Consider the following 45,214-nt stretch of genomic DNA (forward strand, 5'->3'; position numbering starts at 1 on the left):
AAAAGTGCAAACATCACTAAGGCTTAAAGTGCCGGTACAACACATTTCGTGTTGTACCGGCACTTTTCGCTCTCCGTTTCGCCACCGCCAGCTTCAGCAGTTAGGATATACCTATGAAAGCCACACCTGCCTCGAAACTTCACCTTGACCGCGCCGTTCGCCTGCATGAACGCAAGCAACGCGAAAAATTCCAGCAAACCCTTGTTGAAGGCCCCCAGGCAGTTCGCGAACTCCTCGTCCACCAGCCCCGGCTCGTCCGCGACGTGTACTTCACCAAAGCAACACTTATTTCTCACCCCGAACTGCGCACACTCGTCGAAAAAACAGACGTCTATCACCACCCGGTGAACGCGGACGAAATTCGCGAATTGTCGCAAGATGCGCGCGGTATCGTCGCCGTTATTAATATTCCTCAACCACCGCGAAAGGCGCGCGTCCTAGAAGGCGCCAACCTCGTTATTGCTACCGCAAACGTGCAAGATCCCGGAAACGTCGGGTCAATTATTCGCGTAGCCGACGCTGCCGGTGCCGACGCCGTGCTGCTAGGGAAGGGGAGTGCGGAATTGTGGGCGCCAAAGGTTATTCGTTCAACAGCCGGCTCAATTTTCCATCTGCCTGTGTGTGACAACGTGAACGTCGGAAAAATCGATGCAGATATGGAAAGTTTCGGGTTACAGTATCTTGCGGCGGATGCGGGTGGCGACTGGGATTTCGCAACCCTCGTGGACAGCGCGAATGAGGAAACGTACCTCGGGGTTCCCGGCGAAGGGCCAAACCTCACCGAACCTACCTGCTGGATTGTGGGGAACGAAGCCCACGGTTTCGATGACGTCGATATTAGCGTGGATGCCGTAGTGTCCATCCCGATTTACGGGAAAGCGGAATCCTATAATGTTGCCACCGCGGCATCATTATTATTAACGACGACGGCGATGTTGCAACGCAAAAAACACGCAGGTAATTAAACAATTCTTTTGCCGGTGGCGAGCTTTTTAGTTTACACCTCATTCGACGGCGCGTAAGGAAGGGTTCGACAGATGAGTGCCCTATTGACGTGTAAACAATAAAGTAGGGATGGAAAAGTTCAATGTTTGTGGGGTCAAGGATGGTGTTTCATCCCTGACCCCACAAAGCACTAGGCGACATTATCCTTAGTTCAACTTGAATGCTGTGGAAGGAATCGTCGTCACAAGAGCTTCGGCGATTTCTTGGGCTTCATCCAGAGCCAAACGATGTTCGGCAACAAGGCGAGCCAAATACACGGCATCCATACGGCGTGCCACATCGTGGCGGGCAGGAATGGAAGCGAAGGCGCGAGTATCATCAATGAAACCGGAGGTCTTGTAGAAGGTTCCGTACGGCGTAACCTGTTCACGGTAACGGCGCATTGCATCAGGTTCATCAAGGAACCACCACGGGGCGCCCACGAAAACACTGGGGTAGTAGCCGGCAAGCGGGCCAAGTTCACGCTGGAATACGTCCTGATCCATGGTGAACAGAACAGTCTGGAAGTTCTCGTGATTACCGTATTCCGTCAGCATCGGCTGAAGAGCTGCCGTGAATTCGGTTGCCATGGGAACGTCGCCACCAACATCGGCACCGAGGCGGGCAAACGCTGCTTCGTCGTGATTACGGAAAACAGCGGGATGGAGGGTCATCACCAAACCATCTTCACACGCCAAACGAGCCTGGTCATTGAGCATATGGCGACGCAAACGATCGCCGTCCTCAACGCTAATCTTGCCCGCGAGCGCCTGCTGATACAAATCTGCCGCTTCACGGTCGCTCAAACGGGCCGTTCCAGCGTCGCGATGCGAATGATCTGAAGAAACAGCGCCATTTTTCTTGAAGAAACGGCGGATCTTGCGCATAGCCTCAACATGTCCTTCATAGGTGGAGACATCTTGATCGGCTGCTTCGCCAAGCTTTTCGGTGAGCGCCTTGAAACCTGGGCGTGCGGGTTCAATGTAGGCATCCGGACGGAAGGTCGGAATTACTTTGCCGTCCCATGTGGGATCCTCGTTGAGTTGCTTGTGGTAGCGCAAATCGGATGCGGGATCATCTGTGGTGGCAAGAAGGCTAATGTTGAAACGCTTGTAGAGAGCACGAGGCTTAAAAGCGTCCGTTTTGAGCTGTTCGTTGATAATGTCGTAAATTTCGTCCGCGGTTTCTTCCGAGGGGCGAATATCGACACCGAAAACATCAACAAATTCGGAGGTGAACCAGAATTGGACGGCTGTTCCGCGGAAAGCCCACCAGTTCTTGCAGAAAAGACGCCATGCGTTACGGGACTGTTCTTCAGTCATGGGGGTGCCCACGGGGACACCGAGATCTGCTAAATCAACGCGTGCGGTTCCATGAAGAATACGGTTGGTGTAATGATCGGGCGTGAGGAGCATGCTGACGGGATCGTTGAAAGGAATATCTTCAGCAAGCCATTCGGGTGGCACATGTCCATGTGGAGAAATAATCGGGTGTTGGTTCGCTGCTGCGAAGAGTTCACGTGCAATTCCGCGTACCTTTTCATCAGCGGGGAAAAGGCGATCGGGGTGCAGTTCGAGTTTCTTTTTCGTCATTGAATCTCCTGACCATCGTGGTGGGTAGAGATGATATTGAATCATCCGTTACTACGGTATCTCATGAGAGGCAAATACTCTAAGACATTTCGTGAATAGTGGAGCGCGTGCCATCGCTCACGAAACGCTGTGGACGAGTATGTAGAAAGAACGACGAATGACTAGAATTAGTATGGTTATTGACAGAAAGGTAGCTATGTCTGAACAGCTGAGCCCTCTCGACGAAGAAGGCATCCGCCACGCAGTCACCAGCGCGCAAGCAGCTTTCGCCGCTGCAACCACACGTGAGGAACTGAAAGAGGCGCGACTCGCCCACAGTGGCGTTGAGGCACCCATTACCCAAGCAAATACTCTTATTCGAACACTGGCGAAAGAAGAAAAGCCAGTTGCTGGAAAACTGATGGGTGCGGCACGTAAAGCCATTACGAAAGCACTAGAAGAAGCAACTGCCCGGATTGACGCCGAAACAGAAGCGGCGGCCATTGCGAGCGAACGCGTGGACGTTACCTTTCCCACACGTTCCACCCCCGTGGGGGCGCGCCACCCGTTAACGGTTCTCGTCGAAGATATTGCTGATTTCTTTGTATCGATGGGATGGGATATTGCGGAAGGCCCGGAAGTCGAACACGAATGGTTTAATTTCGATTCTTTGAACTTTGGCCCAGACCATCCGGCCCGCCAAATGCAGGATTCCTTCTATGTTGAGGGCGTTCAAAATAACGACGGCACCGTGGAAAAGCACAAGAACCTGATGTTGCGCACCCACACTTCGCCCGTCCAGTCTCACACAATGCTCGCTTCGGGTGCGCCTCTCTATATTGCCTGCCCCGGTAAAGTGTTCCGCACCGATGCCTTGGATGCTACGCACACCCCGGTGTTTCACCAGGTTGAAGGCTTAGCCGTCGATAAGGGCCTAACCATGGCACATTTGAAGGGCACATTGGATCATTTCGCCCGCCACATGTTCGGGCCGGAAGCAAAAACACGGCTTCGCCCCAGCTTCTTCCCCTTCACGGAACCCAGTGCAGAAATGGATTTGTGGTTCCCGCAGAAGAAAGGCGGGCCAGGCTGGATTGAATGGGGTGGCTGCGGAATGGTTAACCCCGAAGTTCTGCGCAATAACGGTATTGACCCGAATGTATACACTGGTTTCGCTTTTGGTATGGGAATTGAACGTACCCTCATGTTGCGCAACTCAATTGCCGATATGCGTGACATGGTTGAGGGCGATGTTCGTTTCTCCCAGCAGTTCGGAACAACCGGAAGGGGCATCTCATGCCGTTAATTTCTATGGATTGGCTGGGCACCCATGTTGAACTGCCCGATGATTTGACGGCCGCGCAGCTCGCCGCGGACCTTGTGAAAGTCGGTCTTGAGGAAGAAGAAATCCACTCTGGCCCGATTACCGGCCCACTTGTTGTCGGAAAAGTTCTCACCCGTGAAGCCAAAGAGCAAAGTAACGGGAAAGTTATTAACTATTGCCGTGTGGATGTTGGGCAGTACAACGATAAACCGGGAACAGGTAAGGAACCCAGCGCCTTTCCCAGCCGTGGAATCATTTGTGGAGCACATAATTTCGAGGCGGGAGATTACGTCGTCGTCGCGCTTCCAGGCGCTATTCTTCCTGGCGGTTTCGCTATTGCCGCTCGCAAAACATACGGACATATTTCGGACGGAATGATGTGTTCGGGGCGCGAACTCGGTATTAGTGAGGAGGCCGACGGCATTATTGTTCTCGACCCGGAAACGGTTCCCGAGCTTGGAACCCCGGCGTTCAAACTTCTCGGTATCCCCGAAGAAACGCTGGAAATCAATATTACCCCGGATCGTGGCTACTGCTTCTCCATGCGCGGTGTTGCCCGCGAATACCATCATTCTACGGGAGCAAAATTCACTGATCGAGCGCTTGTTGAAGGCTTGCCGAAAGCCACAGCGGATGGTTTCCCCGTTTCCGTTGACGATAACGCCCCGATTCACGGCAAGCCCGGTTGTGATCTTTTCGTGACGCGCATTGTGCGCGGGGTGGATCCGAATGTTGCGTCCCCGAAGTGGATGAGGGATCGGCTCACCCAGTCCGGTATGCGCCCGATTTCTTTGGCGGTGGACGCCACAAATTACGTCATGTTGGATCTTGGCCAACCGCTCCACGCCTATGATTTGGATCAGATGCGAGGCGGAATCGTTGTTCGTCGCGCTACGGAAAGTGAAAAACTTGTCACCTTGGATGATGTGGAACGTAATCTTCACCCCGAAGATCTTCTTATTACCGACGACGGCGGAGCGCGCGTTCTCGGTTTGGCTGGTGTGATGGGTGGTGCGTCCACGGAGATTACGGACGCAACCGTCAATGTTCTTATTGAAGCAGCCCATTTCGATCCCGTCAGTATTGCACGCACTGCACACCGGCACCGTTTGCCTTCGGAGGCCTCCAAGCGTTTTGAGCGCGGGGTTGATCCGGCTGTTGCCGAAGTTGCCGCCCAGCGCGTCGTCGATATTCTTGTCGAATATGGTGGTGGGCAGGCCGGGGAAGAGGTCGGTATTTTCGGGGAGGTTCATGAGCTTCCCGCCGTAGAATTCCCCGTCTCTGAAGTTGCGCGCCTGGCAGGCTTGGATCTTGAAGCTACGCGCATCCAGGCGATTCTTGAAGATATTGGTTGTAGTGTTGAAACGCATGGGGATGCGGATAAGAATGCCGTGTGGACGGTTCAGCCTCCAACATGGCGTCCGGATTTGGTTGCGCCAGCCCATTTTGTTGAAGAAGTTGCGCGCCTTGTTGGTTACGACGAAATCCCCAGCATTGTGCCATCTTCCCCGGCCGGCCACGGTTTAACTTTCGTGCAGCGCCAACGCCGCGATTTTTCCCGCACTCTTGCGGAAATCGGTTGGGTTCAGGTGATTACCTATCCGTTCGTGTGCAAAAAAACTTTCGACGCTCAAGGTTTTGGAGCTGAGGATATACGACGGACAACAATTCGTCTCGTTAACCCGCTTCAAGATGATGTAGCGTTGTTGCGCACGAGCCTTTTGGACACGCTCATGGCATCTGCGTCCATGAATGTGAAGCGTGGAAATCCTTGTGTTGCGTTATATGAAACCGGGCATGTTGTGCGTCCGAGCGGAATTGTCAGTAGCGATATTCCTCCGGCAGGTGCACGCCCAGATGAGGATGCTATTTCTGGCTTGAAGGGGGCAATTCCAGATCAGCCCTACCATGTGGCTGGTGTTGCGTGTGGGGCTGTCACCCAAACACAGGCGGGTATTGAGCCACTTTCTTGGGATTGGCGTGACGCTATCCAGGCGGCCAAACAGGTTGTGGAATTGACGGCGGTTGCTAGCGTCCAGGCCGCAGATATTGCGCCTTGGCATCCGGGGCGTTGCGCAGCAATTCTTGCCAATGGCAAGGTTGTTGGTTATGCGGGCGAATTGGCGCCAGCGGTGTGCCGTGCCTTTGAAATTCCAGCGCGAAGCGTTGCTTTCGAAATCGATACAGATAAATTGGCGGAACTCTCCACCGGCACACCCATGGCGGTTCAACCCGTCTACACAACACCGCCGGCTAAGGAAGATTTTGCCTTTATTGTGGACGAAAAAGTTACCGTTCACGAAGCTGAAGTTGTTATTCGCCAGGCTGTGAAGCACGGTATTGAAGAGGTACGTCTTTTCGATGTCTACACGGGCGATCAAATTGAGGATGGCAAAAAGTCCCTTGCTTTCGCTGTCCGTTTCCGTGATGATCACACGCTGAACGCCGGAGAAACCGCGGCTTTGCGTAAAAAGATCGTGAAAGCTATGGCGAAACGCCTGAAGGCCGAGCTCCGCGCCTAGGCAATGCCTTGCGGGAAGTTTAGTCCGCTTGTGCACAACGCCTGGGAGGCCGGGTTCCGCCGATTAACCAAACCTAGTGCTGTCATCCTTCGACTTCGACGGCTTTTGCCGTTGAAGTCGAAGGATCTGGCCTATATTTGACCTAGTCATTGCAAAATAAAACCTACATGAAAGACAAATATTCTCAAAACAGGGTATGATATAAAGAAGTAATTATTTAAAGGGAGGAAAAATATGAGATTTGAAAACAAAGTTTTAGTAATTACCGGAGCTTCTTCAGGAGTTGGTAGAGCTGCAAGCGTGATGGCTGCAAAAGAAGGTGCAAAGGTATATGCAGTTGCTAGAAGAGCAGAAAGACTACTTTCTCTCGCTGACGAAGTGAAGTCTCTAGGTTGCAAGGGGGAAATCGTACCTGTAACTTGCGACATTTCTAAAAAAGAAGACGTGGATAGACTTTTTGAAAAAGTTAAAAATGAAAATGCTAAGCTTGACGTCCTTATTGCAAATGCGGGTGTAATGGATAAATTCGAACCTGTTACAAGCTGCACAGAAGAAAATTTGAATTGGATTTTCGACATCAATGTAAAGGGATCATTTAGACTTTTCAAAGCCGCTATCCCAGTTATGAAAGATGGCGGCGCAATCGTGGCTACCACTTCAATCGCAGGCATAAGAGGCGGCAAGGCTGGTGTGGCTTACACCATGTCAAAGAGTGCAATCCACGGTCTTGTGAGAAACACTGCTGCAATGTATGCAAACGACAAGATTCGTTGCAACGCTGTAGCTCCTGGTGGAATCGCAACTGAAATCATGGAAAACTTCGCCGATGTGGACGAAAAGGGAATGGAAGTTGTTATGAGAGGTCCAAAGCTTGACAAGATGGTTGCAACTGCTGAAGAGATCGCTTCAAACTTACTCTTCCTTGCATCTGACCAAGCGTCAAACATCACTGGACAAATTTTGGTATCAGACGGCGGACTTACAAATATGTAAACAATATTTTGAGGGCTTGTTATTTAACAAGCCCTCTTTTTATTTTAAATATTAATTTCGCATATACATATTATTTTGAAATCATCAATGTTTGACCCGACAGGGTTATACCCGTTCGCAGCCTAGCCGAAATCTTTGATTTCGGCTAGGGCTCGTGCATAGCAAGGATCTTTAAGATCCTTTTTCTTATCAAGCACCACACCCAATAAGCCACACGATACTTCTCCAAGTAACAATATATCCGGCGTATCCTGCGGTTACGCCACCCAAGAAACCGTACGATAATATCTATGAGCACCGACCCCGTAACCTTCACCTCAGGAAAAGCCCACGCAACACTGCTTCACCCCTGGCACGCTCCAGATAACCGTGCACTGTGGGTAGGCCTATCCGGAGGTATTGGCGCAGGCAAGTCCACCGTCGCACAGTTTTTTGTTGAACGCGGTGCCGTCGTCGCAGATGCGGACACTATATCACGGGAGATTGTGGAACCTGGAGGAGAAGGGCTACTCGCTATTACACCATATTTTCCTGAAGCGATACGAGACAACGGGACACTGGACCGCGCCTACCTCGCGCACACAGTTTTTTCCCAACCCGAACAACGCGAACTTCTCGAATCGCTCCTTCACCCCATTATTCGAAGAAAAGCGGAGGAGATTTTACGAACAGCGCAACCCGGCGAGCTCGCCGTCTACGATATTCCGCTTCTCCTCGAAACACACTCACAGTCCATGTTCGATTGCATAGTGATGATCGGGGCACCGATGCGTGAACGCATTGCGCGCCTCACCGGCAATCGTTGCATATCAGAACAAAGCGCGCGGGCACGTATTGAGGCACAGGTCGATGATGAAGAACGTAAGCGAGTGGCGAACTGGTGGATATGGAATGCCGGAACGTCTTCCGACCTCAACCACATCTTGAGTAAAATGTATCAAAACCTCTTTTAGTTAAGGAAAATTCATGCCAATTATTTGGCTCTCGTGCGGTCTGATTGTTATTCTTCTTTTGCATGTTTTTGCGAAGGTCAACACGATGCTCTCGCTCATGTTCGCCGCTTTCCTAGTGGCATTTCTTAACGGCATGAGCCCCGACAAGGCGTTGGCGAGTATTACGACGGGTTTCGGAAACACCCTTGGTAGCCTCGGAATTATTGTCGCATTCGGAGCGGTTATCGGTAAACTCATGACGGATTCGGGCGCATCCTACGTTTTCGCGCGGAAAGTCATTGATCTATGCGGCGTGAAATATATTCGCTTAGCGGTGGTGATTATTGGCCTGGTGTACGGCATCGCCATGTACTATGAGGTCGCATTCCTCATGTTGGCGCCGATTGTGTTGGCTATCGCAAGCGAAGCTAAAATTCCGTGGCTAAAACTCGTTATTCCAGCCGTATGCGCGACGACGGTTTCCCACTCGCTCCTGCCCCCGCAGCCGGGGCCCGTTTCAGTTATCGCGGCATTCCATGCTGAACCCGGGCGCGTGTGGGTGACGGCGATACCGCTGGTTATACTGTGGGTAGTCATCGGTGGATACGTGTGGCCAGCCCTCATGAAAAATGGTGATGAGGAACTACCTAATGCGTTAACAAATCCGCCAGTAACCGGGGGAGAGGCGCGTCCGTCGTTCCTTCTATCTCTTTTGGTTCCTTTAACACCACCGTTACTCATGATTAGCGTGACAACCATTAAACTGTGGTTAAAAGAAACAAACCCCTTATATCCGTGGGTGGATTTTGTCGGTTCTCCCGTGATTGCGATGGGTATTGCCATGCTTCTTGCCATGACGTGTTTCGGGTTGAAGCGCGCCCGGCGAGGGACATGGGTGACGAACCGTTTTAATGACGCTATTGCCACGGTTGCCAATATTGTGATGATTATTGGTGCGGGGGGTGGCTTAACCCAGGTTGCTATCGATTCGGGGATTAGCGATTACATTCATCTTTTCCTCACCCACCACAATGTTTCGCCGTATTTGACGGCGTGGGGGCTCACCGTGATTTTCCGCATTACAACCGGGCAGGGTGTGGTGAGTGCCGTGGCGGTGTCTGGAATGATGAGCGCCGCCGTTATAGATCCGGCAACAGGCCTCCATCTCATGCCCATCCACCCGGTCCTTCTTGTGCTGGCAACGCTTGTGGGATCGAATTTCATGACGCATATTAACGACGTCAGTTTTTGGCTCTTCACCGAATACTTCAAACTTCCCATCCGAACATCCTTAAAAATTTGGGGTGGAATGTTGAGTTTCGGCTCTCTTGTGGGCTTAGCCTATATTATGATTTTGTCCTTCTTTTGGGGTTCGCCTGCGCCGGTTGGTGTATAAAATCCGTTGGCATGTAAAATCCGGTGGGGTGTAAAGCCAGGTGCCATGTAAAATCCATTGGCGTGTAAAGTCTGTTGGCATATAAAGTCGGCTTCGGTAGACGCATTTGGCCCAGGTGATACGCCTCCCACCCCCGGTTGGCGTATCAAACCCGCCGCGCGATACAGGCGTAAATACAGACGCAAACAGAGGCAAAGGGGCTCCTCACTCCCTCTTGCATAAAGCCAACTGCGAAGCCAATAGGAACTGCATGTCGCTTCCGCTACGATTACGTATATGTCTGGCGTAGAAACGCAAATTGTTCGTAGCGAAAAACCTTTCGAGGTTATTTCGGAATACACCCCTTCAGGGGACCAGCCACAAGCAATAGCAGAGCTCACAGAACGCATTAATAACGGCGAAAAAGACATTGTTCTCCTCGGCGCAACGGGTACAGGTAAATCCGCCACAACCGCCTGGCTGATTGAACAAATTCAACGCCCCACTCTCATTATTGAACCAAATAAAACTCTGGCCGCCCAAATGGCCGCAGAGTTTCGCGAACTGTTACCGAACAACGCCGTCGAATATTTCGTCTCCTACTACGATTACTACCAACCCGAAGCCTACGTTCCCCAAACCGATACGTTTATTGAAAAAGATTCCTCTATTAACGACGAAGTAGAACGCCTACGCCACAGCGCAACAAACTCTCTTCTCACGCGCCGCGACACCGTTGTCGTCGCATCTGTTTCCTGTATTTACGGTTTGGGTACTCCGCAAGAATATGTGGACCGGATGGTCGAATTATCTGTTGGGCAGCGCCTTGACCGCGACGATCTACTTCGGATTTTCGTGGGAATGCAGTACGCACGCAACGATATTGATTTCCAGCGCGGAACGTTTCGGGTGCGTGGGGATACGGTTGAGATTATTCCGGTCTATGAGGAAATGGCGATCCGTATCGAATTTTTCGGCGACGAAATTGACGCGATTTCTTTGCTCCACCCGCTCACGGGGAAAGTCATTGAGCGCACGGATCGCGCACATGTTTTCCCGGCTTCCCACTATGTTGCCGGCCCGGAACGTATGGAACGCGCCATTCGTGGAATCGAGGAGGAGCTTGAGGAGCGCCTCACTTACCTTCGCGCCCATAACAAGCTTCTTGAGGCGCAGCGCCTCGAAATGCGCACCAGTTACGATGTCGAAATGATGCGAAATATTGGCAGTTGTGCCGGTATTGAAAACTATTCACGCCATATTGATGGGCGCGGGCCGGGAACCCCGCCGAATACGCTCCTTGATTATTTCCCGGATGATTTTGTCTTGATCCTGGATGAGTCTCATGTGACGGTGCCACAGCTTGGTGCCATGTATGAGGGCGATATGTCTCGCAAGCGCACGCTCGTGGAGTACGGTTTCCGCCTGCCATCCGCCATGGATAACCGGCCCTTGCGCTGGGAAGAATTCCAGGAGCGTATCGGCCAAACCGTGTATCTTTCAGCCACTCCCGGGAAATACGAGTTGGGTGTTTCCGACGGCGTTGTTGAGCAGATTATTCGCCCCACCGGGTTGGTTGACCCGCGTATTACGGTAAAACCGACGACGGGGCAGATTGATGATTTGCTGGAAGAGGTTCGCCTGCGAGCCGAAAAAGATGAACGTGTGCTCGTCACAACGCTGACGAAGAAAATGGCTGAGGACTTGACGGATTATCTTGCAGAACGTGGCGTGAGGGTGGAGTATCTTCACTCAGATGTGGATACTTTGCGGCGCGTGGAGTTGTTGCGGGAGTTGCGTTTAGGAAAATTTGATGTTCTTGTGGGGATTAATTTGTTGCGTGAGGGCCTGGATCTTCCCGAGGTTTCCCTGGTTGCGATTTTAGACGCGGATAAACAGGGCTTTTTGCGTTCAACGACGTCGCTTATCCAGACGATTGGGCGTGCGGCCCGTAATGTTTCTGGGGAAGTCCATATGTATGCGGATTCGATAACTCCCAATATGAGGCAGGCGATCGATGAAACGAACCGGCGGCGTGATAAACAACTTACATACAATAAAGAGCACGGTATTGACCCTCAGCCTTTGCGTAAGAAAATTGCTGACGTTACGGACATGTTGGCGCGTGAAGATATTGATACGGAAACCCTACTTGCGGGAGGGTATCGTCAAGAACCGGAGTATGCGAAGGGACGTGCGAGTGCTACAGAGATTGCTCGGGCGAAAGGCGGGGCTGATTTGCGTGAGGTTATTGCTGAACTTACCGCGCAGATGCACGCCGCTGCGGAGCAACTTCAATTTGAGCTGGCGGCTCGCTATCGTGACGAAATCAAAGGCTTGAAAAGCGAATTGTGGCATTCTCAACAGGCACAAAAATAAGGTCCAGCGTCCCTTAACAGGCACAAAAATAATCCCGCTTCCGGGCGATTGCACCGTAAAACTGCGCGATGCGGGTGGTTATATGCAAGATGATTCTGGTTTAAGTGCTCGAGAGATTAACTTACATATGGTTAGCGCTACACTTCCTCAGCGAACCGTCGTCGTAACAAAAAAAATACGCAGATGTGGTGTTCCACGCTTCATTCGACACCCGCACAAGGTTGCGCTAAAGTTGAATTTTTGGAGGGGAGTATTCCCACACAATATTGAGTCGTCAACACGTTGCTGATGTGAAGCATCCGGCTTAAGGCCTTTCGGGGCGGGAAAAGACCTCCGGCATATGTTGATATACCGGAAGGAAAAGTGTTGGCACTTTCCGCAATGTTGCCTATGGCATCGACTCCTGAACAAATGGTTGTTCACACCGCTGAATGGGCGCTTCTTATTGTTATCGTTTTCGGCGTTTTTGCTTTCGACCTCCTCTCGCACGTTCGTAAACCTCACGAACCGAGCATGAAAGAATCGGCAAGCTATCTTGCCCTCTACTGTTTCCTCGCCTGTGTTCTCGGAACATATTTGTGGTGGCGGCACGGTTCCACATTCGGGCTGGAATACTTCAGCGTGTGGGGCGTGGAATATTCGCTGAGCCTCGACAATATCTTCGTTTTCATTATTATTATGGGCGCTTTCGATGTTCCTAAAAAATTGCAACAGAAAGTGCTGTTCTGGGGTATTGTTATTGCGCTTGTCCTGCGTTTCGTCTTTATTTTGTTGGGGAAGGTTATTGTCTCCTCCCTGGCGTGGTCCTTCTTCATTTTCGGCGCGTTCCTTCTTGTTACCGCGTTGTCGCAGATTCGTGAAGGTTTGAGGGGCGAGGAGGACGAGGACACCAGTATTGCAGATAATTTCCTTGTGCGTATTGCTCGAAAAGTTTTCCATGTTGCCGAGGATTACCACGGCGATAAGCAGGTCGTGAAGCTTCAAGGGAAACACCACGTTACACCGCTTTTCCTCTGCATTATCGCCATCGGCGGTATTGACTTAATGTTCGCCTTGGATTCGATTCCCGCCTCATTTGGTTTTACGACGGAACCGTTCATTATTTTCGCGGCGAATGCTTTTGCTCTCATGGGCTTGCGTCAAATGTTCTTCCTTGTGGAAGGATTGCTGGAAAAACTTGTGTATCTGCATTTCGGACTCGCAGCGATTCTTGGCTTTATCGGTTTGAAGCTCATTTTCGAAGCCGCGCATCACTACGGCTACGCCGAGGGCTTCTTCAGCTTTAATTCACTCCAGTCACTGCTGGTGATTGTTGTGATTATTGTGATTACGGTGATTTCTTCCTTTATCGCTTCGCGCGTGAAATCCCGCAAAAATGCGTTGCCCGATCGAGAACAGTAATCCGTAATATTTTCCGGTGGCGTTGCGTGCTTTCCCTCCTCGTTTCACGTCGGGTTCTTAGCGCCCCACACCGGCTTTGCGCGGCTTCGCCATTGTGCACAGAAGAACGGCAAGGAACATAAGCCCATCAACGGTTGCCATGGTTGCCGAGGTTGCTAAATTGCCCATATAGGCAACGTAAAAACCCCCAAGCGCCCCCACAACCGCGAAAATAAGAGTTGAGACGACGAATGTGCGTAACGTCGTCGAAAAAAGATGAGCCGTTGTGGCGGGAATAACCATAAACGCAATAACGAGAATCGCACCCGCTGTATGGAAAGAAACAACAACCGTGAGCGAAACGAGAGCCATTAATCCCACGTCGATCAGCTGAACCGGCATACCCATTGTGCGGGCAAGAACCGGGTCAAAAGTTGTAGCGATAAGAACGTTACGCGCCCACCACATAAACAGAGCATTGAGCGCAAAAACACCGAGCAGTAACCACATCATTTGTGGCCCAAAATCAAAGCCTCCCACAATAATGCGTTCGCTTTCCAACGCCATAAGGTTAATATCACCAGTGAACACCGTGTCTTCACTAATATGCACATTTTTTAACGACGTAGACAAAAGAATCACACCGATGGAAAACAGAACGGGGAAAATCAGCCCCTGATTGGCGTCACCAGTTAACAGCCCGGTTTTACGTAGCCAATCCGACCCGAACACCACAACCAGCCCCAGCAGAGTCGCTAAAACAATCATGAGTGGCGAATGCGTTTTCCCGCTAATAATAGCCCCGATCACAATTCCGGGAAGAACGGTGTGGCTCATGGCGTCCACAATCATTGATTGGCGTCGCAACACAAGAATAGTGCCCGGAAGCGCGCACGCCAGCGCGGTGCTGACGGCAAGTAAACTCACGGCAATAATGAAATTCATGTGTTTCTCCTGTCCGGTTATGCCATGGCGCGGGTAACGTCGTACTTTTTAGGAGTACCCTCCGGTAAAAGCGGTCCAGTTATGCCGTGGCGAGTGACGTTTTAGTTTTAATATGTGTGGGGTTGTATTTTTTGCACGCCGTATGCGTGGAATGTATTTTCTGCACGCCGTATGTGCGCGGTTGCGGAAGTGTTTTTTGTGGTTCACGACGAGCACGCTTCGCGTTCCTATAGCGCGCATATGCCGTCGAAAAAAGAGAACGTTGGGGCGAAAAACACAAAGAAACGGCAACAATAACGGCGAGAACAATAACAACAACGGGACCCGTGGGAACTTTCCCAAGACATACCGCCACGTAGGAACCAAAGGCTCCACCGAAAGCACCAAAAATACCCGAGAGGGTAACCATTGAACCGAAACTTCGTGTCCATTGGCGTGCCGCCGCGGCCGGCATAATAGCGAAGGCAATCATGAGGATAAGCCCCACGCCTTTAATGCCGATGACCATCGCAACCGTTACGGCGATAAAAACAGTGGGCATTAATCGTCGAGACGAAAAACCCAGGCTTTCGGCAAGTACTGGATCGAAAATATAGACTTTGATTTCTTTCCATAATGCCAACATGATGGCTAGAGAAACCGCTCCGAAACAGAGTATCGTGAGAAGATCTTGGGTGACGAGCGTGGCAGCATTTCCGAACACGTATTTTTCAATACCTCCACGATTCGGGAGTGTTGAACGTGAAATCATGCGAAAGGCAACCATCCCTGCGCCATAAAAAAGGGAGAGGCATATCGCCATTGCGGAATCCATTCCGAGGCGTGAATGGGATTCGATCCAATTCGCTAAAAGAACACAGAGCGTGGAGATAATAACCGCGCCAATCGTTAAGACAAGGACGGAACGTCCTTCGATGCCGATAACACCGGTGGCGATAACGAAAGCTAAAGCCACGCCAAGGATTGAGCTGTGGCCAATCACGTCCCCAATCAGTGACTGTTTTTTCAGGTAGAGAAGTGAACCGAGAGCGCCCGCAAATCCGCCGATAAGAAAGGTTCCGATGAGCATTGTGCGGAAGGTGTAGTTGGTGAAGAAATCGGTGAGGGGAATAATATCGAGGGTCGCTATGGAATGTACGGTTGTGATGGACTGTACGGTTGTGATCGAACGAACGGTCATGATGGACTGAAAGGTCATAATGGAATGCATTCTTTATTCACCACCGTTCATCATTGATATGCCGTAGGCGTCGCTAATAATGTCTGGGGTAAAGGCGCTATCTATGGGGCCGTTGGAGCATATTTTTCCGTCGCTCATCACCGTCGCCCATGTGCAAAAATCTTTTACCGTTCCCAAATCGTGGTGGACAATAATAATGGTTTTACCCTGTTCGCGGAGTTTTCCGAGTACCTCGCGAATGATCTGTTCTGAGGCGACGTCCACACCCGCAAACGGCTCATCCATCAAAAAAAGATCCGGGTTTTGGGCAATAATTCGAGCAACAAAGGTGCGTTGCTTTTGCCCGCCGGATAGTTCTGAAATCTGGCGGCGAGAGAGATCGCTAATTCCAACGGTGTGAAGGGCAGCGAGTGCGTCCTTGTTATCTTGTTTATTGGGGTGTTTGAACCAGCCTCGTCGCCCATAGGTTCCCATAAGGACAACGTCGTAGACGGTTGCGGGGAAGTCCCAATCAACTTCGGCTGCCTGGGACATGTATCCGACCCGCTTGCGTAGTGTATCAAGGCTTTCGCCAAAGAACAAACTTTGGCCGCTTCTATTGGGGACAAGCCCCAGAGCGGCTTTAATAAGTGTGGATTTTCCTGCACCATTCGGGCCGACAATAGCCATGACTTCGCCAATAGGGCAACGAATACTTGCGCCTAATACGGCTACTTTATCTCGATAACTTGCGGTGAGGTTGCTTGTTGTGAGGGCGTCTTTCATGTTTTTCCTTTGTGGAGAAATGAAGTTAACTTGGTACGTCGTAGTCGGTCCCGCCACATAGGGTTGTGGCGGGACCGACCTTGTTCGTTATTAACTCTCCCTCTATAACGAACATGTGCCAGGAGACGTTTACTTGCCTAGGGCTTGGGCAATAGTTGCGCAGTTATATTCCAAAGCGCCGAGGTAGGTGTTTGTTGGCGCGGATTCGCCAAGTGAATCTGCGAAGAGTGCCTTATCGGAAACCTCGACCTGCCAGCCTTTAGCCTTCACGGCTTCCTTAAGGTGATTAATGGCTTCCGGGTTCTTCAGGTTATCTTGGAAAATGACGGGAACCTTTTTCTCCGCAATGAGTGTGGCTAGTTCGTCGAGTTCCTTAGCGGACATTTCTGATTCGGAAGAAACAAAATCTGTTGCGTGGATTTCAATATCGAAAGTTTTGCCTAAATAGTTGAAGGCATCGTGGCCGGTAATAAGAACACGCTTTTCTTTAGGAATAACGGAGAGAGCTTTTTGCGCTTTTTCTTTAGCTTCTTTGATTTTAGCGTTGTAGGCCTCAGCGTTTTTCATGTATTCTTTGGCTTTTTCTGGCTTAATTTCAGCCATTTTTTTCGCTGTCGCCGTCACGACTTTCTGCCAGTTATCGGGGGAGTTCCACACGTGAGGATCGTGGCCTTCAACTTTTCCGTCTTCTTCCCAGGGCAGAAGGTCAGCTTCCGGAATTGCCTCCGCGGCCGCAATCTGCTTCTTCCCGAGTTTTTCGAGTTGAGCCATCATGTGATGTTCCATATCATGTGATGTCCACACAACGACGTCTGCTTTATCTATTTTTTGCGTATCTTCTGTTGTCAATGGTTGAGTATGTGGATCACCTCCAGGGCCGACGAGAACTGTGACATCCGCATCGGGTGCAATGTTTTTTACGGCATCTCCTAAGTATCCGGTTGTTGCAACAACTTTGATTGCGTCTTTCTTATCTGCCGACGAAACTGTTTTATCAGTGGAACATGCGCCAAGCGCGCCGGTTGCGAACACGAGTGCGAGGAGTGATCCCGCGATCTTTTTTATGGACATACGCCATACCTTTCTATGTGAGAACCATTCACACTAAGATTGTAAACGAAGATGATAATCGTTCGCAACTAAAGGAGGGGGAAGTTCTACTAAAGAAAACCGTGGCTACCGTCTAATCCTTATAACCGTCGCGTTTGCGTAAATGCTGGGCAAGTAACGCACACACAAAAATTTGAAGCTGATGGAAAATAACGACGGGAACAGTTAACGGAGCAACAATTGAGGGCGGGAAAAGCGCCTTTGCCATAGGCAACCCAGAAGCCAAAGATTTCTTCGACCCGCACATAAGAATCGCAATTCGATCTTCCATCGAAAAACCACACCATTTTGACACCTGCCACGTCAGGCCCAGCATGAGCGCCAACATGAGACAACACAAGCCAAAGAGGGTGGCAATCGTCGCCACTGTTACACCCTTCCAGGCGCCGTCTGCCGTCGCATTTAACACCGAAGAAAAAACAATAACGATAATGGAACTGTTATCCGTGGTACGTACAACCTTTGGGTGGGCTCGGAACCAATCACCAACCCAGGGTTGTAAACATTGCCCGACGATAAACGGAACAAGAAGTTTTAACAACACAGCGGTAATACCACCGGCATGTGCACCGTCGATATTGAGGAACAACAAAACGAGAACCGGTGTAATGAAAATCCCCGCAATATTAGAAATCGTTGCAGAAGTGACAGCGGCCGCCACATTTCCGCGCCCAATACTGACCATCGCAACGGAGGACTGAATCGTGGAGGGCAGGAGCGAAAGATAGAGGAATCCGAGGGCAAATCCTGAACCTAGGAAGGTGCCCGTAAGTTTGCCTAAAGCAAAACCAATGAGCGGGAACACCACGTAGGTGAAGATAAAAACGAGACCTTGAAGGCGAACATTTTTGAGTCCAGCCAGAACATCACGAGTATGCAAACGCATACCGTAAACGAAGAAAACAAGTCCCACACCTACGTCGCCCAATACACCCAAGGCGTTGCGCACACCTAGTGGTGCATGAATAATAAGCCCCAAAATCATGGCGATAATAATCCCAACAACGAGGACGTCAGGACGCCAGATAAAACGGTGTTTTCTCAAGTGTCTCACCAACCTAACTTTACCCTTAGACATGAGATGGGTGTGAGAGAGCCTCAAAAAGGTGCGTACGTTAGGGTTTTACGGGCAATCCTCGAAGTTTTTCAGGGATGGTTACCTAAAGGTTCTACACCTGGAATTTTCTATTTTTCAATGGGAGGGTAGCGCAGGTTTTGTAGCACGCTTGTCATAACCCAACAGCGGTGTTGGATGGGGAAGGTTAGTTTTTACACACAACGCCAACAGCGGAAGAAATTTCACCAGCTTTCGAACGTATGTTCACACGTGTAAGATTGACGCGATGGAAGAAATCATTCATGTACAAGGGGCGCGCGAAAATAACCTCCAGAACATTACCCTGGATATTCCGCGCAATAAAATGGTGGTATTTACAGGGTTGTCTGGCTCAGGTAAAAGTTCTCTCGCTTTCGACACTATTTTTGCCGAAGGGCAACGCCGATACGTTGAATCCCTCAGCTCCTACGCCCGAATGTTTCTCGGCCAAATGGACAAACCCGATGTTGATCAAATCGATGGGCTTTCTCCAGCCGTTTCTATTGATCAAAAATCTACCAATCGTAACCCGCGTTCTACCGTCGGAACAGTGACGGAAGTTTACGATTACTTGCGTTTACTTTTCGCCCGCGCCGGAACCCAATACTGCCCCGAATGTGATGCCCCCATCCAAGCCCAAAGTGCCGAACAAATCGTCGACACACTTTTAACCTATCCCGAACGGACAAAGTTCATTCTTGTGGCACCCGTTGTGCGCGGGCGCAAAGGCGAATATCAGGATGTTTTTGAGGAACTCCTTGCGGATGGATATGCGCGCGTGCGCGTCGATAGCGAGGAGTTGCGTCTCGACGATGGTATCCCTAAACTCGATAAAAAGCTCCGCCACGATATTGATGTTATTGTGGATCGCCTTGTTATTCGCGAAGGCGCTCGTTCTCGCATTACGGATTCAGTGGAGCAGGCGCTCACACTCTCGCACGGCATTCTCGTTGCAGAATTTCCGGGCGCGGGGGAGGGTGAGGAAAGTTCGCGGCGTTTTTCGGAAAAACGTTCCTGCCCGAATGGTCACCAACTTGCTTTGGAAGAAATCGAACCGCGCACCTTCTCCTTCAACGCACCCTATGGTGCCTGCCCAGATTGTGACGGCCTAGGCGCAAAACTCCAGGTTGCCGAAGATCTTGTTATCCCCAACACCGATAAAACACTGCGCGACGGCGCCATCGCCGCGTGGTCCGCACACCAAGATTTCTTCACCCGCCAAATGGAATCCCTTGGTGAAGAACTCGGTTTCGATGTGGATACGCCCTGGAAAGATCTGCCGAAGAAAGCGAAAAAAGCCCTTTTGGACGGCTCAAATTACGAGGTGAAGGTCAAGTATCGCAACCGTTGGGGGCGTGAGCGAATCTACGCAACAGGTTTCGAGGGCGTGCGCGCCTACGTCAAACGAAAGTACGACGAAACAGAATCAGATTGGTCCAGAAGTCGTTGGGAAGCCTATATGCGTGAAGTTCCGTGCGAAACCTGCCGGGGAGCACGCTTGAAACCCGAAGTGTTGGCTGTGCGCATTGGGGAACTTAATATTTTCGAACTGTGCTCGCTACCCATTGATGAAGCAAAAGATTTCCTTGATTCGGTGCGTTTAAATGAACGCCAGGCCGCAATTGCTGCCCAAATTTTGCGTGAACTTCAAATTCGCATGAGTTTCCTTGTGGATGTGGGCTTGTCCTATCTGACACTCGCTCGCGGTGCCTCAACGCTTTCCGGTGGAGAAGCTCAACGAATCCGCCTAGCCACCCAAATCGGTTCCGGCCTTGTAGGAGTTTTATATGTTCTCGACGAACCCTCCATCGGCCTGCACCAACGCGATAATGAAAAACTCATCGCGACCCTTGTCAAGTTACGCGACCTAGGGAACACGCTTATCGTCGTAGAACATGATGAAGATACGATACGTACCGCAGATTATGTTGTCGATATTGGGCCGGGGGCAGGCGAATTTGGTGGACATGTTGTCTACACAGGTGCCGTGGAGGGATTAATTGACTGCGAAGAATCAATAACCGGGCAATATTTAGCGGGTAAACGGCATATACCCGTTCCTCAAGAAAGGCGTAAAGTCAACAAAAAACGGCAACTTACGGTGAAGGGCGCGCAGGAAAACAACCTCAAAAATATTACGGTGAATTTCCCTCTGTCCGTTTTCACCGCGGTTACCGGGGTCTCTGGTTCGGGGAAATCAACGCTCGTAAACCAGATTTTGTATCAGGCGCTCGCCAATAAACTCAATAGGGCACATACGGTTCCTGGGCGTCATAAGGATGTTACAGGCACTGAGGAGCTCGATAAAGTCGTGCATGTGGATCAATCACCCATTGGGCGAACCCCACGATCCAACCCCGCAACCTATACGGGTGTGTGGGATAAAATCCGCAATCTTTTTGCAGACACCCAGGAAGCAAAAGTGCGCGGATATAAGGCCGGGCGATTCAGTTTTAACGTTAAAGGCGGGCGATGCGAAGCCTGCAAAGGCGATGGAACAATCAAAATTGAAATGAACTTCCTGCCCGATGTCTATGTTCCCTGCGAAGTGTGCCACGGAAGTCGCTACAATCGTGAAACTCTTGAGGTGAAATACAAGGGAAAAAATGTTTCCGAAGTTCTTAATATGACGATTCATGAAGCGGCTGAATTCTTTGATCCTATCGCGTCCATTACGCGGCATTTGACAACCTTGGAGCGGGTGGGCCTCGGCTATATTCGCCTCGGGCAGTCCGCTACAACGTTATCCGGCGGGGAAGCCCAACGTGTCAAACTTGCTTCAGAGCTACACCGCCGATCCAACGGGCGGACGGTCTATATTTTGGACGAACCCACAACAGGCCTGCATTTTGAAGATATTAGGAAACTTCTCCTCGTGTTGGAGGGGTTGGTGGATAAGGGAAACACCGTCATTGTGATTGAGCACAACCTGGACGTTATTAAATCAGCCGATTGGGTGATCGATATGGGGCCTGAAGGTGGGCACGGAGGTGGAACCGTTGTTGCGCAAGGTTCCCCGGAGGACGTTGCGCGAGCTGAAGAATCCTACACCGGGCAGTTCCTCAAACCCCTTTTGACGCGAGGGTAAGGAATTCGTATGAGTCACTCACCCGTTGCGTACGCTACCACTCACAGGCACGACGCTCACAAAGAAAATGTCGAGTGCAAACGGGTGTAACGTCGCAAATTATCAAACGCATCCACAATAGACGCAACACAACACGAACACATATTAACTACCCGTTAGGAAAGGAGAAACGTGGCAGATCCACAAAGCTACCGCCCACCCACATCCTCCATTCCGCGCGACCCTGGCGTGTATCGTTTTATTGACGACGAAGGGCGCGTACTTTACGTCGGAAAAGCAAAAAACCTTCGCAACCGGTTACAGAACTATTTCCAACCTCCGGAGAACCTCATTCCGCGCATCCGCAAAATGGTTTTTACCGCGACCCGCGTCGTGTGGGTTGTTGTGGGAAGCGAAGTTGAGGCACTCACTCTCGAATATTCCTGGATTAAGGAATTCGAGCCGCCCTTCAACGTCATGTTTCGTAAGGACGATAAATCCTATCCGTATCTTGCCGTGTCCATGGGGGAGGAATTTCCCCGCGCCTATATCACGCGAGAAAAACACAAAAAGGGAACCCTCTATTTCGGTCCCTACACAAAAGTGTGGGCTTTACGCAAAACCTTGGACACCATGTTACGTATCTTTACTATGCGTTCTTGTAAAGATGCCGATTTTAAACGCGGGCAACGCACCGGAAAACCATGTTTCAATACACATATCGGGTTGTGTAACGGTTCGTGTGCAGGGATGGTGAGCGCTGAGGAAAACCGAGAGGTTGCCAAACAATTCGTGCGTTTCCTGGATTCCGACGGTAGCGAATACATTAATGAACGCACCCTCGACATGAAAAAAGCAAGCGCAGAACTCGATTTTGAACAGGCCGCAAAAATACGTAACGAAATCGAGGCGCTGAAAACGGTTCGCGAGCGCAACGTCGTCGTTTTTGACAGTAATCTTAATGCGGATATTATCGGGCTTGAAGCGGACGAAATTGATGCGAGTGTCCAGATTTTTTATGTACGTGGCGGGCGTATTCGTGGCCAAATTGGATGGGTAGAAGAAACCGAGGGGACGACGAATGCCGATGTCTTGAACGCGGTTATTCTTCAAACCTACGGCGATGTTTCCTACGACGATTATCGCGGGGTAGGTACGGTATCTAAGCCGCTCACTCATGAGGGGCGAAGCATTGACGACCGCTCCCACACCCCGGTTGGCGCGATTCCGAGCGAGATTTGGGTGCCTGAGCTTCCAACCGACCGCAAGAATCTTGAGGAATGGTTGCGCGAACGCAGGGGAGGGCCGGTTCATTTCAAGCAACCACAGCGCGGAGCTAAGGCTCAGCTCGCTGATACCGTCCACGTCAACGCGAAGCAGGCTTTTGACCGCAATAAACTTGCCCGCGCCACGGATATTACGGTTCGTAGTCAGGCGCTTGAAGAGCTTCGCATCGGTTTGGATTTGGATCGGGCGCCCCTTCGCATCGAGGGTTACGATATTTCCCACACTCAGGGTCAGCAACAGGTCGGCTCGATGGTTGTTTTCGAGGATGGTTTGAAGAAAACCGCGGATTATCGCCATTTTATTGTGCGTGGCCCCGATGGTCAGGGTGTTCCTGATGATACCGCAGCTATGTCTGAGGTGTTACGACGACGGTTGTTGCGTCTTGAGTCCTCACGTTTTGCCGATGATGCGGGAGGGGAAGAGGATTCCGTGCAGCACACCCGCCGTTTCGCTAATAATGCGGGAGCAGCAGAAGATTCCGGGCAACATACTCGCCGTTTCGCTGATGATACGGGTAGGGAAGAAGATCGTGTTTTATCTGGCGGGGAGGAGTCGGGTGAATTGTCCGTTGCCGAAGCGGAGTTGAAGAAACCTCGCCGTTTCGCCTATCGTCCTGATGTTCTTGTGGTCGATGGCGGACTACCTCAGGTCAATGCCGCCCAACGTGTTGTGGACGAACTTGGTGCAGATGTGCGAGTTATTGGGTTGGCAAAACGACTGGAGGAAGTATGGCTTCCAGGAGAATGCTTCCCGGTGATTTTTCCGCGAACTTCGCCGGCTTTGCGGCTCCTCCAACAGCTACGCGATGAATCACACCGTTTCGCCATTACTTTCCATCGCAAAAAACGCGGGGAAAAGATGACACGTTCCCTGCTTGACACAATTCCGGGGCTCGGACCGGCGAAACAAAAAGCATTACTGAAAGCCTTGGGATCAGTGAAGCGTATTCGCGAGGCCAGTGTGGAGGATTTGCAGAAGGTAGCGGGGATTGGCCCGGTATTGGCTCAAACAATCCATCAACATTTGTCCGATTCTGCTAATTAGCCAGGAACTTCATAGCTTGAGGGCTATCCTCGCCTATACAGAGTTATTGGCTGGAAGTGAAGCAACAGTGATGTGCTTAAACGATTATGGCATGATAGAGATATGAGCCACAATGCAGATATAAATGACACCTCACGTATTCCGAAAATTGTGCCACAAGCCGATGTGGAGGCGGAACTTCCTGCCCCGCATGTGCCCGAGATTATTATTGTGACGGGAATGTCCGGTGCAGGGCGTTCGCGCGCGGCGGCAACCTTGGAAGATCTTGGTTGGTATGTTGTTGATAATTTGCCACCACGTTTGCTCAAAGCCATGTCGGGTTTGATTAGCGCCGATGGTGGGGTAACGAAACTTTGCGCAGTTGTTGATGTGCGAAGTCGTGAATTTTTTGCAGAACTTGTGGACGTACTCGGGGATTTGCGTGTAGGTGGCATTGCCTATCGGCTGTTTTTCATGGATGCGAGCGATCAAGTTCTTGTTCAACGCTATGAATCCGTGCGTCGCCCACATCCCCTCCAGGGGCACGGACGTTTACTCGACGGAATTTTGAAGGAACGCAAAGTCCTTGCGGAACTGAAAAAACGTGCGGATTCCATTATTGATACCTCAACCCTATCTGTTCACGATTTGGCTCGGAAACTTCGCAAACTTGTAGGCCAAGGCGTTGATGAATCACCAACGCAAATCACCGTCATGAGTTTCGGGTTTAAATACGGGCTGCCTCTCGATGCAGATAATGTTGCGGATGTGCGGTTCCTACCTAACCCGTATTGGGTTTCGGAATTGCGCCATTTAACGGGGCACGACGAACCTGTAGCTAACTTCGTGTTGGAGCAAGACGGCGCTGCGTGGTTTGTTGAAAAATATAGTGAATTAATTGAGGGTATCCTTGATGGGTATGCTCGCGAACTCAAGCCTTTTACTACAATCGCGATTGGATGTACGGGCGGAAAGCATCGCAGTGTTGCGATAGCTGAAGCTATTTCAAAGATTCTTCGTAATAACGGGCGGGCAGTTCGCACAATTCACCGCGATTTAGGGAGAGAGTAATGTCCGGGCGTGGAAGCAGAGGACCGAAAGTTGTGGCTTTTGGGGGAGGGCACGGTTTGGCAGCCACCCTTTCCGCATTACGGCTTATTACCCAAAACGTGACAGCTGTTGTCACGGTTGCGGACGACGGCGGATCTTCCGGGCGTTTGCGTGATGAATTTTCCGTCATCCCTCCTGGGGATTTACGTATGGCATTATCCGCTCTGTGCGACGACGGAGAATGGGGTCAAACCTGGCGCGATATTCTTCAGTACCGTTTTTCCTCTAATGGCCCATTAAACGGGCATGCGTTGGGGAATCTCCTTATAGTCTCCATGTGGGAACAAATGAAGAACACGGTGGAGGGTTTGCAGTGGGTTGGTGATCTCTTACAGATTAAAGGGCGCGTGTTGCCCATGTCCCCAATTCCCTTGGATATTGAAGCAGAAGTGAATGTTTCCGGCGTTACAGAAATTTTCCGTGGGCAGGTTGCGGTTGCAACGGCTCCAGGGCGAGTGCAAAGGGTGAGCCTTATTCCTGAAAATCCTCCGGCTCAACCTGAGGCACTTACAGCGATACGGGAGGCAAATTCCCTCGTTTTCGGCCCGGGTTCCTGGTACACCTCCATTATTCCCCACCTTATGGTTCCCGATATTCACGACGCACTCGTCGCCTCTCAAGCCCGAAAAATCTTATCCCTTAATTTGCGCAACGATCACGAAACTCGGGGAATGAATGCGGCAGATCACATTCGCAGTTTTGCAAGGCATGCCCCCGATGTACGCCTCGATGTTGTTCTAGCGGATCCGAGAAGCGTGGACGATATTGCGCAGGTAAGTGAGGAAGCGGCTAAAGTTGGAGCAACATTATTATTGCGCCAGGTGAGGTCGAGCGAACGTAAGGATGTCCATGACGCCTTGCGTTTGGCTGCCGCTTATCGCGATTGCATGGAGGGCATTTTTGGGGATGCATAATCGGAAAGATATGTTATGACGCTATTGCACACGAGTGTTGTGAAGGAACTTCTGAGCATAAAACCGGCACATCAAAATGAAGCCCTGGCAGAATTAATGACAATTTTTCGGTGTGGGGGAAAAATTGTTGAAAAGGATGGGGTATATAGTTTAGAAGCCTTTTTTACGAGTGAGAAAATTGCCGGAAGAGTTGCGCATCTTCTTCACGCACTTTTTCAAGTCCCCTCCACTATTACCTCGGCTCAGCGTTCCGGTCAGCGTCCCCGCGCTAAATTAGTGTGCACGGAAGATGTTGCAAAAATTGGGCTAAAACTCGGTTTATATAATATTCACGCCAATCCTGTGCGAGGACTTCCAGCAACACTTGTTGGCGCCAATAAATCTCATGTCGGCCCCGCCTGGAGGGGTGCTTTCCTTTCCGCCGGAAAACTTCACGATCCCTTACGTAATTGCACAATAGATATTCTATGTCCGACGATGGAGGCCGCTTACGGTTTGGGAGGGCTAGCTCGTCGTGTCGACATTCCATATCGTGTCCGGGAGGCGCGTGGCGTTTATCGTGTTGAGGTTCGTGAACCTATCCCGGTTGCCGATATTTTACGACGAATGGGTGCTACAGCGAGCGCGAGTCAGTGGGAGCAGGCCTGCAAAGACCGTACCATCGAGGTTCCGGTTCATCGTCTAGAGAATTTTGATGATGCAAATTTGCGACGCAGTGCCACCGCGGCGAAAATTGCCACAATACGTGTGCGTCGTGCTTTTGAAATCCTTGGTAACGATATTCCGCAAAATTTGAAAGAAGCGGGTCAAGCACGAATTTGTCACCCTGAAGATTCTTTGAGTGTTTTGGGAACCTATCTTCATCCGCAGGCATCGAAAGATGCTGTTGCCGGGCGTTTGCGTAGATTAACGTCGATGGCGGATAAGGTTGCTGAGGATCGCGGTATTCCTACCACGCTTGATGCCGTGAAAGAAGCCCAGCAAAATTAATATTCTATGGCGGTGGCGTGCGCTACATGCGTGAATTTTTACGAACATGTTGAGCAATGTCACCTAATTTACGCAATGCACGTAATTATCACTTTTTGAGACCGGGATAATTGAATTTACTAAGCGAATAATGCTAGAATGTTGTATGGGTTTTTCTTCTTAAATTTGGCGAGATTTCGCGGTTTTATGTGCTAAATATCGCATGTTTTTTCTCCAGAAATGCGTGAATAGGGCAGTTCACCAGGTAAAATAGAAAGTGGTTTCGGGAGGCTTTCCCGAACAACATCCGAATAGTCGGAATCTACTAGAAACGCGCATAGCGCGTGAGGAGGAAAAATAGTGACAGCTAAAGTTGCTATCAACGGTTTCGGTCGCATTGGCCGTGATTTTGTACGTGCAGCCCTTTCACAGGGCGCCAAGTTCGAAATCGTCGCAATTAATGACCTCACAGATGTTAAGACCTTAGCCCATCTTTTGAAGTATGACACCGTGGGCGGTCGTCTTTCTGTTCCCGTCGAAGCTGGCGACAATGCCATCTTTATCGATGGTAAGGAAGTCAAGGTCTTCGCTGAAAAGGATCCCTCAAATCTTCCCTGGGGTGAACTCGGTGTAGACATCGTCGCAGAATGCACCGGTCGTTTCCGTACCGGCGAAACTGCATCCGCCCACATCAAGGCTGGTGCTAAGAAGGTCCTCATTTCCGCTCCTGCTAAGGGCGAAGATGCAACCTTCGTCGTTGGTGTTAACTCCAACGATTACGATCCTGAAAAGCATAACGTTATCTCTAACGCATCCTGCACCACTAACTGCTTGGCTCCCGTTGCCAAGGTTCTCGCTGAAAAGTTCGGTATCGTTAAGGGCTTGATGACAACAATCCATGCCTACACCGCCGATCAGAACATCCAGGATGCTCCGCACAAAGATCTTCGCCGTGCACGCGCCGCCGCACAGAACATGGTTCCCACCTCTACAGGTGCTGCTAAGGCAGTTGCTCTTGTTCTTCCTGAACTCAAGGGCAAGGTTGATGGTTACGCCGTTCGCGTCCCAACCATCACCGGTTCTTTGACAGACCTCACCTTCGTTCCGGAAAAGACAGACGTCACCGTTGAAGAAATCAACGTCGCAATGAAGGAAGCTGCTGAAGGCGAACTCAAGGGCACCCTTGCTTACACTGAAGAACCCATCGTTTCTTCCGATATTATCAACGATCCTCACCAGTCCATCTTCGATGCAGGCCTCACAAAGGTTATCGATGGTGTCGTCAAGGTTGGTTCCTGGTACGACAACGAATTTGGTTACGCTTCCTCCCTCGTGAAGCTCGCCAACATCGTTGCTTCTAAGCTCTAAATCATATTGATATGATGTGAAGTGCCCGTGCGCGCGTATGCGCGCACGGGCACTCTCATTGAAAGGAAATATACACATGAGGACAATCGAATCACTCGGCGATCTCGCCGGTAAGAAGGTTTTTGTTCGTTCAGATTTCAATGTTCCCCTGGATGAAGAACGCAACATCACCGACGATGGCCGTATTCGCGCAGCTTTGCCCACGATTACACGCCTTCTTAATGCGGGTGCAAAAGTTATTGTTACCGCACATCTTGGACGCCCCAAGGGCGAACCCAACCCCAAGTTCACGCTCGCACCCGTCGCAAAGCGTCTCGGTGAGCTTCTTGGACGTGAGGTTCCTTTGGCTAAAGACACCATTGGCGAAGATGCCAAGGCAAAAATTGCTGAACTGAAGGACGGAGATATCGTTCTCCTTGAAAACGTTCGTTACGATAAGCGTGAATCTTCTAAGGTCGATGCAGAACGTGAAGAACTCGCCAAAGAATACGCAGCCCTTGCAGACGTTTTCGTTTCCGATGGCTTCGGTGTTGTCCACCGTAAGCAAGCCTCCGTTTACGATATTGCAAAGCTCCTTCCTTCAGCAGCAGGCGAACTTGTTGCTAAGGAAATCGCAGCGCTGACAAAAGCCACAGCCAACCCGGAACGCCCCTACACCGTTATTCTCGGTGGTTCCAAGGTTTCCGACAAGCTCGGTGTTATCGAAAACCTCCTCGATAAGGCAGATACTCTCCTTATCGGTGGCGGTATGGCATACACCTTCCTTCGTGCTAAGGGCTTTGAAATCGGCGAATCAATCGTTGAAGAAGATCAAATTCACGTTGCACGTGGCTACATCGAAAAAGCCACAGCAAAGGGCGTTGAACTCCTTCTTCCTGTAGACACCGTTGTTGCTGAAAAGTTCGATAAGGATTCTCCGTCCTCCGTCGTCGCATCCAACGATATTCCCGCAAACGAAATGGGTATGGATATCGGCCCACAGACGGCTGATCTTTTCGCCGAAAAGATTGAAGAATCTAAGACGATTGTCTGGAATGGCCCTGTTGGCGTTTTCGAATTCCCACAGTTCGCTGAAGGAACAAAGGCTATTGCTCAGGCAATGCAGGATGCTGAAGGCTTCACCGTTATCGGTGGTGGCGATTCCGCAGCCGCTGTTCGCACCCTTGGTTTCGACGAATCCAAGTTCAACCACATTTCCACCGGCGGTGGCGCTTCCCTCGAATTCCTCGAAGGAAAGAAGCTCCCAGGTATTGCAGTTCTGGAGGACTAATGGCACGCACACCAATTATGGCGGGCAACTGGAAGATGAATATCAATCATCTTGAAGCTACCCACCTTGTTCAAAAGCTTGTATGGACACTTGACGACGCTGGTTTCAACTACACCGATGCCGAAGCTGTTGTCCTTGCTCCATTCACCGATTTGCGTCCCATCCAGAGCTTGTGCGAATCAGAAGGATTCCGCATTTCCTTCGGCGCACAAGATGTTTCCGTTCACGACGAAGGCGCATACACGGGTGAAATCTCCACCTCGATGCTCTCCAAGCTGGACTGCACATATATCGTCGTCGGACATTCCGAACGTCGCGAATACCATGGTGAAACCAACGAACTCATCGGAGCGAAAGCAAAGAAAGTTCTCGATGCAGGCATGATTCCGATCGTGTGCTGTGGTGAAGCACTGGATATCCGCAAGGAAGGCAAGCAGGTCGAATACGTTGTCGGGCAGATTGACGCCATGTTCAACGGTTTCACCGCGGAAGAAGTAGCCAAGCTCGTTATCGCCTACGAACCCATCTGGGCTATCGGAACAGGCGAAGTGGCAACACCGGCTGACGCACAGGAAGTGTGTGGCGCAATCCGCGCACGTATTGCTGAAACCTTCGGTGCTAACACAGCGGAGAAGGTTCGCATCCAATACGGCGGATCCGTGAAATCCAGCAACGTGAAAGACATTATGGCTCAGCCTGATGTTGATGGTGCGCTTGTTGGTGGCGCAAGCCTGAAGGCTGAAGAATTCGCAAAGATTGTGATGTTCAACAGCTAAATTCTTCATGATGTGATCGTGAACGGTTCCCCTCAGCTGTTATCGTTCACCATGCAACGTAGAAACATAGATGGTGGGTTTATACTCTTCACAGAATATAAACCCACCATCTATGTAGTTCATCATAGTATTCTAGACCCACGTGGCGTGAAATTCAGATATAATTATCGGGTTGTATTAGGTATGCATACCAATCAAAGGACGTAAACGTGACAACTTTGCTCTACATCTGCGAAGGGCTTCTGCTTATTACAAGTATTATCCTTACCCTCTTCATTCTTCTTCACAAGGGTAAAGGAGGCGGAATTTCCGATATGTTCGGCGGAGGAATTTCTACTTCTATGCGTTCTTCAGGCGTTGCAGAACGAAACCTTAACCGCATCACGATTGCGGTTGCCATTATTTGGCTTATTTCCGTCATTTTCATCGGCCTTATCGTTAAATATTCTTAAAGTTAAAAGCTACTAAGCGCTTTCATACTTATTCCTTTTTACATATAAGTGTGTGGTGGTTTCCCTGGGGAGGGAAACCACCACACACTTATATCGGCTGTTTTTAGTTCTGGAATGCAGGATAATCCAGGAGCTCAAGCCCTTTAGTAAGGACCTGCTCATAGGCATAATCCGGGGTCAAATCCCTCAGATCTTCGATGAGCATATCCGCCAGATCGCGTCGGTTTAAAGCAACCATCTGATCTTTACGCCCGGGACGAATCATGGTGGCGAAATCTGTTCCAGGGCTACGTTCAAGCCCTAATGTCTCACCCTTATCCGTCTCGAAATAGACAGAATTAATAACGCTACCTTCGCCCTTAATAATTTCTACGGGAATATCAAGCAAAAGCCGTAGCCAGGCCGCCAAAAGGTACACAGAACCACTAAAATCTGTTCCGTTAACACGCGCAGATACGAGTTTAATGCCGGGGAATTCGTCGAGCATAGAAGCCAAATAGTTACGCCACAGCGAACATCCAGCCCACGATAAATCAGTATCTCCGGGAGTGTAGGAATGCCGCAATTTCGCTAAACTGCGGACCGGCTCATGGCTGGTACGTGCCGTCGTAATACGACGTTGAGCAATACTTCCCGCATCTGTTGCAGCACAGTTTTCTGGAATCTCTTGAATCCACCACGTCACAACCGGCGTGTCCGGCAAGAGCAGAGGCATCACCAATGTTTTCACATTATCTGCAGAACGCCCATTGGCGCGAAGAATAATGACTTCAGAGGCCCCAGATTCCGTTCCTGTACGGATCTCTGCATCGAGAGAATCTTTTTCTGATTCACCCGGAAGAACAACGATAATGCGCGACGGGTGGGCACGGCTAGCGCCACCTGCGGCCTGAAGGGCATCACGCACCCCGCCTTCCGTTTTCGCCATAATAATGAGGGTGAGCACGCGCCCAAGAGCACCCGTGCCTTCTGTTTCACGTTGCGTTTCCAACCTCATCCCCACATCGGCCGAGGTTGTGTTATTCATGTGACTAATCATGAGTTGCCTTTCCTATCCGATGTTACGGGCGACGCCATGCGTGGCCGTGCTGAGCAAGCATATCATCTGCGCCCTTCGGCCCCCATGTGCCAGGTTCGTAAGTTTCCAAAGTTTCTGGGCTTGAATCCCAATAGTTTTCAACCTCGTCGATAATACGCCACGATTCCTCAAGTTCCGTACTTTGCGGGAAGAGGGGAGGCTCACCGAGAAGGACATCCAAAATAAGACGTTCGTAGGCTTCCGGCGTGTAATCCGTAAACGCATGTCCGTAAGCGAAATCCATGGTTACGTCACGCAAACGCATTTCTGATCCCGGAACCTTCGAACCAAACTTAAAGGTAATGCCTTCATTCGGTTGAACACGAATAACCAGGGTGTTTTGCCCTAAATCGGCCGCATCTTCAAAGGGAAGGAATGGTGGCTTCTTAAACGCGATGGCGATTTCGGAAACGCGCCGCCCAAGCCTTTTACCTGCACGCAAATAGAAAGGAACACCAGACCAGCGGCGTGTGTTAATCGTCAACGCAATCGCCCCGTAAGTATCCGTAATGGAATCCTGGGGGATACCATCTTCATCCTTATAGCCCTTCACGTACTGTCCGCCCTGGCAGCCAGCAGAATAATGGGCGCGAACGCTTGCCTTCTCCACAGGACCATAAAGATGGGTTGCACGCAAAACCTTTTCCTTTTCCGCACGAAGTTCGTCGGCAGTAAAAGAAATAGGTTCTTCCATGGCTGTGAGAGCCAAAAGCTGAAGCAAGTGGTTTTGAATAACATCGCGGGTTGCACCAATACCGTCGTAATATCCGGCACGCGAACCGATACCGATGTCCTCAGCCATGGTGATTTGGACGTGATCAATATGGCTGGAATTCCATAGTGGCTCATAAAATTCGTTAGCAAAACGAAGAGCCATAATGTTTTGAACGGTTTCCTTACCGAGATAGTGGTCGATACGGAAGATTGAATGTTCAGGGAAAACGCCGGTGAGGTAACCGTCGAGCTCCTTGGCGCTTTCGAGATTATGACCGAAAGGCTTTTCAATAACGACGCGACGCCAATTATTTCCGTTGGTTTTATTGAGTCCGGCAATTCCAAGCCCGCGTGTCACGACGGGGAAGAGCCCGGGTGGAATAGACAGGTAGAAAGCGAAATTCCCGCCCGTTCCGCGCGTTTCATCGAGTTCCTTGAGTGCGTCTGAAATATCCGTGTAGAGCTGATCGCTATCATAAGCGCCCACAACGAGATGTAAACCGGATAAGAGCTGGTTCAATGTTGTGGGATTCACCGGGGTTTGCGCACCTTTTGAGATGGATTCGGTGAAGAGTTGTTCCACATCGATGTGACGACGCGCGATACCGACGATAGAGAACGACGGGGGGAGAAGTCCTCGATTTGCAAGATCGTAGAGTGCCGGCAAAATTTTTCTTTTCGCTAGATCTCCGGTTATTCCGAAAAGCACGATACCGCACGGTCCAGCAATGCGGTGGAGGCGCCTATCCGGTAACGCACGGAGGGGATTTTTTTCCATCATGCTACCTTCGCAATCTGCCACAGGGGCGAGGTTGTTGTGAAAACAGGTGTAAACCTTGAACGATTTATCTACCTTGATAGATTTTATTCGTTTGTTGATTAGCAAGCGCGAAGAATACATTACATGAACGATTTTTAGCGTTGAGCTGTAATGACCATTTACGACGGTAGAGGCTTTTCTCATCCAACCGTGCGTGTTTGCTCCGGTATATGAACTCCGGTGGAGGAAATTGTTTTCTCATGTGGTGTTACGTGGAAAAGACGAATATATGGGTGTGGTGGGGTTCAAAAGCTGAACCCCACCACACCCAGTTTGTGTAATGTTGTGTGAAACTAAACCTTAGTTCGCAATTTTACTTGGTATTTTTACTTAACAACTTTACTTCGTTGCAGCGATGGATTCCTTTGCGTTGGCAACAACATTTTCTGCTGTCATACCGTATTCCTTCATAAGGACTCCGCCGGAACCGGATTCACCAAAGGCGTTCACGCCAACGGTGCGTCCTGCGTCACCAACATATTCACGCCAACCGAATGTGGAGCCGGCTTCAATAGAAACACGAGCCTTAACATCGGGAAGAATAACGCTGTCGCGGTAATCCTGATCTTGTTCTTCGAACCATTCGAGGCATGGCATGGATACAACGCGAGCACCAATGCCTTCCTTTTCAAGTTCTGCACGGGCTTCCATTGCAATGGAAACTTCTGAACCTGTAGCTAAGAGTTGAACATCAACCGTTCCCGTGGGGGAGTCGGCAAGAACATATGCACCCTTGAGGACGCCTTCCGTGCTGGTTCCTTCCAAAATCGGCAATGCCTGGCGGGAAAGAATGAGGCCAATCGGGCCACCTTCGTTACGTTCGATAGCACCACGCCATGCCGCAGCTGTTTCATTCGCATCGGCCGGGCGAACCATGCTCAAACGCGGAATTGCGCGGTATGCCCACATGTGTTCAATCGGCTGATGTGTGGGGCCGTCCTCACCAACGCCGATGGAATCGTGTGTCCAGACGAAAATGGTTGGAATATTCATGACGGCAGCCAAACGAACCGCTCCACGCATGTAGTCGGAGAATACGAAGAATGTTCCACCGTAGGGGCGTGTTAGACCGTCGAGAGTGATGCCGTTGAGGATGGCGCCCATAGCGAATTCACGAATACCGAAGTGGAGGGTACGTCCGTAAATATTGCCGGGGAACATTGCGGACCCGCGATGTTCGGGAAGGAAGGAGGGCTGCCCCTTCATCGTCGTATTATTGGATCCGGCCAAATCGGCGCTACCGCCCCACAATTCAGGCAGAACATCAGCGAGAGCTGTCAGAACCGCACCGGATGCTGCGCGGGTTGCAACACCCTTATCGCCAACCTTCCAAGCCGGAAGTGCATCCGTCCAGCCTTCGGGGAGCTTCTTTGCAGATACACGGTCGAAGAGCTTCTTGCCTTCAGGGTTAGCCTTTGCCCATTCTTCGAAACGCTTATTCCATGCATCGTGAGCATCCTTGCCACGCTTAGCGGCGTTGGCGCGAGTAAATTCAAGAACCTTATCTTCGAGCGGGAAGTCAACCTCAGAGTCAAAGCCAAGAATTTCCTTGGTTGCCTTAATTTCATCCTCGCCCAAAGCTGCACCGTGTGAAGCACCCGTGCCCTGCTTTGTGGGAGCAGGCCAGGCAATAATTGTGGAGAGCTTAATAATGGACGGCTTATCCGTAACCTTCTTGGCTTCTTCAATTGCGGCGTAGAGGGCGTCAACGTCTTCCTTGTAATCGCCGTTGTTCAACCAATCAACGTGCTGGGTGTGCCAACCGTAGGCCTCATAGCGTGCAAGAACATCTTCTGTGAAGGCGATAGACGTATCATCTTCAATAGAAATGCGGTTATCGTCGTAAATAAGAATAAGGTTACCGAGTTCCTGGGTTCCCGCGAGTGAGCAGGCTTCGGAGGTGACGCCTTCTTGGAGGCAACCATCGCCGGCAATCACATATACGAAGTGATCAAAAATGGATTCTCCCAGCGGGGTTTCCGGATCAAAAAGACCGTGTGCACGGCGTGAAGCCATTGCGAATCCAACTGCGGAAGCCAAACCCTGTCCCAACGGACCTGTTGTCATTTCAACACCGTTGGTGTAGCCGTATTCGGGGTGGCCCGGTGTCTTGGAATGAAGGGTGCGGAGCTTCTTAATATCGTCCAGTTCGAGGCCGTAGCCCGCAAGAAGAAGCTGGTTGTATTGGGTCAGGGAGGAATGCCCAGCCGAAAGAATGAAACGATCACGTCCAACCCATCCGGAGTCCTTCGGATCGTGGTTCATGACCTTCTGATACAGCAAGTATGCTGCGGGTGCCAGCGACATAGCGGTACCAGGATGTCCATTTCCTGTTTTTTGAACCGCTTCGGCAGCAAGGATACGTGTGGTATCAACCGCGCGCTGATCAAGATCCGACCATTCGAGTTTCGCCATTGAATTCTCCTCATCTATAGGGTAGTAAACATCACTATTCTAATCGGAACACCGCATAAATTCATTATTTTCCAACTATGTCCAGTAAGCTCAAGGCGCATTTTCTATCATTTTTTCTGTAGAGAGTGCTCGAATGCTTATAAAACCCAAATATGCGAGGAAAATCCTATAATAGTGGCGGTAGCGTCTCTTCTTCGTGTGTTTTCTCCGTCGAAAATACATCTACTCACCATTCAACAGTGTCAAAGGAAAATGAATGACAAACGATAATGGACGACGGGTTACTTCTCCGTTCAGTTCAGCCTTACGCCAATTTTTTGGTCATTTATCCGTTGAACGAGCACTGTCCACAAACACACTTGCGGCGTATCGTCGTGACCTCAAAAAATACGTGACACACCTGGAAAACCGTGGCGTGAATCAGCTGGAGAAAATAACGGAAGAGGATGTGGAATCCCTTCCAGAATCCCTTGAAACAATGGCACCAGCTTCTGTTGCCAGATGCGTTGTTGCTGTGCGCACCTTCCATAAATTCTTGTACGACGAAGGTATTCTCGAAAAAAATCCCGCGGCGTTTGCACACCCTCCTTCAACCCCGCAACGGCTCCCCAAGGCCTTAAATATTGAAGAAATCCAGGCGTTATTGGATGCAAAAAGCGCAGATGATCCTATTTCTTTACGTGACAGGGCGCTTCTTGAAATTCTCTATGGCACAGGTGCCCGTATTTCTGAAGCCGTCAATTTAACAGCAGATGATATTGATACAGAATCTGGCTTCATTCGCTATTTCGGCAAAGGGCGTAAAGAACGTATTGTGCCACTAGGTAGTTACGCTGTTACTGCCTTGGAGGCGTATATTGTGCGGGCGCGTCCAGTTTTAGCTGCAAAGGGAAGCGGGACAAGCGTACTGTTCCTCAATAAACGTGGGCGTCCGTTATCGAGGCAAAGCGCCTGGGGAATTATTCAAGAAGCAAGCGAGATTGCGGGCCTGGGGAAAAAAGTGAGCCCACATTCTTTACGGCACTCATTTGCCACACATCTGCTTCAAGGCGGGGCAGATGTTCGTATTGTTCAAGAAATGTTAGGGCATAGTTCGGTAACGACAACACAAATTTATACACGAGTTACTCGCGATACGATGCGTGAAGTTTACGCAACTGCCCATCCGCGTGCTCTACACACGTGAGTTTATAGTCCTATACACGGGACGTAATCTTCGTACACGCGAGATTTTATAAGTCCTATACACCGAACATAACCGTCGCATATACGAGACTTTATAAGTCCTATACACGGAACGTAACCGTCGCACATACATGGCTTTACCGTCGTACATATTTTGTGAGATAAAGATATTACGCATGAATCATTATTTTTAGGTAACCTAGAAGAGTGAGTGAACAAGAGCCCCTTTTTGAAGCAAGGGAAAATATTGATTTTCCAGAACCGGCCCCCTTAACAACGCATGGGCCGGCAAGAATTATTGCCATTTCAAACCAAAAAGGTGGGGTTGGTAAAACAACCACCTCGGTGAATCTAGCCGCAGCACTCGCAGGATATGGCCGAAAAGTCCTTATTGTAGATTTCGATCCTCAGGGCGCCGCATCCGCCGCACTTGGTGTGAACGCACGCGCCATGGAACGCACTATTTACGACGAACTCATCTCTGCAAAACCAAATGTTCGCAGTATTATTACCCCAACCGGGGTGAACAACCTCGATATTCTTCCTGCAAATATTGATTTATCCGCTGCAGAAATTGTTCTTATTAACGAAGTGGCACGCGAACAGGCTCTTTCTCGCGTTATTCGCCCAATCACCGACGATTACGACGTTATTATTATTGACTGCCAACCCTCACTTGGCCTGCTCACCGTCAATGCCCTTACGGCAGCCCATGGTGTTCTTATCCCGCTTGAAGCTGAATACTTCGCCATGCGCGGTGTGGCATTATTGATTGAACAAATTGAACGAGTCCAAGATCGGCTCAACCCCAAACTTCAACTGGACGGCGTTCTGCTCACTATGGTCGATACGCGAACCCTACATTCACGTGAAGTGACACGTAGCGTTTACTCGGGCTTCGGCGATAAGGTCTACACAACATACATTAAACGAACCATTAAATTCCCCGATGCTTCGGTCGCGGCTGAACCTATTATTTCCTATGCCCCCAAGCACCCCGGAGCTGTTGCATACAAGAAACTCGCGCGAGAACTCATTGCCCGCGGGCACTGTGCGTGAGCCAATGAGCGTGAGGCAATATCAGAAATACCTCACAACGCCTCAGGAAGTACCCCAGGAATCGTCGAGATGATGAATACACAACAGCAGGACACAGCACCAACTCCACAATTCATTGTGGACCTCGATGTGTATTCTGGTCCCTTTTCCGTTCTCCTCGATCTTATTGCGAAGAAAAGCCTGGACGTCACAACCGTTGCCCTTGCCGAAGTAACAGACGATTTCCTCGCATTTATTCACGAACATGAGGGTTTCGATATTTCGACAATGAGCGAGTTTCTCGTCGTCGCATCAACACTTCTTGATATGAAAGCCGCTCGGTTGCTACCAACCGAGCCTAAGGACGACGAAGATTGGGAACTTATAGAACAGCGCGATTTTCTTTTCGCAAAACTTCTTCAATATCGTGCCTACAAACAGGTTGCAGACGATATTCGTGTGCGAATGGAAAAGGAGAGTCTTTCCTTCGGCAGAGATGTTCCTCTTGAAGAGCGTTTTGCGAAGGCTGTGCCGAAAACCCGTTTGAACCTGACCGTTGAGGATTTGGTGATGCTTGTTGCGCAGGTGTATGCGCGAAGCGATGCGCCACGGGTCGGTATTGCGCATTTGCATCACCCGCTCGTCGACGTGCCTTCACAGGTCACCTACATTCGCGACCTGCTCAGTAAGGCACGCGGGACAACAACGTTTGCGGAACTGTGCGCAACGGCTCCCAACACGGCAACTGTTGTGTCACGATTCCTCGCTGTTCTCTTCCTTTTACGCAACAAGGCTATTGCGATTGAGCAACCCCAACCCTTCAGTCCTTTGATTCTCACCGCAACGCCCGCGGAAGAAGAGGGTGGCATCTACGACGACGAAATAGGAAGCTACGGCGGAGAAATGGGAAGCTACGACGACGAAATGGGAATCGACGACGAAGAAACCGGATTCCACAACGCAGAAATGGAAAGCTACAACGAAAAAACCGGAGTCTACGACGAAGAAACAAGAAACTAGGTGCCCAAACGAATGAACATCGGAAGGCTTAACCACGATGAATGAACAACATCTTGACGATGCTCAAACCCCAGAGGTGATAAACAATCACCTCGATGAGGATAAACGAGGAAATGCGGACGAAAAGACGACGGAGAAGAATCCCCAACACATTACGGTTGTGGACGAGGAACTCCTTGGCCCGCTTGAAGCGCTCCTTTTCCTTGCCGCATCACCGCAAACACCGCAGAGCCTCGCGGATGCCCTCGGAATTCGTGAAGAGGATACTCTCGCGCTTCTTCACAAATTGAGCGAAGAATACACGAGGGGCCGGCAACGTGGTTTTTATCTCAAAGAAGCCGGTGGAGGCTGGCGCTTCTATACACATCCACGATATGCCGATATTATTACGGCTCACGTAACTGCGCGTCAGTCGGGTAAACTATCACAGGCGGCATTAGAAACACTTGCCGTGATTGCCTATAAACAACCGGTAACGCGCGCGCAGGTGGCAGCAATTCGAGGTGTCAACGTCGATGGCGTTGTGCGCACATTACTCACACGTGGCCTTATTGAAGAAACAGGGGAGGGCGCCACCGGTGCCATTCTTTATGGAACAACCCCGTTTTTCCTTGAGGCAATGGGGATGAATTCCCTGAACGAACTTCCGCCACTGGCACCATATCTGCCGGAGGCTGACGAATTAGATGATGTAGAAAAGGAAATCCGATGAGAGAACGTTTACAAAAAGTGATGGCACACGCGGGTGTGGGGTCACGCCGCTATTCGGAGATTCTTATTGAACAAGGTCGCGTGGCTGTTAACGGGCAAATCGTGACAACAATGGGAACGCGAGTCAACCCCGAAAAAGATACGATACACGTGGACGGAATGCCGATTTCCCTCAACCCCGAACATCTAACGATTGCCCTCTACAAGCCTTTCGGCGTAGTTTCTTCCATGAACGACGAATTTGGGCGCCGCGATTTGACAGAATTCGTCGAAAAATACGAACAGCGTCTGTACCACGTAGGCCGTTTGGATGAGGATACGGAAGGGCTGATTCTTCTATCAAACGATGGGGAACTCACACACCGTTTAACACACCCTTCCTACGAGGTTCCCAAAACCTATGTGGCGCGTGTGGAAGGTAAAGTGACACGCGGTTTGACGCGCGTATTAGAAAAAGGAATCACCTTGGAGGATGGGCCTATTAAGGTCGATAAGTTTGTGTTACGTGAAGCCAGGGATCGTAACTCTATTGTGGAGCTCACCCTCCATTCGGGGCGTAACAGAATTGTTCGACGAATCATGGACGAGGTGGGACATCCCGTCATGGAATTGGTGCGCATGCGCTTCGGAAATATTCAGGTGGGACGTTTGAAGCCCGGCCAGACTCGCGTGATTGCCGGCAATGAGCTTTCTGCTCTCATGCATCTTGTGGAGATGTAATGCAATTTCAACGCGTACTCATTATTGGTTCCGGGCTACTTGGGGCATCTCTCGGTTTGCGGTTGCGCATGCTCGGAGTTGAGGTGTTTCTGGAAGATAATTCGCCGATGGCGTGCAGTCTTGCCCGTGATTTAGGGGCTGGTTTTATTGCATCCAAGGACGAGGATATTCGCCCGGATCTTGTTATTGTAGCCGTTCCGCCTGACGTGACACCACGGGTTGTGTGCGAAACTCTGGAACGCTTTGATGATGCGATTGTGACAGATGTTGCATCGGTGAAAAAACGCATAGCTGAGGGTGTTAATGGGCATTCTCAGGCGCATCGCTATATCGGTTCACACCCCATGGCGGGGCGAGAACGAAGCGGAGCGATTGCGGCGGATGCGGATCTGTTTGAGGGGCGTCCGTGGGTTGTGTGTGCTGGCCCAACCGTTCCACCCGACACGGTGTTGGCAATCCAACAGCTTGCTTTAGAAGTGGGTGCCATGCCTGTGATGCTGGAACCTGCCGAACATGACCGTGCGGTGGCACTTGTCAGCCACGTACCGCAGTTGGTTTCCTCCCTTGTTGCCGGTACTTTACGTGGTGCATCTGCGAAAGATTTGGGTTTAGCAGGGCAGGGTTTGCGTGATGTTACGCGAATTGCGAGTTCTGATTCTGCACTGTGGACATCCATCATCGCCGCCAATTCACGTTTCATAGCCCCTATTCTCGAAGACATTGGGAAAGGCGCTCTTGATCTTGCAGCCGCTCTTCGCCAAGGTGAAGAAAACCCTGGCGCACCGGGTGTAACCGTGAACGTTGCCCAGGTGATTAAACGCGGAAATGATGGTGTGGACCGTATTCCAGGTAAGCACGGCGGGGCTCCGGAGCGTTATACTCATGTGTTCGTCCTCATCCCAGATAAACCGGGTGAACTTGGGCGTCTTTTTTCTGATATTGGTGATATCGGCGCAAATGTTGAAGATTTTTCACTGGAACATTCGGTATCCCAGCAGGTGGGACGCGGTGAAATTTCAGTGATTCCCAGCGCATCAAAATTCTTGGCCTCCGGCCTTGAAGAACGCGGTTGGCAAGTATTTATTGAAGGTGGCGAACAATGAGCCTCATTATTGCAATTGACGGGCCCTCAGGTTCTGGAAAATCAACGGTATCCAAAGAAGTCGCGCGCCGTTTGGGCGGGGAATATTTAGATACCGGTGCTATGTACCGCGCGGCAGCGTGGTGTGCATTGCGAAGAGATATTAACCTTGATGATAAAGATGCAGTCACCGAGGTTGTGAAAAGCATGGATCTTCGCATGCCACTTGATCCAGATAATCAGAGGTTTTTCTGCGAAGGTAAGGATGTTACGGATACTATTCGGGTCAGTAGCCTTTCCCGCATAGTTTCCAAAGTTGCCGTTAATCTTGATGTTCGTAAAGAGCTTATTGCCCGCCAACAGGCGATTGTGTACAGCGCGGACAAAATCGTCGCAGAAGGTCGCGATATTACCAGTGTTGTTGCACCTGACGCCGACGTTAAAGTTCTCCTCATAGCATCCGAAGAAACGCGGTTGGCGCGGCGAGCCCGGGAGGTTCGCGGAGGAGACAGCCAGGCACAGATGGAGGAAACCCGCGCTGAGGTGAGCGAACGTGATGCTAAAGATTCCACGGTTGCCTCCTTCATGGATTCTCGCGAAGGCGTCACAACCATTGATTCTTCACACATGACGATTTGCGAAGTTGTTGATACTATTCTTGGGTTAATCCCGACGAAACATTAGGCGGTTGTTCATGAGCGAAAACATCACACCAGATTCTGAATTCTACCCCGAAGGTTTCTCTCCGGAGGATTTTCTTCCCGTTGAGGATAATGGCACGTTTGTTGCTGGCACCAATGATTTTTTCGACGAGAGCCAGGACGCGGATATCTACACCGAACGTATGCTGCGCACGGGACTTGACGAATACGAACTGACCGATGAAGATCTGGCGATGTTGGAAGGGGAGGAGCTTCTTGAAGAATCTCACCTCCCCGTCCTGGCGGTGATTGGCAGGCCAAACGTCGGGAAATCATCTCTTGTGAACCGTATTCTTGGTAAGCGTCTCGCAGTCGTACAGGATACTCCCGGCGTAACACGCGATCGGGTGAGCTACCAGGCAAGTTGGGCGGAACGCAAGTTTATCCTCGTGGATACGGGAGGTTGGGAAACGTCCGTGAAAGGGCTGGATCAGCAGGTTGCCGACCAGGCCGAGCGCGCTATTGCGGACGCGGATGCTGTGCTTTTCGTTGTGGACGCCATGGTTGGTATGACGAATACGGACGAAGCGTTGGTGCGCGTTTTGCGTAAATCGAAAAAACCTGTCATTCTTGCCGCGAATAAAGTGGATTCTCCGCTTCAAGAGGGTGATGCTGCGGCGTTATGGTCGCTGGGTTTGGGAGAGCCTCATTCCGTTTCCGCGCTTCATGGCCGCGGTAGTGGTGATTTATTGGATGCCATTCTTGAGGTTCTTCCCGAAACGACGACGGTCAAGCGGCATCATAAGGACTCTTCTTTGAGTCGCGTTGCCCTCATTGGGCGTCCGAACGTCGGAAAGTCCTCTCTGCTTAATCAGCTTGCTGGCGAAGAACGCGTTGTGGTTAATCCTGAAGCCGGAACAACCCGCGATCCCGTTGACGAGATTATCAGCGTGGGTGGCAAAGATTATGTGTTTGTTGATACTGCGGGCATTCGTCGTCGTGTTCATCAAACTCGTGGCGCGGATTTTTATGCTTCTCTTCGCACACAACGAGCCCTGGATAACTCGGATCTTGCCCTTGCGCTCATTGATGCTTCCGAGCCCTTAACGGAACAGGATATTCGCGTTATTCAGCAGGCGATTGATTCCGGGCGCGCGCTCGTCATTATTTGCAATAAATGGGATGAAGTGGATGATGAGAGGCGTTTTGAACTGGGCCGTGAAATGGATCGGGAGCTGGTTCAAATTCGTTGGGCACCCACTGTGAATCTTTCAGCAAAAACCGGCTGGCACACGAATCGTTTGGCTAAAGCTATGGAAAATTCGCTGTATTCGTGGCGTCGGCGTATCCCTACGGGAAAGCTGAATTCTTTCCTCCACGATTTGACCTCAGCTCATCCGCATCCGGTGCGTAGCGGTAAGCAACCGCGAATTCTTTTTGCGACGCAAGCTAGTACGTGCCCTCCGCGTTTTGTTTTCTTCGCAACCGGTTTTATTGAAGCTGGGTATCGTCGTTTTCTTGAAAATAAATTGCGTGAAACCTTTGGTTTTGAGGGAACTCCGATTCAAATTTCTGTGCGTGTTCGTGAGCGTCGCCAGCGTCGTTAAATCCTCGATATGAACTGAGCATTCTCGAGCATTCTGCCGGCCTCGGCAAAAACAAAAGGTCGCCAGCATCCTGAAATCCTAGATGAGTTGTTGTTCGGTTCTAGAGCAAAACTAGCGTTAGAATCTCGAGGAAAACTGTTGTTCGGCTCTAGATGAGAACTGAGGGGACGTAACCTGCAAGTCTTGCGTCGAGCTTGTGGACTTCTTCTGCTATCCCGAAGGCGAGTTCCTTACGGTGTTGCGCATCCAGCATTCTCTCGATGGGAGCCGTGACGGATACCGCAACAATTTCGCCGTTTTTAAACTGTATCGGGACGGCAACGCAAGCAATGCCTTTTTCGTTTTCTTCAAGTTCTTCGGCCCATCCGGATTGGTGTACGCGATGAATTTCTTCAGTAAAACGGCGCCGTAAATACGGGTTGGGGATTGTTGCGTCAAGATACCAGTTGACCTGTTCCGGTGTTAGTTTCATGGAGGCGAGTAGCGCCCTGCCTAATGCTGTTCGTACGGCGGGGGAGCGCCGTCCTATGGCGGAAACTACACGAATCGGCCGGTCTGGTTCTACTTTGTCGAGGTATTCGATGTTTTCGTCGACGAGTCGTCCTAAATGGGTGAGTTCGTTGAAACGATGGGTAATCGCGACGAGTGCGGGGCGAAGGTTGTGAACAATACTCGCACAACGTGTTCTGTATTTAATAATGGGGTCAATGCCGTTACTCAGGTAGTAGTATCCGGTTGAGCTATCTTGATCCACCCAGTTTCTTTTGCGTAGGGCCGCGAGTGTGTGGTGGACGGTTGCTTTATTGGCGCGGATGTAAGAGGAAATATCTGCAAGTGAAGCGCCCGTGTTTCCTTGGTTTGCAAGGTATTCGACGATGGTGAGGGCTCTGTCTATGGAGGACAGTTTTGGTTGCGTGCTTCGACGTTGAGTCACGTGACTTCCTTTCCTCAATGAATAGAATGTAGAGATTGAACGTGGTGATGTTTCACAGTTTCGTCGCGATTCACTCGTAATAAGTATAACTGTCGTTTCGATATATGAAATATTTTCCGCCTCCTGTACTGAACCCTGAAAGTTGGACGTTTATTTGTTCAGTTTTTAGGGTTAGGGGTGTTATGCGTTCTGATAGTTCGTTGTCGGTGGAGCAGCGGGCGGTGGCTGTTGATTTGTTTGAGGCGGGCTATGGCTCTCGAGCCACAGCCAGAAAACTTGGTTTGCCATTTCGGCCGGTGAATTCGCTTTATGACAGGTGGGTTCTTCATGGGAAAATGGTGCTTGTGACACGTGATACGAAAGCTGTTTACTCGTGGGAGTTCAAGCGCTCGATTGTCGCTCGTTTCCTTGCTGGAGAGACTGCGAGGCAGCTCGCGGCAGAGTTCAATTTTTCTTCG

At 50.5% G+C, this 45,214-nt stretch carries 36 protein-coding genes; 26 read left to right on the forward strand and 10 right to left on the reverse strand.

Features of this window, described 5'->3' with window-relative positions; all coding sequences use genetic code 11:
• The first annotated feature begins 113 nt into the window (after positions 1–113).
• Complete coding sequence (locus G445_RS09695) at positions 114–965, forward strand: TrmH family RNA methyltransferase (protein ID WP_022866341.1); 852 nt, start codon at positions 114–116, stop codon at positions 963–965.
• 186 nt (positions 966–1,151) lie between these two features.
• On the opposite strand, the gene uxaC is transcribed toward G445_RS09695, so the two are convergent.
• Positions 1,152–2,576, reverse strand: coding sequence for a glucuronate isomerase (gene uxaC / locus G445_RS0104405; RefSeq protein ID WP_022866342.1), 1,425 nt, complete (start codon positions 2,574–2,576; stop codon positions 1,152–1,154).
• A 196-nt stretch (positions 2,577–2,772) separates the two neighbouring features.
• Here uxaC and pheS point away from each other — a divergent pair, with 196 nt between their 5' ends.
• From pheS to G445_RS0104440, 7 genes are all read left to right on the forward strand, one after another.
• Positions 2,773–3,861, forward strand: coding sequence for a phenylalanine--tRNA ligase subunit alpha (gene pheS / locus G445_RS0104410; protein ID WP_022866343.1), 1,089 nt, complete (start codon positions 2,773–2,775; stop codon positions 3,859–3,861).
• Complete coding sequence (pheT, locus tag G445_RS0104415; RefSeq protein ID WP_022866344.1) at positions 3,852–6,401, forward strand: phenylalanine--tRNA ligase subunit beta; 2,550 nt, start codon at positions 3,852–3,854, stop codon at positions 6,399–6,401. The genes pheS and pheT overlap by 10 nt, the downstream gene beginning before the upstream one ends.
• Positions 6,402–6,635: 234 nt before the next feature.
• Positions 6,636–7,394: an SDR family NAD(P)-dependent oxidoreductase gene (locus G445_RS0104420; RefSeq protein ID WP_022866345.1), complete on the forward strand. Its 759-nt coding sequence runs from the start codon at positions 6,636–6,638 to the stop codon at positions 7,392–7,394.
• 290 nt (positions 7,395–7,684) lie between these two features.
• Complete coding sequence (coaE, locus tag G445_RS0104425) at positions 7,685–8,347, forward strand: dephospho-CoA kinase (RefSeq protein WP_022866346.1); 663 nt, start codon at positions 7,685–7,687, stop codon at positions 8,345–8,347.
• A 13-nt stretch (positions 8,348–8,360) separates the two neighbouring features.
• Positions 8,361–9,722, forward strand: coding sequence for a gluconate:H+ symporter (locus G445_RS0104430; RefSeq protein WP_022866347.1), 1,362 nt, complete (start codon positions 8,361–8,363; stop codon positions 9,720–9,722).
• Between the two features lie 276 nt (positions 9,723–9,998).
• Positions 9,999–12,080 carry an excinuclease ABC subunit UvrB gene (uvrB, locus tag G445_RS0104435; RefSeq protein WP_022866348.1) on the forward strand — a complete coding sequence of 694 codons (2,082 nt, stop codon included), beginning with the start codon at positions 9,999–10,001 and terminating at the stop codon, positions 12,078–12,080.
• A 366-nt stretch (positions 12,081–12,446) separates the two neighbouring features.
• Positions 12,447–13,481 (forward strand): TerC/Alx family metal homeostasis membrane protein, encoded by a 1,035-nt coding sequence (locus G445_RS0104440; protein ID WP_306718304.1) that lies wholly within the window; start codon positions 12,447–12,449, stop codon positions 13,479–13,481.
• 57 nt (positions 13,482–13,538) lie between these two features.
• Here the strand turns inward: G445_RS0104440 and G445_RS09700 are convergent, their stop codons facing one another.
• From G445_RS09700 to G445_RS0104465, 5 genes are all read right to left on the reverse strand, one after another.
• A complete protein-coding gene (locus G445_RS09700) occupies positions 13,539–14,405 on the reverse strand; it encodes a metal ABC transporter permease (protein WP_022866350.1) in 867 nt (288 codons plus the stop codon).
• A 79-nt stretch (positions 14,406–14,484) separates the two neighbouring features.
• Positions 14,485–15,585, reverse strand: coding sequence for a metal ABC transporter permease (locus G445_RS09705; RefSeq protein WP_084676482.1), 1,101 nt, complete (start codon positions 15,583–15,585; stop codon positions 14,485–14,487).
• A 33-nt stretch (positions 15,586–15,618) separates the two neighbouring features.
• A complete protein-coding gene (locus tag G445_RS0104455; RefSeq protein WP_022866352.1) occupies positions 15,619–16,350 on the reverse strand; it encodes a metal ABC transporter ATP-binding protein in 732 nt (243 codons plus the stop codon).
• Between the two features lie 129 nt (positions 16,351–16,479).
• A complete protein-coding gene (locus tag G445_RS0104460; protein ID WP_022866353.1) occupies positions 16,480–17,421 on the reverse strand; it encodes a metal ABC transporter substrate-binding protein in 942 nt (313 codons plus the stop codon).
• A 112-nt stretch (positions 17,422–17,533) separates the two neighbouring features.
• Entirely contained in the window at positions 17,534–18,505 is a 972-nt protein-coding gene (locus G445_RS0104465) for a bile acid:sodium symporter family protein (protein WP_022866354.1), read from the reverse strand.
• A gap of 298 nt (positions 18,506–18,803) precedes the next feature.
• On the opposite strand from G445_RS0104465, the gene uvrA reads away from it, so the two are divergent.
• From uvrA to secG, 9 genes are all read left to right on the forward strand, one after another.
• Entirely contained in the window at positions 18,804–21,644 is a 2,841-nt protein-coding gene (gene uvrA, locus G445_RS0104475; RefSeq protein ID WP_022866356.1) for an excinuclease ABC subunit UvrA, read from the forward strand.
• Positions 21,645–21,815: 171 nt separating this feature from the next.
• Positions 21,816–23,954, forward strand: a complete 2,139-nt coding sequence (uvrC, locus tag G445_RS0104480; protein ID WP_022866357.1) for an excinuclease ABC subunit UvrC — start codon at positions 21,816–21,818, stop codon at positions 23,952–23,954.
• Positions 23,955–24,056: 102 nt separating this feature from the next.
• A complete protein-coding gene (rapZ, locus tag G445_RS0104485) occupies positions 24,057–25,004 on the forward strand; it encodes an RNase adapter RapZ (RefSeq protein ID WP_022866358.1) in 948 nt (315 codons plus the stop codon).
• A complete protein-coding gene (locus G445_RS0104490) occupies positions 25,004–25,957 on the forward strand; it encodes a gluconeogenesis factor YvcK family protein (RefSeq protein WP_022866359.1) in 954 nt (317 codons plus the stop codon). Before rapZ ends, G445_RS0104490 begins: the two co-directional genes overlap by 1 nt.
• Before the next feature lie 15 nt (positions 25,958–25,972).
• Positions 25,973–26,947 carry a DNA-binding protein WhiA gene (whiA, locus tag G445_RS0104495; RefSeq protein ID WP_022866360.1) on the forward strand — a complete coding sequence of 325 codons (975 nt, stop codon included), beginning with the start codon at positions 25,973–25,975 and terminating at the stop codon, positions 26,945–26,947.
• Between the two features lie 339 nt (positions 26,948–27,286).
• Positions 27,287–28,294: a type I glyceraldehyde-3-phosphate dehydrogenase gene (gene gap / locus G445_RS0104500; protein WP_022866361.1), complete on the forward strand. Its 1,008-nt coding sequence runs from the start codon at positions 27,287–27,289 to the stop codon at positions 28,292–28,294.
• 76 nt (positions 28,295–28,370) lie between these two features.
• Positions 28,371–29,564 (forward strand): phosphoglycerate kinase, encoded by a 1,194-nt coding sequence (locus G445_RS0104505; protein WP_022866362.1) that lies wholly within the window; start codon positions 28,371–28,373, stop codon positions 29,562–29,564.
• The gene (gene tpiA / locus G445_RS0104510; protein ID WP_022866363.1) at positions 29,564–30,340 is read left to right on the forward strand and encodes a triose-phosphate isomerase; all 777 of its coding nucleotides are present in this window, start codon (positions 29,564–29,566) and stop codon (positions 30,338–30,340) included. The genes G445_RS0104505 and tpiA overlap by 1 nt, the downstream gene beginning before the upstream one ends.
• A gap of 209 nt (positions 30,341–30,549) precedes the next feature.
• Complete coding sequence (gene secG / locus G445_RS0104515; RefSeq protein ID WP_022866364.1) at positions 30,550–30,792, forward strand: preprotein translocase subunit SecG; 243 nt, start codon at positions 30,550–30,552, stop codon at positions 30,790–30,792.
• 103 nt (positions 30,793–30,895) lie between these two features.
• Here secG and G445_RS0104520 read toward each other — a convergent pair whose 3' ends face one another.
• The 3 genes from G445_RS0104520 to tkt all read right to left on the reverse strand — a co-directional run bounded on the left by G445_RS0104520 (position 30,896) and on the right by tkt (position 35,819).
• On the reverse strand, positions 30,896–31,819 hold the full coding sequence (locus tag G445_RS0104520; RefSeq protein ID WP_245855202.1) for a glucose-6-phosphate dehydrogenase assembly protein OpcA: 924 nt from the start codon (positions 31,817–31,819) through the stop codon (positions 30,896–30,898).
• Between the two features lie 34 nt (positions 31,820–31,853).
• Positions 31,854–33,362, reverse strand: coding sequence for a glucose-6-phosphate dehydrogenase (gene zwf, locus G445_RS0104525; protein WP_022866366.1), 1,509 nt, complete (start codon positions 33,360–33,362; stop codon positions 31,854–31,856).
• Between the two features lie 381 nt (positions 33,363–33,743).
• Positions 33,744–35,819, reverse strand: a complete 2,076-nt coding sequence (tkt, locus tag G445_RS0104530; protein WP_022866367.1) for a transketolase — start codon at positions 35,817–35,819, stop codon at positions 33,744–33,746.
• 256 nt (positions 35,820–36,075) lie between these two features.
• Here tkt and xerD point away from each other — a divergent pair, with 256 nt between their 5' ends.
• The 8 genes from xerD (at position 36,076) to der (ending at position 43,822) form a co-directional block, all read left to right on the forward strand.
• Positions 36,076–37,005, forward strand: a complete 930-nt coding sequence (gene xerD, locus G445_RS0104535) for a site-specific tyrosine recombinase XerD (protein WP_022866368.1) — start codon at positions 36,076–36,078, stop codon at positions 37,003–37,005.
• Between the two features lie 206 nt (positions 37,006–37,211).
• A complete protein-coding gene (locus G445_RS0104540) occupies positions 37,212–38,063 on the forward strand; it encodes a ParA family protein (RefSeq protein WP_022866369.1) in 852 nt (283 codons plus the stop codon).
• 69 nt (positions 38,064–38,132) lie between these two features.
• Positions 38,133–39,062, forward strand: coding sequence for a segregation and condensation protein A (locus tag G445_RS09710; RefSeq protein ID WP_022866370.1), 930 nt, complete (start codon positions 38,133–38,135; stop codon positions 39,060–39,062).
• A 160-nt stretch (positions 39,063–39,222) separates the two neighbouring features.
• Positions 39,223–39,774, forward strand: coding sequence for an SMC-Scp complex subunit ScpB (gene scpB, locus G445_RS0104550; protein ID WP_026420951.1), 552 nt, complete (start codon positions 39,223–39,225; stop codon positions 39,772–39,774).
• Positions 39,771–40,493, forward strand: a complete 723-nt coding sequence (locus tag G445_RS0104555) for a pseudouridine synthase (RefSeq protein WP_022866372.1) — start codon at positions 39,771–39,773, stop codon at positions 40,491–40,493. The genes scpB and G445_RS0104555 overlap by 4 nt, the downstream gene beginning before the upstream one ends.
• On the forward strand, positions 40,493–41,596 hold the full coding sequence (locus G445_RS0104560) for a prephenate dehydrogenase (protein ID WP_022866373.1): 1,104 nt from the start codon (positions 40,493–40,495) through the stop codon (positions 41,594–41,596). The genes G445_RS0104555 and G445_RS0104560 overlap by 1 nt, the downstream gene beginning before the upstream one ends.
• Complete coding sequence (gene cmk / locus G445_RS0104565) at positions 41,593–42,258, forward strand: (d)CMP kinase (RefSeq protein WP_022866374.1); 666 nt, start codon at positions 41,593–41,595, stop codon at positions 42,256–42,258. The genes G445_RS0104560 and cmk overlap by 4 nt, the downstream gene beginning before the upstream one ends.
• Positions 42,259–42,268: 10 nt before the next feature.
• The gene (gene der / locus G445_RS0104570; protein ID WP_022866375.1) at positions 42,269–43,822 is read left to right on the forward strand and encodes a ribosome biogenesis GTPase Der; all 1,554 of its coding nucleotides are present in this window, start codon (positions 42,269–42,271) and stop codon (positions 43,820–43,822) included.
• Between the two features lie 148 nt (positions 43,823–43,970).
• Here der and G445_RS10820 read toward each other — a convergent pair whose 3' ends face one another.
• A complete protein-coding gene (locus G445_RS10820; RefSeq protein WP_022866376.1) occupies positions 43,971–44,756 on the reverse strand; it encodes an IclR family transcriptional regulator in 786 nt (261 codons plus the stop codon).
• A 182-nt stretch (positions 44,757–44,938) separates the two neighbouring features.
• Between G445_RS10820 and G445_RS11475 the strand changes: the two genes are divergently transcribed.
• A partial coding sequence (locus G445_RS11475) for a hypothetical protein (RefSeq protein ID WP_022866377.1) occupies positions 44,939–45,214 on the forward strand: 276 nt, incomplete at its 3' end.

The organism is Actinotignum urinale DSM 15805, assembly GCF_000420445.1.
GTDB classification, from domain to species: Bacteria; Actinomycetota; Actinomycetes; order Actinomycetales; family Actinomycetaceae; genus Actinotignum; species Actinotignum urinale.

Bases quoted from the DNA above. Each gene is read 5' to 3' on its own strand.
- G445_RS09695 (WP_022866341.1), top strand. From the start codon at position 114: ATGAAAGCCACACCTGCCTCGAAACTTCACCTTGACCGCGCCGTTCGC.
- uxaC (WP_022866342.1), bottom strand. From the start codon at position 2,576: ATGACGAAAAAGAAACTCGAACTGCACCCCGATCGCCTTTTCCCCGCT.
- pheS (WP_022866343.1), top strand. From the start codon at position 2,773: ATGTCTGAACAGCTGAGCCCTCTCGACGAAGAAGGCATCCGCCACGCA.
- pheT (WP_022866344.1), top strand. From the start codon at position 3,852: ATGCCGTTAATTTCTATGGATTGGCTGGGCACCCATGTTGAACTGCCC.
- G445_RS0104420 (WP_022866345.1), top strand. From the start codon at position 6,636: ATGAGATTTGAAAACAAAGTTTTAGTAATTACCGGAGCTTCTTCAGGA.
- coaE (WP_022866346.1), top strand. From the start codon at position 7,685: ATGAGCACCGACCCCGTAACCTTCACCTCAGGAAAAGCCCACGCAACA.
- G445_RS0104430 (WP_022866347.1), top strand. From the start codon at position 8,361: ATGCCAATTATTTGGCTCTCGTGCGGTCTGATTGTTATTCTTCTTTTG.
- uvrB (WP_022866348.1), top strand. From the start codon at position 9,999: ATGTCTGGCGTAGAAACGCAAATTGTTCGTAGCGAAAAACCTTTCGAG.
- G445_RS09700 (WP_022866350.1), bottom strand. From the start codon at position 14,405: ATGAATTTCATTATTGCCGTGAGTTTACTTGCCGTCAGCACCGCGCTG.
- G445_RS09705 (WP_084676482.1), bottom strand. From the start codon at position 15,585: ATGACCGTTCGTTCGATCACAACCGTACAGTCCATCACAACCGTACAT.
- G445_RS0104455 (WP_022866352.1), bottom strand. From the start codon at position 16,350: ATGAAAGACGCCCTCACAACAAGCAACCTCACCGCAAGTTATCGAGAT.
- G445_RS0104460 (WP_022866353.1), bottom strand. From the start codon at position 17,421: ATGTCCATAAAAAAGATCGCGGGATCACTCCTCGCACTCGTGTTCGCA.
- uvrA (WP_022866356.1), top strand. From the start codon at position 18,804: ATGGAAGAAATCATTCATGTACAAGGGGCGCGCGAAAATAACCTCCAG.
- rapZ (WP_022866358.1), top strand. From the start codon at position 24,057: ATGAGCCACAATGCAGATATAAATGACACCTCACGTATTCCGAAAATT.
- G445_RS0104490 (WP_022866359.1), top strand. From the start codon at position 25,004: ATGTCCGGGCGTGGAAGCAGAGGACCGAAAGTTGTGGCTTTTGGGGGA.
- whiA (WP_022866360.1), top strand. From the start codon at position 25,973: ATGACGCTATTGCACACGAGTGTTGTGAAGGAACTTCTGAGCATAAAA.
- G445_RS0104505 (WP_022866362.1), top strand. From the start codon at position 28,371: ATGAGGACAATCGAATCACTCGGCGATCTCGCCGGTAAGAAGGTTTTT.
- tpiA (WP_022866363.1), top strand. From the start codon at position 29,564: ATGGCACGCACACCAATTATGGCGGGCAACTGGAAGATGAATATCAAT.
- G445_RS0104520 (WP_245855202.1), bottom strand. From the start codon at position 31,819: ATGAATAACACAACCTCGGCCGATGTGGGGATGAGGTTGGAAACGCAA.
- zwf (WP_022866366.1), bottom strand. From the start codon at position 33,362: ATGGAAAAAAATCCCCTCCGTGCGTTACCGGATAGGCGCCTCCACCGC.
- tkt (WP_022866367.1), bottom strand. From the start codon at position 35,819: ATGGCGAAACTCGAATGGTCGGATCTTGATCAGCGCGCGGTTGATACC.
- xerD (WP_022866368.1), top strand. From the start codon at position 36,076: ATGACAAACGATAATGGACGACGGGTTACTTCTCCGTTCAGTTCAGCC.
- G445_RS09710 (WP_022866370.1), top strand. From the start codon at position 38,133: ATGATGAATACACAACAGCAGGACACAGCACCAACTCCACAATTCATT.
- G445_RS0104555 (WP_022866372.1), top strand. From the start codon at position 39,771: ATGAGAGAACGTTTACAAAAAGTGATGGCACACGCGGGTGTGGGGTCA.
- G445_RS0104560 (WP_022866373.1), top strand. From the start codon at position 40,493: ATGCAATTTCAACGCGTACTCATTATTGGTTCCGGGCTACTTGGGGCA.
- cmk (WP_022866374.1), top strand. From the start codon at position 41,593: ATGAGCCTCATTATTGCAATTGACGGGCCCTCAGGTTCTGGAAAATCA.
- der (WP_022866375.1), top strand. From the start codon at position 42,269: ATGAGCGAAAACATCACACCAGATTCTGAATTCTACCCCGAAGGTTTC.